This is a genomic window from Thermomonospora catenispora (assembly GCF_006363815.1).
GTDB lineage: Bacteria > Actinomycetota > Actinomycetes > Streptosporangiales > Streptosporangiaceae > Thermomonospora > Thermomonospora catenispora.
Genome location: NZ_RRYT01000005.1, coordinates 1 through 56,046, shown reverse-complemented (window position 1 = coordinate 56,046; position 56,046 = coordinate 1). Strand labels below are relative to the sequence as shown.

Below are 56,046 nucleotides of genomic sequence, written 5' to 3'. Positions count from 1 at the left end.
ACGGCCCGTGGGCCTGCCCGGTGCGCATGGCGTTCCACGTGAAACATCGGGGCGCCGACCGGAGTGAGACGTGAGGAAGGTGACACCCGAAAGGGGGTAAGTGTCCGCTTTTGCGGCGGGAGAATCTGAGGACGGTCGGTCAGGTGGCGAGTGTCGGGAGGTCGGTCGATGGCTCGGAGGATCCGGAGCGCCCGGGCGGCGGCGGGGGCCGGGGTCGTCGTGCTCGCCCTGACCGGGTGCGGGGCGGTGAACGACGACTGGGCCGCCCGGCCCGGTGGGACGCTGCGGATCGTCGGGGCGAAGGACGTGGAGCATCTGGACCCCGCCGCCGCGGGCGGCCCGCACGCCTACGCCCTGAACCGGGTGTTCGCGCGGACGCTGTTCACGACGAGCGCGTCCAACGACCTCAGCGAGGCGATGCAGATCCAGGCGGACGCGGCCGAGCGGGTGCCGACCGCGGAGAACGGCGGGATCAGCAAGGACGGGAAGACCTACACCGTTCGGCTGCGCCGGGACGTGCAGTGGGACACGCGGCCGCCGCGCCCGGTCGTCGCCGAGGACTTCGTGCGCGGCTTCAAGCGGCTGTGCAACCCGGCCGCCCCGTCGCCGTACCGGAAGTACTACATCGCGACCGTCAAGGGGATGGCCGAGTTCTGCGCCGGCTACGCGAAGGTGCCGGACGACGATGCCGAGGCGATGGCCGCGTACCAGAAGAAGCACTCGATCTCCGGGATACGGGCCGACGGTGAGCACACGCTGGTGTTCACGTTGATCCGTCCGGCCACCGACTTCCTCAACCTGCTGACGCTGCCGTCCGCCGCCGCGGCTCCCCGGGAGTACGACCGGTACGTGCCCGACGGTTCCGAGCTCCGGCAGAACATCATCTCCAACGGCCCGTACCGGATCGCCTCCTACCGGCCCGGCCGCTCCTACCTCCTGGAGCGCAACCCGGCCTGGCGGGCCGCCGCGGATCCCGTGCGGGAACGCCACGTCGACCGGATCCAGATCACGTTCGGGGTGAGCGATCCGGAGGAGGTGCAGCGGCAGATCGAGCGGGGGACCGCGGACCTGTCGTGGGACCAGCCGGTGCCGACGGAACAGATCGGGCGGCTGCGCGATGCGGAGGGCTTCACGTTCCAGCCGGTGCCGGGGATCGCGCCGTACCTGGTGATGAACGGCCGGAGCGGACCGACCAAGGACCGGCGGGTCCGGGAGGCCGTGCAGTACGCCGTGGACCGGACCGCGGTGATCCGGGCGTTCGGCGGCCCGGAGGCGGCCCGCCCGCTGCACACGCTGATCGCGCCCGGAAACCTCGGCTATTTCGAGCACATCGCCTATCCGACGCCCGGTGACGCCGGCGACCCGGGACGCTGCCAAGGGCTGCTCATCAAGGCCGGTCGCGCGAACGGGCTGACGCTGACCCTCGCCGCCAACGGCCATGAGGAGGTCGCCGAGGCGGTGAAGAAGAGCCTGGCGAACTGCCGTATCACGATCACGTCAGGCGATGAGGACGCCGATCTCTCCTTGGTGGCCCCGCGGCCCGACTGGTTCGGCCACAACGGTCGTTCCGGGCTGGCCCCGCTGGTGGAGGACCACCCCGACCTGTTCGTGCAGAACATGTTCAAGGAGGCCCTCCGCGCCTCCGCGGTCGACCGCGCCACCGGTCTGTGGAACCAGCTCGACCGCCTGGCCATGCGGCACGCCTCCATCGTGCCGCTGGTCGACCGCGCCATCCCGATCCGGCACTCCACCCGCGTCCGCGGCGCGCGTTTCCTGCCCGCCGCCCGGACGTACGACTACACCCGTCTTTGGCTGGAACGCCGCTGAGCCGGGGCCCGGCCGCCACCGCCGGCCACGCCCTGCGGCGGCCGGCACCGCGACCGGCGGCCTGCGGCGACGGGACCGGGCCGGGCGGTTGAGCCCCGCCTGAGGAGTGCGGCCGGCCATGGTGGAGCGAGCCGCCGCGGAAGGACGACCGGACCTCGGCCGGGGGGAGGGCGAGGTCCGGCCCCGCCGAGGGAAATACGCTGAGCCGGTGAGGGTCGGACAGTTGCGGGCGGTGGTGCGCGGGCGGGACTATCGGCGGCTTTATGCGACACGGCTGGTGTCACAGTGCACCGATGGTCTGTTCCAGGCGGCGCTGGCCGGCTACATCCTGTTCTCGCCGGAGCGGCAGGCGTCGGCGGGGAAGATCGCGGCGGCGTTCGCGGTGGTGCTGCTGCCGTACTCGGTGCTGGGACCGTTCGCAGGGGTGTTCCTCGACCGGTGGTCCCGGCGGCAGGTCCTGGTCTGGGCGCCGGTGCTGCGCGCCGGCGTGATCGTGGGCGCGGCAGGGCTGCTGCTGGCCGGGCACGACGGGGCAGGGTTCTTCCTCGCCGTGCTGGTGGTGATGGGGGTCAACCGGTTCTTCCTGGCGGCGCTGTCGGCGGCGCTGCCCCATGTGGTGGAGCACCGGCTGCTGGTGACGGCGAACACGTTCGCGGTGACGTCGGGGACGGTCATCGCGTTCGCCGGCGGCGGGCTGGGCTATCTGCTGCGGCTGGTGTTCGGCGGCGGGCGGGTCGGCACGGCGGCGATCCTGCTGTCGGCGGCCGGGGCGTATCTGCTGGCCGGGCTGGTCGCGACGAGGCTGGAGCGGTGGCGGCTGGGTCCCGACCTGGATGCGGCGCCCCCGACGACGCGGGAGGCGGTGCGCACCGTGCTGCGCGGCCTCGCGGACGGGGCCCGGTACATCGGGCGGACCCGGACGGTGGCGCTGGCGCTGGGGGCGATCGCGTTCCACCGGTTCTGGTACGGGATCACGCTGGTCATGACGCTGCTGCTGTACCGCTACCTGTTCAGTGACGACGTGGACGAGGGGCTGAACCGGGCCGCCGGCGTGCTGGCGGTGTCGGGGGCCGGCTATTTCCTGGCCGCCGTGCTCACCCCGCCGGTGGTCGCGCGGATCGGCAAGAACGCCTGGATCACCGGTCTGCTCGGGGCGGCCGCGGTGGCGTCGACGGTCTTCGGGCTGCCGTTCGCGAACGCGCCCTGGCTGGTGCTGGCGTTCCTGCTCGGAGTGGTCTCCCAGGGGGTGAAGCTCAGCGTCGACGCGATCCTGCAGGAGACGGTGCCGGACGCCTATCTGGGGCGGGTCTTCGCCGTGTACGACATGCTGTTCAACGCGATGTTCGTGGGCGCCGCCGCGGTGGCCGCCGTCTCCATGCCGCCCGACGGCCGCTCTCCGGTGATGCTGTGCGTCGTCATCGTCGCCTACCTCGCCGGCGCCATGACCTACTGGACCTCCACCGCGCGACGTCCCGCCCCCACGGTTTAGGGCGCGTTTCGAAGTAGGTGGAGCCATTCGTTGATGGCGGTGATCTCCAGGATCGCCCGGTAGCGGACGGAGAGCTTGTCATAGCGGGTGGCCACGACCCGATGACGCCCCAGACGGGTGATGTCGCACTCCACCGCACGACGGCCCCGGTAATCGTCCGGGGCAAAGACGGGCGGACGGCCACCGCGGCTGCTCCGCCGCCGGTGCCGGGCCTGGTCGGCCGGGACCGGGATCGTGGCGGCGATACCACGACGGCGCAGGTGGGCACGGATCGCGCGGGAGGAGTACGCCTCATCGGCCCGCACCCGATCGGGCCGGGTCCGCGGACGGCCCGGCCTGATGCGGGCAACGCCGGTGCCGGCCGTCACCGCCTCGAACCGCGGAGCATCCGCCCGCTGGTCGGCGGTCACCGCCGGCGGCAACGGCATCTGCCCCTGTTCGCAGGGGGTGGAGATGCACCGTGGTCGACGACCCACCGTGGGAGCGGCCTATAGCGCGTGATCGCCCGGCTCGGCGGCCACCCTGCCGGGCGGCTCGCGCTGCAGTGCACTGTGCCGCCGGGCCCCGGCAGCATGCTGGTGGCACAGGCCCGGTGGTCGTGAAAGGGGGTGAAGGCCCCTGACGCGGTGTGGAGCCGCCGTGCGTGCTTCCACACCGGGAAGGTCCCCGACGGCCTGCACTGACACCGAGCCGGGATACCACTCCGAAATGCCGAGCAGGAAGCACCAAGCCGGGACAGCGCGTCGGGACGTCGGGCCGGGGCGCCAGGGCCTGCTCCGGACGGGCATGCCCGGGGTCGACGCATTGTCGTGGAGGCCGGAGGGCCTCCGGGTCACAGCGAGCGGGCGGCGGCGACCATGGCCTCGGTGATCTGCCTGACCTCGGCGGGGGTGCAGACGTAGGGGGGCATGGTGTAGATCAGGTTGCGGAACGGGCGGAGCCACACCCCGTGCTCCATGGTGATCTTCTGGATCGCGGGGACGTCGACGGGCTCGACGGTCTCGATGACGCCGATCGCTCCCAGGACTCGGGTGTCGCGCACCCCCGGCAGGTCGCGGGTCTCGGCCAGCCCGTCGCGCAGGATCTCCTCGATGGCACGGACCTCGGCGCGCCAGTCGCGTCCCCGGCCGTCCCGGCCGGTCAGCAGTTCGATGGAGGCGCAGGCCACGGCGGCGGCCAGGGGGTTGGCCATGAACGTGGGGCCGTGCATGAGCCCGCCCCCCTCGCCCTGGGAGATCACCCGGGCGATCTCACTGGTGCACAGGGTCGCGGCCATGGTGAGGTAACCGCCGGTGAGGGCCTTGCCGACGCACATGATGTCGGGGACGACGCCCGCGTGGTCGGCTCCCCAGAACGTTCCGGAACGGCCGAACCCGGTGGCGATCTCGTCCAGGATCAGCGGCACCCGGTGCTCGTCGGCCAGGTCCCGCAGCGCCCGCAGATAGGCGGGGGAGTAGAACCGCATCCCGCCCGCGCCCTGCACGACCGGCTCGGCGATGACGGCCGCGATCTCCCCGGCGTGCCGGGCGGCGAGCCGGGTCAGCTCCTCCAGGTAACCGGGGTCGGGATCGGCGTGGTAGCCGCCCGGCGGCGGGGGAGCGAAGATCTGCTCGGGCAGCACCCCGGTGAACAGGTGGTGCATCCCGTTGACCGGGTCGCACACGGACATGTCGCCGAAGGTGTCGCCGTGGTAGCCGCCGCGCACGGTGAACAGCCGATGCCGCTCGTGACGGCCCAGCGCGCGCTGGTACTGCAGCGCCATCTTGATCGCGACCTCGACCGACACCGAGCCGGAGTCGGCGAAGAAGACCGCGGTCAGCGGCTCGGGGGTGAGCTCCACCAGCAGCGAGGCCAGCCGCAGCGCCGGCGGGTGCGTCAGCCCGCCGAACATCACGTGCGACATCCGCCCGATCTGGTCGGCGACCGCCGCGTCCAGCGCCGGGTGGCGGTATCCGTGCACGGCCGCCCACCACGACGACATCCCGTCGATCAGCGTCCGCCCGTCCGCCAGCTTCAGGCGCACGCCTTCGGCCGCCACCACCAGCTGGCTGTCCGCGGCTCCGGGCATCGGCCCGTAGGGATGCCACACATGCTCCCGGTCGAACGCCAGCAGCCGTTCGATCTCGTCGGGACTCATCGCCGCGTGCTCCGCCATGCCCGCAAGCCTAGGCCGCCGGCGCCCGTTCTCCGCCCGGGCCCGGCCCGTGACCGGACGCCCGGTACACGGCGCCGACGCCGAGCCCCCTGCTCTCGGCCGCCCTCGGACGCGATCGCGACCCCGCTCCCCGGAACGGCCGCACCCCCGGCACCGCCGCGCACTCCGGCACGGCCGCACTCTCGGCACGACCGCGCCGGATCGGTCCGGACCGTGCCGGGCCGGGGGTCAGGAGGCCGGCGGCTCCAGGCCCTGTTCGCGGGCCCAGCGCAGCAGCTCCTTCGTGGCGGCCTCCTTGCCGATGAGGCCGCGGTCCAGGCGGATGTCGAGCAGGAACTTGTAGGCCTTGCCGACCAGCGGGCCGGGCTTGATGCCGAGCACGGCCTGGATCTCGTTGCCGTCCAGCTCGGGACGGATCTTGGCGAGCTCCTCCTCCTTGGCCAGCCGGGCGATCCGGGCCTCGAGGTCGTCGTAGGCGCGGCGGAGCCGTTCGGCCTTGCGCTTGTTGCGGGTGGTGCAGTCGGCGCGGGTGAGCTTGTGCAGACGCGGCAGCAGATGCCCGGCGTCCCGCACGTAGCGGCGCACCGCCGAGTCGGTCCACTCGCCGGTGCCATAGCCGTGGAAGCGCAGGTGCAGCTCCACCAGCCGGGCGACGTCGGCGACCACGTCCTTGGGGTAGCGCAGGGCGGACAGCCGCTGCCGGGCCATCTTCGCCCCGACCACCTCGTGGTGGTGGAACGTCACCCGTCCGCCCGGTTCGAACGCGCGGGTCTTGGGCTTGCCGATGTCGTGCAGCAGCGCCGCCAGCCGCAGCACCAGGTCGGGCTCGCCCTCCTCCTGCGCGATGGCCTGCTCCAGCACGATCAGCGTGTGGTCGTACACGTCCTTGTGCCGGTGGTGCTCGTCGATCTCCAGCCGCAGCTTGGGCAGCTCGGGCAGCACGTGGTCGGCCAGGCCGGTGTCCACCAGCAACGTCAGGCCCGCCCGCGGGTGGTCGGCGCAGATCAGCTTGGACAGCTCGTCCCGGATCCGTTCGGCCGAGACGATCTCGATGCGGGCGGCCATGTCGCGCATCGCCGTCACCACCTCGGGCGCCACGGTGAACCCGAGCTGGGCGGCGAACCGGGCGGCGCGCAGCATCCGCAGCGGGTCGTCGTTGAAGGAGTCCTCCGGGCGGCCGGGGGTGTGCAGCACCTTGCGGCGCAGATCGCCCAGCCCGCCGAACGGGTCGACGAACTCGTGTCCGGGAAGCCGCGCCGCCATCGCGTTCACCGCGAAGTCGCGCCGCCGCAGGTCCTCCACCAGGGAGGTGCCATAGGACACCGACGGCTTGCGGGACTTGGGGTCGTAAGACTCGCTGCGGTAGGTGGTGATCTCCAGTTGCAGGTCGCCCTTGCGCAGCCCGACCGTGCCGAACTCGATGCCGATCGTCCAGACCGCGTCCGCCCAGCCCTCGACCAGCGCCAGCACCTGCTGGGGAGTGGCGTCGGTGGTCAGGTCCACATCCTTGCCGGGCCGGCCGAGCAGCGCGTCCCGGACCGGTCCGCCGACCAGCGCCAGCTCGTGCCCCGCGGCGGCGAATCGACGACCCAGTTCGTCGGCCGCCGGCGGGATCACGCGGGCCAGCAGTTCGGCGATGGCCTGCCGCTGCTGCGGGGTCGGTTCGTCGGTGGGGGCGTTGGGCACGGGCATCGAGCGTATGACCTCACAAGACGGCTTACAAACAAAAAATCTTGGCGGCCTGTCCCCGCTATACCGTAGGACTTTTGCTGTCAGGGTTCACATGGAGTTTTCCTCGGGTTACGTTCTGAGCACCCCGTGGTGAATCAAGTGAATCATGACGGGCGCGCGTACGGTCCACCTCGCGCCACCGGAGGTCGCCGATGAAAGACGCACTCGCCGTTCACCGCTTCCTGCTGGAACAGCAGGTCCCGCATGAGATCGTGCGCCTGCGCCACCCCGTCTCCAAGGCCGACGACCTTCCGCACGTCCTCGATCTGCCGCCGGAACGCTGCCTGGCCGTGCGCATGTTCGGCTGTGTGGGCGCCGCGACCGGAGAACGCTTCCTCGCCGCCGTGATCACGCCCGCCGGCGACATGCCCGCCCCGGAGCGGGTGCTGTCGGCGGTGGAAGCCCGGTTGCTCCGGCCCGCCCGCCCCGACCTGGTCAATTCGATCACCGATTATGCGGCCGATCTGGTGTGCCCGCTGCTGCTGCCGGACGGCGTCCCGGTGCTGGCCGACCGGGAGGCGCTCGGCGAGCCGCCGGAGGAGGAGGTCGTCTACACCGCGACCGGTGAGGTGTGGACCGCCTTGGCGATCCGCCTGGCGGACGTGTACCGGCTGAGCCGGGCCGAGCCGCTGGAGCCCCGGCGGGCGCCGGAGGCGCCGCTGGAGACGGGCGCCCCCGCCCGGGCGGGCTGAGCGCTCCTCGCGCAGGACGGCCGGACGCGGTGCTCGAGGCACTACCATCGAGCCCGTAGTCCGGAGTTCCGGCACCCTGCGCACATGGACGGGTATGTCTTGAGGGTGTGGTGTCGCGCGGCGATTGCGGCCGTGCTCTCCAGTTTCATGATCGCGGCCCCCGCGCCCGCCCCTCAGGGGCACGCCTCGGCGACCGCGCGCACTCCGGTGCCCGCGGCGCCGCCGGCGGCCGCGCCGCGGCAGGCGCAGAGCCCGCTGGAGCTGGTGCTGACCGGCATGTCGGAACGCGTGGTCACGCCCCGGACGACCCTGACCATCAAGGGCCATGTGATCAACCGCTCCGGCCGCCCGCTCACCGGCGTCTACTACCGGTTCCGCTACTTCCCCCAGCGGATGACCAGCCGCGGCCAGCTCGCGCAGGCCGCCCGGTGGAGCGTGGCGAACCTGCCGAACGCCGCCGAGCCCCGGCCGCTGGGGAACCTGGCGGCCGGCAACGCCCCGGTGCCGTGGCAGCTCACCGTGCGGGCCAAGGATCTGGGGCTGCGGGACTTCGGGGCGTACCCGATCGGGGTGGAGTTCTTCACCGCCGCCGGGCAGCAGCTGGCCGGGCAGGTGACGTTCCTGGTGTGGCGGCCCCCCACCGGCAACTACCGGCCGACGGCGATCGGCTGGGTGTGGCCGGTGGCCGACCGGATGCGGCGCACCGCCGACGAGGCGTTCCTCGACGACGGGCTCGACCGGCAGCTGCGCCCCGACGGGCGGCTGGGCGGCCTCGTCACCGCCGCGGAGAAGACCAGTACCCCGATCACCTGGGCGATCGACCCGGCGGTGCTGGACGACGCGCAGGCGATGACCCGGCCGTACACGGTGCGCACCACCGGCCGCAAGCAGACCGACCGGCCCGCCAGCTCCCACGCCCGGAGCTGGCTGGACCGGCTCAAGAAGGCCTCCTCCGGCGACCCGTACTTCGTGCTCCCGTACGCCGACGTGGACGCCGAGGCGCTGCTGCGCAACGGGATGGGCCGGTATCTGGAGATCTCCTACAAGCACATGGAGGCGGCCCAGCGGGTGCTCGGCCGGCCCGCCCCCCTCGAGATCGGCTGGCCCGCGGAGGGCGCGGCCAGCACCCGGACGCTGGGGCGGATGGCGCAGCTGGGGACCGACTCGTTCCTGCTGTCCGGCGCGCTCTTCCAGCCCGCCCAGGCGACGTTCACCCCCGGGGCGCCCACCACCGTGCGGACGGCGGCCGGCCAGCGGAACGTGGTGGCCTACGACCCGGTGCTCAGCGAGATCGTCAGCGCCGGCACCCGCGATCCCGGCGCCCGGCTGCTGGCCGAGCAGCGGTTCCTGGCCGAGACCGCGATGATCACCGCAGAGCTGCCGCTGCAGAGCCGCGTCATCGTGATCGCCCCCCATCGGCGCTGGAACCCCGACCCGGCGTTCGCCGAGAACCTGCTGCGCTGGACCGCCGACCTGCCGTGGCTGAGGCCGGCCCGGGTCGACCGGATCGCGCAGACCAAGCGCCGCGAGCCGATGGCGTTCACCGGCTACCCGAGCGACCACCAGGCCCAGGAGCTGGGCCGCGCCTATCTCGGCGAGGTCAAGAAGATCGCCGCCCGGGCGAGCACCTTCTCCACCATCTTCCAGCCGATGAGCTGGCCGTACGAGCGGGCGGTGCTGCGGACGCTGTCCGGCTCCTGGCGCGGCGGCGGCAGCCGGGCCCGGCACGCCCGCGCCGCCCGGGATCTGTTCGGCGAGCTGCTCGACGATGAGATCGACAAGGTCCGCGTGTCCCGCCGGGGCGACACCGTGCAGCTCGCCGGGCGCACCGGGCGGGTGCCGTTCACCATCACCAACGGGCTCGACCGCACCGTCCGGCTCCAGGTGAAGATCACTTCGCGGATCCCGGCCCGGCTGCAGATCGGCGAGTACACCCGGACCATCGAAGTGGGCCCGCATGAGAGCCCCAGCATCGACTTCGAGGTCGAGTCCTACGCCCAGGGCCAGGCTCTGATCGACATCGAGCTGCTCACCCCGGAGGGCAAGGCATTCCGTCCCGCCCATACGCTCCGGATCAACACGACCGGGTACGGCCCGGTGGCCCTCCTTATCACCGGAGGCTCCCTTGCCGTACTCTTCGTCGGCGTCGGTTTTCGAGCGATGCGGGCGCGGCGCCGCAACAAGATGGAGGCAGCTGGTGACGGGGCATCCGGAGGCGAACCACCACCCTGGCCCGACGAACCGGCCCGTTCCGCCGAGCGTGCCGAGCCCGCAGACCCCGCCGGATCGGGCGAACCCGCAAAACCCACAGAGCCCACAGAGCCCGCCGAGCCCTAGCCCCGCGGCGGCCTCCGCCGCCGCGCCGCCCGCCCCCCGGCGGGAGGAGCGGCCCGCGGCGGGATCCGGTGGCGGGGGCGGCGGCCTGCTGCGCGCGGGCGCGCTGATGGCGCTGGGCACGGTGTTCTCCCGGATCACCGGCTTCCTGCGCACCGCGGTGCTGGGCGCGGCGATCGGCACGGCCGCGCTGGGCGACGTCTACAACACCGCCAACACCATCCCGGTCATCGTCTACGACCTGCTGCTCGGCGGCATCCTCACCGCCGTGGTGGTGCCGCTGATCGTGCGGGCCAAGGAACGCGACGCCGGCTACGGCGCCCGGTTCGAGCAGCGGCTGTTCACCCTGGCGGTGCTGGGGCTGGCGGCGATGACCGGGGCGGCGATGCTGCTGGCCCCGATCTTCATCGACTACGTGTACGCCCGGGACTTCTCCGGGGACAAGCGCGACCTGGCGGTGCTGTTCACCCGGCTGTTCGCGGTGCAGATCTTCTTCCTGGGGATCAGCGCGTTCGTCGGGGCGATCCTCAACACCCGCAACCGGTTCGCCGCGCCGATGTGGGCGCCGGTGCTCAACAACATCGTCATCTGCTGCACCGGCGTGCTGTTCATCCTGGTCACCACCGGGACGGTCACCCCCGAATCGATCACCGGCGGACAGGTGGCGATCCTGGCCGGGGGCACCATCGGCGGCATCGCGATGCAGACCCTGGCGCTGTGGCCGTCGCTGCGCGGCTCGGGGTTCCGCTGGCGGCCCCGGCTGGACTTCCAGAGCGGCGAGCTGCGGCAGATCGCGTCGATGGCCGGCTGGAGCCTGATGTACCTGGTGGCCACGCAGACCGCGTTCGCGGTGACCACCTCGCTGCTCAACGCCGCCGGCGACGCCGCCCCCGGGCACGGCTACAGCCCCTACTCGTACGCCTACCAGCTGTTCCAGCTCCCGTACGCGATCATCGGCGTCACCGTGATCACCGCGTTGCTGCCGCGGATGAGCGCGCACGCCGCCGAGGGGAAGACCGCGCTGGTGCGCGACGACTTCTCCTCCGGCCTGCGGCTGGCCTCGGTGATCATCCTGCCGGCGGCGGCGCTGATGGCGGTGCTCGGGCCGGAGATCATCGCGGTGGCGCTGGAGCACGGCGAGATCGACCGGGAGTCCGGCCTGGTGATCGCGCACATCATGCAGGTGTTCGCGGTGGCGCTGGTGCCGTTCGCCGCCTACCAGCTGACGCTGCGGGTCTTCTACGCCCACAACGACACCCGCAGCCCGGCGCTCATCGTGCTGGCGGTGATCGGCACCAATATCACCGTCGCGGTCACCGCCAGCGCCCTGCTGGACCCCGAGCAGGTCGCGATCGCCATCGCGGGCGGGTTCGCGCTCGCCCAGACGGTGGGTCTGGTGGTGTCGTGGCTGGTGCTGCGCCGCAGGCTCGGCGGCCTCGACCTGCGCCGGATCGTCGGCACGCACGCCAAGCTGCTGGCGGCGGTCTGCCCGCTGGCCGGGTTCGCCTACGGGGTGCAGGCGGTCGTGGACGCCACCCTGCGGCCCGGGTTCGTGTCGGCTCTGCTGTCATTGATCGTCGGGAGCCTCGGAGGTGGCATCCTGTATCTGGTCTTCGCTCGCCTGCTGGGCGTCGCGGAGGTGCAGACCATGCTGTCCACCGTCGCCCGGCGGCTGCCCGGACGCGGCTGATCGCCGATCGATGACACCCGGCTCACCTGGGTGTTCGCCGCAAAGGGCGGAAACGCGCCGAGACGCACGCAGGTAAGGCGGGACCGGACCTCGGTCAAGGACTACCATGGTGGGGCCTACAGCTTGCCGGGCGACACCCTGCGGAACGCAAAGAGGAGGGTCGGAGGCGTAAGCTGCCGCGCCACGATAATGGGACTCGACCACTTGCGCAGGACGTCGTGAGCACGTCCATCATCGAACCTGGAACCCGCCTCTCCGGCCGGTACCGCCTTGAGGAGCGAGTCGGCCGATCCGGGGGGTCCACGCTGTGGAAGGCGATCGACGAGATCCTGGCGCGTGCCGTCGCCGTACGGACCTTCGACCCGGACTTCCCCCGCGTCGGTGAGGTGGTCACCGCCGCACGCGCCGCCAGCCGGCTCACCGACCCGCGGCTGACCCAGGTCTTCGACGCCGACGACAGCGGCGAGCAGGCCTATGTGGTCAGCGAGTGGGCGGCCGGGCAGAGCCTGGAGGCGATGCTCAAGCGCGCCCCGCTGGAGCCCGGGCGGGCCACCACGCTGCTGTATGAGGCGGCCGAGGCGATCGCCGCCGCGCACGCCGCCGGGCTGTCCCATCTGCGGCTGCGCCCGCGGCACCTGCTGTGGACCACCGGCGGCACGGTCAAGCTGCTGGGCGTGGCGGTGGACGCGGTGCTGGCCGATGTGCGCTCCGACGACCCGGCGCTGGAGGACACCCGCGCGCTCGGGCGGATGCTGTACGCCGCGGTCACCGCGCGCTGGCCGGGCGACCCCGCCGACTGCGACCTGCCGCCCGCCCCTCAGGTGGACGGGGTGTACAAGGCGGCCCGCCAGGTGCAGGCCGGGGTGTCGGCGGCGCTGGATTCGATCATCTGCCGGGCCATGGGGCTGCCGCTGCCGAACGGGCAGCAGCCGATCAACACGCCCGCCGAGCTGGCCGCGGCGCTCAAGAGCGTGCCGCGCACTCCGCTGCCGCTGTTCGCCGGCCCCGCCGTGAGCTCCTCCTCGCGGCCCAGGCCCGCCGCGACGACCCGTCCGGAGCAGGTCGTCCCTCAGCGGTCTCCGCAACGGCCCGCCTCGCGGCCCGCCCGGCCGGCCTCGTCCGCCGCGCGCCCGCGGCCTCGGCCGGCCGCCGGATACCCCCCGTCCGCCCCCTCCGCTCCGGCGGCTTCGCCGCCGCCCTCCCGGAGGTCCGCGGCCGGGGACGGCGGCGGGCTCAACCGTACGCTGCTGGCGATCGCCGCCGCGGCCGTCACCGTGATCGTCGGGGTCGGCGTGTGGGCGCTGACCAACGGCGGCGGCGACCAGGGCGGGCCGAACAGCGGCGGCGGAACCCCGTCCGCCGACGCCCAGCGGACCCCGGCCGCGCGCAAGCTGGAGATCCACAGCGCCCGCGGCCTGTACGAGGAGCGTCAGCCCGGCCACCCCGACGCCACGGTGGGCAAGACCGCCCGGCTGGTGCACGACGGCAAGAAGAGCACCATCTGGGAGTCGCAGACCTATGCCACCCCGGCGTTCGGCAACTTCCTGAACGGCGTCGGGGTCATGCTCGACCTGGGCTCGCCGGTCGGGGTGGAGCGGATCGAGCTGACCGTGCCGGACGCCGGCGCCGGCGCGACGCTGGAGATCCGGGTCGGCGACCAGGACGTGCGGCAGCAGATGCGGCGGATCGACGAGCGCACCACCAACAGCGGGACGATCGAGGTCAGGCCGGGTCAGGTGGTCCGCGGCCGGTACGTGCTGCTGTGGATCAGCAAGCTGCCGGTGAGCAACAAGGCACAGATCAGCGAGGTGGTCGTCTACGGGCACCCCGGGTGATCATCGCGTGGGCGATAGGTGCGGTCCGATTACGAAACGTTTCCTAAAGTGTCGATCTGTGCCCGGCGATGGCGTAAGTCGGTATGGTGCCCTGAGTAGTCCTGTACCCGTACCCCCCTGGAATTTCGTCGTGTCTACCCCAGCAGCTGCTTGCGAGCACGAGGACGCCCTCTCGTGACGGCCGTGAGCACGTCACCGATGGACGAGGTCTCCGACAAGGAATTGTTGGCCCGGCACGCCCAAGGCGACCCGCATGCCTTCGGCCAGCTGGTCACCCGGCATCGGGAGCGGATGTGGGCGGTCGCGCTGCGCACTCTGGGCGACCCGGAGGAGGCGGCGGACGCGCTGCAGGACGCGTTCCTGTCGGCGTTCCGCGCGGCCGGCCGGTTCCGCGGCGACGCCGCGGTGACCACCTGGCTGCACCGGATCGTGGTGAACGCCTGCCTGGATCGGCTGCGTCGCAAGTCGATCCGGCCCGCCACGCCGATGGGCGACGAGGCCAAGATCGACGCGCTGGCGCCCAAGCTGCCGGACCCCACCGACGGTCACGGCACGCTGCTGGACGTCACCGCCGCGCTGTCGGAGCTGCCGTTCGAGCAACGGGCCGCGCTGGTCCTGGTGGACATGCTGGGGTACGCGGTGGACGACGCCGCCGAATTCCTGGACGTTCCCCCGGGGACCATCAAGAGCCGCTGTGCGCGCGGTCGCGCCCGGCTCGCCCCCCGCCTGGCGCACTTGAGGAACCGTCAGGCCCGCGGAAACGTCCAAGACACAGATAGATGAAGGAAGGAGGTGGCCGGCCTTGAACCCCGCACACCTAGATCACGACGCCCTGGCCGACTTGGCCGAAGGGCTGCTCGACGACGCCCACGCCGCCTCCGCCAACGCGCATCTGGACAGCTGTGCCGAATGCCGGGAGCGCTCGGCCGAGATCGCCGAGGTGTCCCGAATCCTGGCGGATGTCCCCGTCCCGCCCATGCCCGCGGAAGTGGCCGAGCGCATCGAGGCGGCCATCGCGGCCGAGGCGATGGCCACAGCCAAAGTCGCGAGCATCTCACATCACCGACGGGTGCGCGAACGCGGAAGAAAGTGGCATCTGCGGGTCATCGGCGCCGCTGCGGCCACCCTGGTCGTGGTCGGCGCCGGAGCTTTCCTGGGCGTCGAGCTGATGCGCGGCTCTCTGCTCGGTAGCGACGACCACACGGCGACCACGCAGCCTCCCCCCGCCGACCGTTCCCGGACGGCCCCGTTCACCGTCGTCCGGAGCGGCACCGCCTACCGGAGCGCCACCTTGGGCGACCAGGTCACCGCCGTGGTCCCCAAGTCCCGCTCGCTCCCCGCGGCGGACTCGGTGTCGGAACGGCTGCAGGGTTGCGTGCAGGGCATCACTCGGGGGGCCAAGCCCGTCCTGGTCGACGCCGCCACCTATGAGAGCCGCGAGGCCACCATCGTGGTGGTCCCCACAGACTCCGCCACCTGGCGCGTCGTGGTGGCCGGCCCGTCCTGTTCGGCGGACGACCCCGCCGTCGTCGAGGAGACCACGATCCCCGCTCGCACCCCGTGACCTGGGACGTCACAGAGCCTCGCGAGAATGACTCGCGAGGCTCTGTCGTGTCCGGCTCCTTTGCGCACGCCGCCCTTCCTCACAGCTCGGCGAGGAAGTCCAAAGCCGTCCGCCAGGTGCGTTCGGCGGCCTCGGCGTCGTGGTCGGGCAGGTCGGGGTCGGTGTAGAGGTGACCGGCGCCCGGGTAGCGGTAGACCTCGACGTCGGCTCCGGCGCGCCGCATCTTGAGGTACCAGACGGTGAGCCAGTCGTGGGTCTCGTACGGGTCGGGATCGGCGACGTGCAGCTGGACCGGGATGTCGGTGGAGGCGTCGTCGGGGAGCTGCGAGGTGCCGTGCAGCAGCAGCAGACCCTTGGCGTGCTCGTCGGCCAGGGCGAGGTTCTGGGCGATGGCGCCGCCGAGGGAGAACCCGGCGTACACCAGGCCCTGGTCGGAGTGCGGTGCGGCGGCCGCCACCGCGCGGCGCAGCAGCTCGTCCCGGCCGATCTCCTCCTGGATCTTCCTGGCCTGCTCGGCGTCGGTGGCCGACCGGCCGACGTACAGGTCGGGCACGTGCACCTCGTGCCCGGCCGCCCGCATCCGATCGGCCGCCGCGTGCACCGCCGGGCGCAGCCCGTACATCGAGTGCAGCAGCAGGATCCGCGCCACCGTGTCCCCCTCTGCTCGGCTGGTCGGAACCGATGGCATCCTGCCATCAGGAACGGGCGCACGGCACACCGGGAATCCCCGGGGCCTAGGATCGGTTGACGCCACTGGCGGACCGGGTCCCGCCAGGACTGAGCGGTGACGACGGTGGTCCGAATCCGACCGACCCGGCACGGAAGGAAGGCGCACACGTGAGCGACGTCCGCAACGTCATCATCATCGGCTCGGGCCCCGCGGGCTACACGGCCGCCGTCTATGCGGCACGGGCCGACCTCAAGCCGCTGGTCTTCGAGGGTTCGGTGACCGCAGGCGGCGCCTTGATGAACACCACCGAGGTGGAGAACTTCCCGGGCTTCCCCGACGGCATCATGGGCCCGGACCTGATGGACAACATGCGCAAGCAGGCCGAGCGGTTCGGTGCGGAGCTGGTCGCCGACGACGTCACCGAGGTCGACCTGACCGCCGAGCCCAAGATCGTCAAGGTCGGCGAGGAGGAGTACCGGGCGCACGCGGTGATCGTCGCCACCGGGTCGGGCTACCGCGAGCTGGGCCTGGAGAACGAGAAGCGGCTGTCGGGCCGCGGGGTCTCCTGGTGCGCCACCTGTGACGGCTTCTTCTTCCGCGACCAGGACATCGCGGTGGTCGGCGGCGGCGACACCGCGATGGAAGAGGCGATCTTCCTGACCAAGTTCGCCAAGAGCGTCACCGTGGTGCACCGCCGCGACGAGCTGCGGGCCAGCAAGATCATGCAGGATCGGGCGTTCGCCAACGACAAGATCCGCTTCGTCTGGGACAGCGAGGTCGTCGACGTGCTCGGCGACGACCGGGTCAGCGGCGTCCGCATCCGCAACCGCAAGACCGGTGAGGAGTCCACCCTCGACGTCACCGGCCTGTTCATCGCGATCGGCCACGATCCGCGCAGCGAGCTGTTCAAGGGACAGCTCGAGACGGACGAGAACGGCTACCTGATCGTCGACTCCCCCACCACCCGCACCAACATCCCCGGCGTCTTCGCCTGCGGCGACGTGGTCGACCACATCTACCGGCAGGCCGTCACCGCCGCCGGCAGCGGCTGCGCCGCCGCCATCGACGCCGAGCGTTACCTGGCCGACAGGGGCGAGGCCGAGCTCGTCCACCAGCCCGACGCCTGAGCGGTGAGGGGCGCGACGGCCGGCCCGCAGGGACCGGCCGTCGGCCTCTTCGCGTCCGGAGGCCGCCCCTGCCCACAGGACCGACGCCCCGGGAACGTCCTCTCGTTCCCGGGGCGTCGCCGCGTTCGACGCGGGGGCGAGGCGACCGGCCGGAGAGCAGAGCCCGGATGCGGTGCCGTCCACGGCCTCTCCCGACGGGAGGGAGGCGGGTGACCCGGGGCCGCCGGCGAGGAACACCGGTCCCCGCCCGCATGCCCGCCCGGCCCGGAGACCGGGCGGTGGCCTCGCCGGGGAAGGGCCTGCGGCGCCGCGCTAAGCGCGGGCGCGGGTCAGCCGGACGTGGACGACCGCGGAGGAGACGACGAACTCGGTGCACTCATAGCCCTCCGGCCCGCCGTCCAGACGGTCGAAGAGCCGTTCACCGGCTCCCAGCAGCACCGGGACGATCGCCATGTGCAGCTCGTCCAGCAGACCGGCCCGCAGGTACTGCTGGATCGTCGAGGCCCCGCCGCCCAGCCGGACGTCCGCCCCGTCGGCCGCCTCGAAGGCCCGCTGCAGCGCGACCTCGATCCCCTCGGTCACGAAGTGGAACGTGGTCCCGCCCTCCATCGTGATCGACGGGTGCGGGTGGTGGGTCAACACGAACACCGGGTGGTGGAACGGGGGGTTGTCCCCCCACCAGCCCCTCCACTCGTTCTCGGGGTCCCACGGACCGCGGATCGGCCCGTACATGTTGCGCCCGATGATGGTCGCGCCGACCCCCGTCTCGCCCTCCTTGACGAAGTCGTCGTCCAGCCCTTCGGCGCCGCCGGACTCTCCCACCATCGCCTTGCCGGTGCGGGTCCGGAACACCCAGTCGTGCAGCCTCTCCCCGTCGACTCCGAGGGGGTGCTCCAGTCCCTGCCGCGGACCGGCCATGTATCCGTCGAGGGAGACGGAGATGTTGTGCGCGCGAAGCTTCGGCATGAGCTCCTCCGTGTCGATCGGCCGGGGTCGCGCCTGCGGACCCCTGCACAGGGACAGACCGCCGGGACCGCCGGAACTCATCGCTTTGCCCGGAAGAGATTTCGGATCGTTTGAGAGGCTCCGACGGGGCCGCACGGGCCGGGTCCCGCCGCCCGGGCGGCCGGGGCACGGCGGAGGCCCGGCACGGGGAGCGGAAGGGGCCGGACGGCGCGGAAGGAGACGGAGGCCCGGGACCGGGTGCCGCGTCGGGGAGGAGACCGGGCCGAAAGACGGACGACGCCCGGGGCGGCCCGCCCCGGGCGTCGTTCACGGGTTATGGGTCAGCGCTCGACCTCGCCGCGGATGAAGGCCTCGACGGCCTCGCGGGCCTCGTCGTCGCTGTACTGCTTCGGCGGGGACTTCATGAAGTAGGAGCTGGCCGACAGGATCGGACCGCCGATGCCGCGGTCCTTGGCGATCTTGGCGGCGCGGATGGCGTCGATGATGACGCCGGCGGAGTTGGGGGAGTCCCAGACCTCCAGCTTGTACTCCAGGTTCAGCGGGACGTCGCCGAAGGCCTTGCCCTCCAGCCGGACGTAGGCCCACTTGCGGTCGTCCAGCCACGGCACGTGGTCGGACGGGCCGATGTGCACGTCGCTCTTGGCCATCTCGCGCGGGATCTGCGAGGTGACCGACTGGGTCTTGGAGATCTTCTTGGACTGGAGCCGGTTGCGCTCCAGCATGTTCATGAAGTCCATGTTGCCGCCGAAGTTGAGCTGGTAGGTGCGCTGCAGCTCGACTCCGCGGTCCTCGAACAGCTTGGCCAGCACGCGGTGGGTGATGGTCGCGCCGATCTGCGACTTGATGTCGTCGCCGACGATGGGCACGCCCGCCTTGGTGAACTTCTCCGCCCACTCGGGGTCGGAGGCGATGAAGACCGGCAGGGCGTTGACGAACGCCACGCCCGCGTCCAGGGCGCACTGGGCGTAGAAGCGGTCGGCCTCCTCCGAGCCCACCGGCAGGTAGGACACCAGCACGTCGGCCTGGGTGTCCTTCAGCACCTGCACCACGTCCACCGGCTCGACGTCGGACTCCTCGATCATCTGGCGGTAGTACTGGCCCAGGCCGTCGAGGGTGTGGCCGCGCTGGACGGTGACGCCGGTCGGCGGAACGTCGCAGATCTTGATGGTGTTGTTCTCGCTCGCCGTGATGGCGTCGGACAGGTCCATGCCGACCTTCTTGGCGTCGACGTCGAACGCGGCGACGAACTCGATGTCGCCGACGTGATAGTCGCCGAACTGGACGTGCATCAGGCCGGGCACCCGCGTGGCCGGGTCCGCGTCCTTGTAGTACTCGACGCCCTGGACGAGCGACGCGGCGCAGTTGCCGACGCCGACGATGGCTACGCGCACCGAACCCATCCCAATGCTCCTTCTCGTGATCAGTGTGAACCTGCGACCGCTCAGCGGTCACCGTCCGAGGTGTCGTCTGCGGAGGCTTCTTCCGCCCGCTCGTCTGGTCGCTTGCTCCGCCCGCCGGCCTGTTCGGCGCGTTCTCGGCCGATCAGCTCGTTCAGCCAGCGGACCTCGCGCTCGACCGACTCGAGCCCGTGGTTGTGCAGCTCGAGGGTGTAGCTGTCGACCCGTTCCCGGGTGCGCGCCAGAGCGGCGCGGAAGCTCTCCAGCCTCTCCTCCAGCCGGCTGCGCCGGCCTTCGAGGATCCGCAGCCGCACGTCGGCACGGGTGTGGGAGAAGAAGGCGAAGCGCACCCCGAAGCCTTCGTCCTCCCACGCCGCCGGGCCGGCTTCGGTGAGCAACTCCTGGAGCCGCTCCTTGCCGTCGGCGGTGAGCTTGTAGACGATCTTCGATCGCCGGCTCTGCAGCAGCAGCGCGCCGCCGGGGTCGTCGTCCTCCGGCCGGTCTTCGACGATCAACCCCTGCTCCACGAGCCGCTTCAGGCACGGATACAGCGACCCGTAGGAGAACGCGCGGAACATGCCGAGCAGCGCGTTGAGGCGCTTGCGCAGCTCGTAACCGTGCATCGGGGTCTCATGGAGCAGGCCGAGCACAGCGAGCTCCAGCACGCCCGAGCTCTTCCTGCCGGCCATGGCCCCTCCTGCACGGTCGCGTCGGCGACCGAGATGTCTCGTGGCGATGCATCGCCTTGATGTATCGGACCGATACATCGGCAAGATACGTGCTCGGTCAAGAGCTTCGCAAGCGGGCCCGAATCGCGCGATCTTCTCGCGGGCGGGGGGAGGAACGTACTCTGCAGGCAGACCCGTCAGGGGGGCGCGATGAGGCAGACCGGTCCGCGGCCGCGTCAGGTGGTCGATTACGGGCTCGCCCGGAGGGCGGCCCTCGCCGAGCTCCGCTCAGGGCGACTGACCAGAGCGGAGGCCTGTGACGCTCATCCCTATCTGCTGCGGGCCGCCAAGTACCATGGCGAGCCGACCGATGAGCGGTGCCCCGTCTGCCGCAGGGAGAGGCTCACCCATGTCAGCTATGTGTACGGCGACGAACTCGGAGCGTACGCGGGGCGGGCCAAGGCGACGGATGAGCTTGCCGAGATGGCGTGTGAGTACGGAGAATTCAGGGTTTATGTGGTCGAAGTGTGCCAGGGTTGTGCCTGGAACCACCTGACGGTGTCGTACGTCCTCGGCCATGGCGAGGATCCCCGCAGCCGGCGGGGACCCGGCTCGGGGCGCTGACGGAACCTTCTGGGCCTGGCGGCATCGCGAGGTGAGGGGGCGTTCCGTCATCGATCCCCGGCGCCGTGGGCGGGATCGGGCGCTGTACGGCGGCCGCTCCTCATTCGCCTGCGCAGTACTGTCGGACGACGACGCACCAACGCCGTATCCCAGTAGCCGAACGAGGTCGCGTGAGTTACCCAAGCCAGAACGGACCGCACCGCGGGCCGGCCAGACCGGGTGCCCCCGGTCGCCGGTCCGGCATTCCCGGTGGCTCGGCCGGGTCTGGACGAGCCGCGGGTTCCCCTGGCGCCCCAGGCCGTCCCGGTGTGCCGGGCCGTCCGGGCGCACCCGGCGGCAGGCCTCGTGTCCCCGCTGGCAACCCGATGGGACCGGGCGCTCCCGGCCGCCCTCGCCGTCCCGCCGGACCTCCCGGCGCTCCTGGACCCTCGGGACCGTCGGGGCCCGGAGCGCGCCGCGCCCGCCCCCCGGGCGGCCCCGGTGTGCCCGGCGGCGTCGGCGGAGGCGGAGGGCGCGGCGGCGGTCGAGGCCGCCGCGGCGGCGATGAGGAACCTCCGGAAAAGACCGGCTGGCGGCGTTTCATCCCCTCCTGGAAGGTCCTGCTCGGCCTGGCGGGGCTGGGCTTTTTGAGCCTGTGCACCCTGGTCGGCGTGGCGTACGCGATGACGCCGGTGCCCGAGGCCGGGAACGAGGACGCCACCAAGACCGCCGCGATCTTCTACTACAGCGACGGCAAGACCGAGATCGGCCGGGTGGGCAAGAACCGCGAGCTGGTCACGATCAAGCAGGTGCCGCTGCACGTCCAGGAGGCGGTGATCGCCGCCGAGAACCGCAGCTTCCGCACCGACCCCGGGGTCTCGTTCAAGGGCATCGCCCGCGCGGTCCTCGTCAACCTCACCGGCGGGGAGATGCAGGGCGGCTCGACCATCACCCAGCAGCTGGCCAAGAACTACTACCTCACCGACGAGCGGACGATGAGCCGCAAGTTCAAGGAGCTGTTCATCTCCATCAAGCTCGGCCAGCAAAAGAGCAAGGACGAGATCCTCCAGGACTACCTCAACACCATCTACTTCGGCCGCCAGGCCTACGGCATCCAGGCCGCCTCCAAGACCTACTTCGGCGTCCCGGTGGAGAAGCTGCGCCCCGACCAGGGCGCGCTGCTGGCGGCGATCATCCAGCGCCCCGGCCAGCTCGACCCGCGCAGCGAGGACTTCCGGGACGAGACGCTGGCCCGCTACCAGTACGTGCTGGACGGCATGGTCAAGACCAAGGCGCTCTCGGAGGCCGACCGGCAGAAGTACAAGGACAAGCTGCCGGAGACCAAGCCGCTGAACGCCAACCAGACCTACGCCGGCGACCGCGGCTACATGATCAAGCGGGCGATCAAGGAGCTGGAGCGCGACCAGGGCATCACCGAGGAACAGATCATCGACCAGGGTCTGCACATCATCACCACCTTCGACAAGAAGAAGATGGCGGCGGCCAAGCAGGCGGCCGAGCAGACCTTCCCCGCCCTGCACCCCAAGCGCAAGGGCAAGCACGTGCAGGTCGGCATCGCCTCGGTGGAGACCGAGACCGGCCGGGTCGTGGCGTTCTACGGCGGGCCCGACTTCCTCAAGCACGAGTACGACAACGTCTGGCGGGGATCGGCCCAGGCCGGGTCGGCGATGAAGCCGTACGTGCTGGCCACCGCCCTCGAACAGGGCTACAGCCTGAAGAGCCTCGTCGAGGGCCGATCGGGCATGCGGTTCGACGGTCAGGGCAACCCGGCGCCCAACGACCCCAACGCCACCGCGCCGATCCCCAACAGCCACAACGACGGGCCGGCCATCGACCTGATCAAGGCCACCGCCAACTCCACCAACACCGCGTTCGTGCAGCTCGGCCTCAAGGTCGGCCTGCCCAACGTGATCGAGACCGCCACCAAGGCGGGCATCGCCGAGGACCTGCTGACCCCCTACAGGAGCAGCTACGGTCTGTCGCTGGGCATCAACGACATCCGGCCGATCGAGCAGGCCGCCGGTTACGCCACGTTCGCCAACGGCGGCGACTACATCCAGCCGCACGTGGTGGACAAGGTGCTGCACCGCGACCACAAGACGATCTACAAGATCCTCAAGTGGAAGAAGCGGCAGAACATCTACAAGGAGGGCGTCGCCGCCGACGTCACCTACGCCCTCCAGGCAGTGGTCAAGAACGGCACCGGTGTGGCCGCCCGCCTTCCCGACCGTCCGGTGGCCGGTAAGACCGGCACCACCGACAAGAACGTCGCCACCTGGTTCGTCGGCTACGTCCCGCAGCTGTCCACCGCGGTGACGATCTACAACGACGAGAAGAAGCCGGTGGTCGCCAACGGCGTCATCCTCGAAGGTGGGACGGGTCCGGCCAAGATCTGGAACGCCTACATGTCCCAGGCGACCAGGGGCATGGAGGTCGAGCAGTTCCCGCCGCCGGCCTGGGTGGGCAACCAGCAGAAGTTCGCCACCCCGCCGGCGTCGCCCTCGCCGTCCCAGACGCCGCAGTGCGAGCCGGGCCAGATGAGCACCCCCGAGGAGCCCTGCCGGGAGCGCCGGGAGGAGCGGCCCTGCATCCGAGGCAACTTCCCGCCCGGCTGCCGTCCGCAGCAGACCCCCGGCCCGGACGACCAGGGCGACCAGCCGCCCAGCCACTGCCAGCGGTTCCCGCAGTGGCCCGGCTGCTCCGGCCCGACGGCGACGGCCGAGCCTCCGGACCCCGGCGACGGCGGCGGCGGCCGGAACAGGCCGGCGGACGGATGACCCCCTCCCGCCGGCCGTGAGGACCGGCGCGGGGGCCGGACGTCGGAAGAGGCGCCGCGCCTTGAGCGACGAGCGGCGGGTCCGCCTGACGGCGGACCCGCCGCTCGTCGCTTCGGGCCGGTTCCGAGGATGTTCCGGACCGGTTTCGTGACCGATTTCGGTCTGGTTCTGCGCCCGCCCGCATCCGCGGGCACAATCGCCCTCGTGTCTCCAGACGACCTCGACGCCCGCCCCGACGGCCGCACCGCACGTGAGGACACCGCGATCGTGACCGACGAAGCCCACAGCCGCACGCACCTCCTGCGGACGGTCGACCGGACGGCGCTGGCCGTCTGGACGGGCGCCTGGCTGGGGGTGATGTTCTTCGTCGCGGTCATCCCCCGGGTGCTGCCCACCGTCTACGACGGGCGGCCCTACCTGGACCGGTGGGCGCAGTGGGACGCCGCCCGGTTCATCAACCTGGCCACCTACGGCTATGACGGGGTGCCCGGCCAGCCGGAGGACCCCGGGTGGCCGGCGTTCTTCCCCGGCTATCCGCTGCTGCTGCGCGCGGTCGGGACGGTGATCCCCGACTACCGCCTGGCCGGGCTGGCGATCTCGCTGATCGCCGGGGCGGTCGCCGTGGCGGCGCTGGCCCGGCTCGCCGAGCAGGAGGGCGGCGAGGGCACCGGGCGGCGGGCCGTGATCGCCGTGCTGGCGGGGCCGCCGGCGGTGTTCCTGTTCGCCGGGTACTCCGAGTCGGTGTTCCTGGCGCTGGCGCTGCCCGCGTGGCTGCTGGCGCGGCGCGGCCACTGGGCGGGCGCGGCGCTGCTGGCCGTCCCGGCCACGGCGGTGCGGATCACCGGGCTGTTCTTCGGGCTGGCGCTGATCGTCGAGTACCTGGTGGGGGAGCACGGCCGGCGCGCGGTCGGCTGGCGGCCGATGGGCTGGCTGGCGCTGCCGTTCACGCCGCTGCTGGCCTACTCGGCGTACCAGTGGACGCGCACCGGCGACTGGCTGGCCTGGCAGCACGCCCAGGAGGCGGGCTGGGACCGCCATCTGGTCTGGCCGTGGGAGTCGTTCATGACCACCTGGCGGGCGGCGTGGGAGACCGATTATGAGTTCACCCTGGCGTTCCGGATCGAGATGTTCGCCGCCCTGGTCGGGGTCCTGCTGTGCGGATACCTGCTGAGCAGGCGGCGATGGCCGGAACTGACGTATGTGGGCACGCAGCTGGCCGCGCTGCTGCTGTCGTCCTACTACCTGTCGGTGGGGCGCGCCATGCTGCTGTGGTGGCCGCTGTGGATCGCCGTCGCGACCGTGGGCGACCGCCGCCCGAACCTGTACGCGGCGGTGATCGCCGCGAGCACGCCGTTCGCCGTGCTGATGCTGCTGACCTTCACCTCGGGCGGCTGGGCGGGCTGAGCGGGCCGGGGCGAGGCCGCGCCCTGCCCGCCCGGCGGTCCGCCGCGGGGCGACGCCGGGCCCTCCGGGCGCCCGGAGGGCCGGTGGGCGCTAGCCTCCCTGCAGCGCCAGGGCGGCGACGACCAGGGCGACGCCGAGCACGCTGGAGGCGGCGAGGATCACCCAGGACCAGGTGATGAGCGTACGGGCCCTGTCCGGGGCCGTCTGCACCCGCTCCAGGCCCATGTTGTTGAGGATGATGCCCAGCACGCCCAAGGGCAGCAGGGTCAGGACGGCCACGGTGCCGGTGACGAAGCCGAGGGCCGTGGCGGCGGGGGTGAGCGTCCCGTCGGCCTGGACGCCGAGAGGGAGCGCGGGGGAGACCGGAGCGGAGCGGTTCATGAGGACCACCTCTGGGTGGGGCGGGAGACGGTGATGCCTCAGATGTGTCCTGTCTCACAGGAAGGTAAACACATGTTGAATCCCGGTCGTCTCACGCGGCCGGATGATGCTCGGGCGACCGCGGCCCGGACAGCGGGCGTGACGGCGGAGCCCTCGTCCGGCCGAGGCCGGGAGCATGCGTGAGAGAAGCCCTTTCATCCCCCCTCAACCCCTGACAGGCGGATCGGTGATGTGGGAAGCACTTGACGAAGTCGACTGGGCGGAGCTGGAGCACGCCGACGGCGGCGCGGCCGATCTGCCCGAGCTGCTGCGCGCCATGGCCTCGGAGGACCCGGAGACGGCCGAGGACGCGCTCGGCTCGGTGGACGGCGCGCTCTATGACGACGGGATCGTCTACTCGGCGACCGTGCACGCCGTCCCGGTGCTGCTCGAGCTGGCGGCCCGGCCGCAGACGCACCATCGCGTCGGGATACTGCAACTGATCTCCGAGATCGGCACCGCCGTCTGGGATCTCCAGGACGTCGCCGACAACGAGGAAGAGCACGACGAGGAGGGCCTGGCGGCGTGGCGGAGGTACGCGCAGTGGGGCCGTCAGGCGCGGGAGGCCGTCCTCGCCGGTCTGCCGACGCTGCTCGGGCTGCTGGAGGACCCCGACCCTCGGGTGCGCGGCGCCGTCGCGGACGTGCTCGCCGAGCTGCACGACCAGGACTCGGACCCCTTGCCGACGGACCCTCTCCCCGCGCTGCAACGCGCCGCTCTCGCCGACGACGACCCGGGGGCGGCCGGGGTGATGCTCCTGGTGATGGGGGATCTCGGCCGGCAGGGAGATCGGCGACTGGCCGACTGGCTGGCGCAGATCGTCGGGGGCCCCCATCCCGTCGAGATGCGCGCGGCGGCCGCGGTCGCCCGACGGCGGATCTCCGGAGAGCTCGGAGACGAGGCCGTCGCGGCGCTGACCGAGGCGCTGTGCCGGCCGGAATCGGCCTTCACGGCCCACCGGCGAGCGGGACGGAGCCGAGGCACGCGCCTGTGGTTCGACGCGCTCGACGGCCATCCCGACGCCCAGATCCATGCGGCCGCCGAAGTGCTGCGCTCGGCGGTCGCCCGCCGCGACCGCGACCTGGTGGATGCCGCCGGGAACGTGATGAAAAGGTGGCGCGCGGCACCGGCCCGGCTGGCTCCGCCGATGGCCGAGCTGTGCGCCGACGGTGACGCCGCGGACGTGAGCGTCCGGGAGAGCGCGGCGTATCACCTGTCGCTGAGCGGCCCGATCGCCATCGCGGCGGTGTCGGACACGCTGGCCGCCCTGCTGGAGGACGAGTCGCCGCACGTCGTGAGCTGTGCGGCGGAGGCTCTGGCCAGCATCGGGGACGTCCGCTGCCTGCCCGTCGTCAACGCCTGCATCGACGCCCGGCGATACCCGATGAACCTGGAGCGGGCGTTGAAGGGCATGCGGCCGCACGCCGCCGAGCTGCTCCCGCGCATCCGGGCCCATCTGCGGACGGACCTCGAAGACGACCCGGACGTCCTTGACCACGTGTCCGTCTTGGTGGAGGGACTGGGGGCCGGCGATGCGGCCGGCGTTGCCGGAGCTGCTGGCGCTGCTGGAGCGGCGGCGGCTGGTGGCCGCCGTCAGCTCGGCGCTGGGGAGGCTGGGCCCGGCCGCGGCGGACGCCGTCCCCCTCCTGCGCTCGGTGAACCCCGAGGAGATGGGGCTTCCCCCGATGGAAGCCGAGATCGTGCGGTACAACGTGGCCTGGGCGCTGTGGGAGATCACCGGCGACGCCGCCCCGGCCCTGGAGCGGGCCGCCACCGAATGGGAGCGGGGAGTGCCCCCGGGCACCGCCCGGCGGTTGCTGGCGATGGGCGAGTTCGCTCGCCCGGCGATCGGGTTGATCGACTCCCTGCTGGAGGGCATGCAGGATCCCGGCCCCGCCGCCTGCGTGCTCTACCGTTTCACCGGAGATGTGGAGCGGACGCTGCCGCATCTCGTCGCGGCCGTCGACCGCTCCGTGACCGGCATGCTGGCCATGGAGTGCCTGGCCGACATCGGACCGGCCGCGGCGGACGCCGTTCCCGCCCTGGAGGAGATCGCCACCGATCCGCGCATCGTCCTCAGCGACAGGGTCGCCATCGACGCCAACGACGGCGTCGGCACCGACCTCATCTACCGTGACAAGGCCGTCGGGGCCTTGGAGCGCATCCGCGGGTGATCGTCCCCGCGGCCGCCGCGCGCGGACCGGAACCGACGGAGCACCGAGAAGACGACTGAGAGCGATGACCGTGCAGGACAGTCCGCAGACCTCGATCGGAGCGGGCCGGGAACCCGCCGTGACGGCGATCGTCCGGTGGCTGGAGGATCGGCTGCGCCCCCGGCTGTGCATGGTGACCGGCGCTCCCGGCTGCGGCAAGACCAGGACCACCGTCTGGGCGGTCGTCTCCCGCCGGTCCGCGGTGCACGCGACGATCAGCGGCCGCGGGCTGACCCCGCAGACGCTGGCCTGGGCGCTGGCCGACCAGCTCTCGGTGACCGGCGGTGCTCCGCACGAGGTGGTGGAGCAGATCGCCGCCGACCGCAGACCCGCCACCGTGGTGGTGACCGAGCTGGACGAATCGGGGTTCGGCCTGGATGGGTCGGCCGCGTTCGCGCTGGTCGAGGAGGTGCTCGCGCCGCTGCTCCAGGCGCGCCACGTCCGGCTCCTGGTCGAGGGCCGCCGGGAGTTCCTCACCGGGTTCGCCGCGGGCGGGGAGGTCATCGATCTGGACCGGCCCGAACTGACGGACCGGGAGGAGTTCGGCCGCTGGCTGCGTGCGACGGCCGCCGCCCGGGGGACGGCCGATCCGGGCCGCATCGCCGCGGCCGAGGAGATGTTCCCCAACGTCGGGGCGGCGGAGCTGGCCTTGAGCGCCGGCCGCGGCGAGTGGCCGGACTCGATCCCGTGGCAGGCCCGGCCCGCCGTCGAGGCGCTCGGCTTCGCCCACGACTCCCTCGAGCCCGCCGCTTGGCGTGAGCTGACGGCGGTGCTGCTGGGCGACCGGTGGCAGGCGCAGCAGTCCGTCGAGGCGGCGCGCGCCCTGGTGGCCCGGACCGGGGACGACCGCTACACGGTGAGCAGGGTCGTGCGGCAGGCCGTCAGGGGACGGCGGACCCCCGAGGCGGCCGTGCAGATCGATCAGGCGTTCACCCGGGCGCTGCACGCCGCCGTGCCGCGGAGCGCCGACGGCCGGATCGACTGGGCGAGGGCCGAGATCGGTACACCGCCAGGCATCTGCTCCGCCACGCCGCCGCCGGAGGCACGCTCGAGCGGCTGCTGGACGATGTCGACCTGCTGCTGCACGCCCGTGCGGAGACGGTGGTCGCCGCGTTCGACGCCGTCGACGGCGACTGGGCCCGGCGGCAGCGGAGGGTGTGGCGTTCGGCCGGGGCGGGCTGCGCCACCGCCCCCGTCCCCGACCGGGCGGCGCTGCTGAGGCTCGCCGCCGTGCACCACCACGACGAAGAGCTCGCCGAACGGTACGCTCTCCGCGCCGCGGAGGCCGACTGGGACGTCCGCTGGGCGCTCACCCGCCCGCCCGCCGGCGAGGCCGACCGCTGGCCCGGCGCGGTAAGCGCGCTCGAACGCGGCCGGGGCAGGCTGGCGGGGCACGTGCTGGCCGTCGCGGCGGACGGGCCGCTGCATGTACTCTCCCCCGCCGACGGATCGGCCGCCGGCCGGATCCGCGGGGAGCGCACCGATCTCCGGGGACTGGTGTCGTTCCCGGACGGCACCCTGTTGTGCCTGGACTCCCCGGGCTTCCTGAGCGCGGTCGGCGCGCCCCGGGCCGAGAGCCGCTCAGAGATGATCAGCTCGCTGCTGAACGCGGCGCCAGCGTCGGCGTCCGGGATCGACGCGACGGCGTTCGTCAAGGCCGTGGGCGCCCCCCGGCCGTTCACCGCGCTGGGCGCCGACGAGGCGGTCACCCGGATCGTCTGCGGCGATCACGCCGGGACGCTGCACGTGTGGAACCTGGACTCCGACACGCCGACGGCGCTCGAGCACACCCTGCATCGCGGGCCGATCACGGCGGCGACCTGCGTTCGCGGCGCCTCCCCGATCAGCATGACGGTCAGCGGGGGAGCCGACGGCAGGCTCGTGCTGTGGCGTCCGGGGGATCCCCGGGAGCCCCGCGAGGCGATGCACCGTCCGACGAGGGTCGTCGCGGTGGACGCCCTCCTCGGTGCCGGCGGCCCGCTGATCGCCGCGGCCTGGGCGGACGGCATGGTCGTGGTCTGGGACATGGTCGCCGGGATCACGATCCGCTTCATCGTCGGCTTCCCGATCGCCTCGCTGCTGCTGGCCGCCGACGAGGTGCTTTTGGTCGCCGGGGAGCACGGGGTCACCGCGTTCGACCTGCGCAGGCCGGAGGAGGACCCGAAGGAGCCGTGACGGCGCCGCGCCGGGGCGCGGGCGGCGGCCGCGGTCAGGACAGGCGGGCGCGCAGCAGGGCGATGTCGTCGGCCTGGCCCTGCTGAGGCGTCTCGACCACCACGGGCGCCCCGGCGGCGCGGACCACCGACACGATCAGATCGGTGTCGATGGTGCCGCTCTCGAGGTTGGCGTGCCGGTCGGCGCCGGAGCCGAACGCGTCGCGGCTGTTGTTGCAGTGGACCAGGTCGATCCGGCCGGTGATGGCCTTGATCCGGTCGACGGCGTCGATCAGCTCCTCGCCGGCGGCGTGGGCGTGGCAGGTGTCCAGGCAGAAGCCGAGCTTGTCGTCGATGTCGGGGACCTGCGAGAGCACCTCCCACAGCCGGGCGATGCGCTCGAAGGAGCGGGCCATCGCGTTGTTGCCGCCCGCGGTGTTCTCGATGTAGATCGGGATGGGGCACTCCAGGCGCTCGAAGACCTTGCGCCAGTTCTCGAAGCCGGTCTGCGGATCGTCCTTGGCCAGCACGTGCCCGCCGTGCACGATCAGCGCCTTGGCCCCGATCGCCGCCGCCGCCTCGAGCTGCTGGGCGAGGAGCTTGCGGCTGGGGATGCGGATCCGGTTGTTGGAGGTCGCCACGTTCACCACGTACGGGGCGTGGATGTAGACGTCCACGCCGGAGCCCGCCACCAGACCGGCCTCCTCCGGCACCTCCGGCTGTTTCCACCCCTGCGGGTCGCCGAGGAAGAACTGCACGACGTCCGCCCCGAGGGCGCGGGCGGCGGTCAGGGGATCGTGCCGGTCGACGTGGGCTCCGATGCGCATGGCACCGAGACTAGCCGCCGGAGGCGACGCCGACCGGCCGACCGGGCTCTGCCGCGACGCCGTCTCACGGGACGGGCTCACGGGGAGGGCCTCACAGGGAGAACCCGCCGTGGCGCAGCGCCATCGCGCCGCCGACGAACGCGGCGATCATCGCGATGACGTTGGCGAAGCGTTCCCCCGTGGTGGCGGAGATGAGCTGGGCGTACAGCGCGGTCGGCAGGCCGAGGAGGGCCGCCAGGGCGCCGAGGAAGTGCGTGGCCGGGATGAACCCGAACACCAGCGCGCACATCCCGAGCACGAACCCGGTCACCGTGAACGCGTTCTCCAGGGGGTGACGGCGGGCGTCCCCGGCGGGCGGGCCGGCGCGGCGCCGACGCCGTCGCGGGATCGTCTCCTGCGGCATGGCACACCTCCCGAACGTGCGAGCGTGTGGTCCCAATGCCCTGCCTGCGGTCGTTCAACCTGCTTTGACCTGGGTGTTCGCGGCTTGAGGCGGCATTTGTCGGTGAGCGGGGGTACGCTCGAACGCGACTTCGAACATCGCTTCGAACGGACTCGGGAGGCAGCAGGTGGTGGACACGAGCGATCTCGAGCTCATCGGTGACGCCGAGCTGGTCGAGGAGCTGTCGATGCTGACCACCCAGACGGCCCGGATGCGGGCCCGGATGGCCGACATCATGGCCGAGCTCGACCGGCGGCGGCGCGCCGCGGCCGAGGCCGCCGGGGCCGCGCCGTCCGCACCCGGGGTCCGGCGATGACGGCGACCCGCCCGGCTTGGCCGCACGGCCGCCGCGGCCTTGGTAGCCTGGACCGGTTCCCGCAGGCCGCGCGCACCATGGCGCGGCAGTGTGACCGGACGCCAACGTCCTCCTGTCACGGAGACGCCGTGACCGCCTGAGTCCAAAGGAGGTAGGGACACAACATGCGTCGCTACGAAGTCATGGTCATCCTCGACCCCTCGATCGAGGAGCGCGCCATCGCCCCCACGCTCGACCAGTTCCTGAACGTCGTCAAGAACGGCGGCGGCTCGGTGGAGAAGGTCGACATCTGGGGCCGTCGGCGCCTGGCATACGAGATCAAGAAGAAGAGCGAGGGCGTCTACGCGGTCATCGACCTCACCGCGGAGCCCGCCGTCGTCAAGGAGCTCGACCGGCAGCTCAACCTGAGCGAGACGGTCATGCGCACGAAGGTCATTCGCCCCGAGGTCCACTGACCACCGGTTCCGGTGGGCCGCCCCGACAGATGGAGCCAGCCCGATGGCAGCAGGCGACACCCAGATAACGATCGTCGGGAACCTCGTCGAGGACCCGAACCTGCGTTTCACCGCCAGCGGTCAGGCGGTGGCGTCGTTCCGCGTCGCTTCCACGCCGCGGTTCTTCGACCGGCAGTCCGGCGAGTGGAAGGACGGCGAGCCCCTCTTCCTGACCTGCAATGTCTGGCGGCAGGCGGCGGAGAACGTGGCCGAGAGCCTGACCAGGGGCATGCGGGTGATCGTGCAGGGTCGCCTGAAGCAGCGCTCGTACGAGACGCGTGAGGGCGAGAAGCGCACCGTCTACGAGGTCGAGGTCGATGAGGTCGGCCCGTCGCTGCGCTACGCCACCGCCAAGGTCAACCGGACCCAGCGGCAGGGCGGCGGATTCGGCGGCGGGTTCGACTCGGGCGGCTTTGACGGCCCGGCCGCCGCTCCCGCCGGCGGAGGCGCCCCGCCGGCCGACCCCTGGGCCACCGGGGGCGGAGGATTCACCGACGAGCCGCCGTTCTAAAGCGCCGGGCTCTTTCACCAGTCCACACGACCATTCCCGCGTCAGCGGGGCTCTGATCAAAGGAGCACCACGATGGCCAAGCAACCGCCGCGCAAGCCGAAGAAGAAGGTTTGCGTGTTCTGCCAGGAGAAGATCTCCTACGTCGACTACAAGGACACCGCTCTGCTGCGGAAGTTCATCTCCGACCGCGGCAAGATCCGGGCTCGGCGAGTGACCGGCAACTGCACCCAGCACCAGCGGGACGTCGCCACCGCGATCAAGAACGCCCGTGAGATGGCGCTGCTGCCCTACACCAGCACCGCGCGCTGAGAGGAGGCCCTGAGGTGAAGCTCATTCTCAAGCAGGAGGTCTCCGGTCTCGGCGAGCCGGGCGACGTGGTCGAGGTCAAGGACGGCTACGGCCGCAACTACCTGGTCCCGCGGGGTCTGGCGATCCGCTGGACCCCGGGCGCCCAGCGCGAGGTCGATGCGATCAAGAAGGCCCGCGCCGCCCGTGAGATCGCCACTCTGGAGCAGGCCCAGGAGATCGCCGAGCAGCTGGCCGGTCTCAAGGTGACGCTGCGGACCCGCGCCGGCAAGGGCGGTCGGCTGTTCGGTTCGGTGACCGCCGCCGACGTCGCCGCCGCCGTCAAGGACGCCGGCGGTCCGGAGCTCGACAAGCGGCGCATCGAGATCCGCAACCCCATCAAGATGGTCGGCGCCCACGAGGTCACCGTCCGGCTGCACCCGGAGGTCAACGCCACCATCAAGCTCAACGTGGCCGCTCTCTGAGAGACGGTCCGCCATCCGGCGGAACGGGCCTGCGGCCCGCCCGCCGTTGCCATATCGAAGATCGCCGAGCGGCCGGGACCCTCCCAGGCGACACCGGGCGTCGTGCACGCGCGCACCCCCGACGTCTCCTGGACGGTCCCGGCCGTTTCTTCGTTCTTTTCCCGGTCCGGCTCGGAGTCCTCCGGCCCTCGGCCTCGGGCGTCTTCCGGGTCCGGTTCCGGGTGTTTTCCAGTCCAGGTCCCTCACGCCTCTTCCGCCCCGGTTTCGGGCGTTCGGCGACCGTTTCGGGCGTCGGTCGGGCACGGCCGCGAGAAGCGGCCGGAGCGGTTTTCCGACGGTTCAATGAAGCGTCATGACCGGCTCAATGCGGCGGGGCGGTTCGTTGCGGTGCGGGCAATGTGGAGTGCGATCTGCGTAAGGGCGGCCCATGCGCTTGGGCGTTCGTGTCCTGCTGGTTAGCGTCCGTGGTCGAGCAAGCGGCTGAAGGGAGGCCGATGACCGGTCGCAGGGGACACGAGATCAGCCGCCGGGTGCTGCTCGGCGGGACGGCGGGCGCGGGGCTCATGGCGACCTTCCCGCCGCGGGCCGAGGGCGTCACGGTGGCGCAGGACCGGGGAGGTGACCGGCTGCAGATCCACACTCGGAAGGCCTGGAAGGCCAGACCTCCCCGGCGGCCGGCTCAGGTCCTCGACCGGGCTCCCGATCGGATCATCATCCACCACACCGCGACGCCGAACACCAAGGACTTCTCCAAGGAGCAGGCCTATCGCCTCTCCCGGATCATCCAGCGTTTCCATATGGAGGAGCTGGGCTGGGACGACATCGGCGAGCAGCTCACCATCAGCCGCGGCGGTTATGTGATGGAGGGGCGCAACCGTTCGCTGGCCGCCATCCGGGCGCGCCGGCATGTGATGGGCGCCCAGCTGCTCGGTCACAATCACCACACCATCGGCATCGAGAACGAGGGCACCTATTCCAAGGACCCCGTTCCCGCCCAGTTGTGGTCCTCGCTGGTGGACACCTGTGTGTGGCTGTGCGACGTGTACGACCTCAACCCCTCCCAGGCCATCCGGGCCCATCGCGATTTCGGCGAGACCGATTGTCCCGGCGACGCCCTCTACGGCCGGCTGCCGGAGCTGCGCGAGGAGGTCGCCCACCGTCTGCACCGCAAGGGCGGACGCGTCTCCCCGCTCGCCCTGCATCCCGCTGACGCCTCATCCGTTCGGCCGTTGATCCCGCCGCCGCGCGGCGGCGGGTCCTGACCGGCCCGAGCCCGGCCGCCGGCGGGGCCGGCACGCCCGCGTGCCGGAGAGGCGCCCGCGGGATGAGAGCGGGCCGCTCGATGCGCCCTCCCATCCCTCCTCCCGCCCCTTGACCGGAGGCCGTTCAAGGAGGCGCGGCGTCGGCTGGTGGGCCTCGCCGAAGAGGCCGGGGCGCGCCGTGCGCGGGCCGGTGTGGCTTGCGGGAAGGACCAGGGCGCGCCGTGCGGGAGGGCGGCGCGGCTCGTGAAGAGTCCACGACGCGCTGTAGGCGAGGTCGGCTGGAAAGGCCGACGTGGCGCACCGAAGGCCGGCCCGCCTCAGCAGAGGCCTCGGCAGGGGAGGCCGGCGAAGGTCCCGCCGGTCGGGACGCCGGCCGTGGCGCGTCGAGGCGACCGGCGGCCGTGTGCGATCGACGGTCGTATGCGTGATCGGTTGACCATGTGCGACCGGCGGCCGTGCGTGCGCGCGGTGATCGGGCGCGTGGCCGGGAGCCGTGCGGCGGTCTGTGGTCCGGCGCGTCTTGAGGGCGAGGGCCCCGCGGAAAGACGGGCGCGGCCCGGGATGCGGTCGAGGCGTCGCGTGAGCGGAGAAGGAGCGCGGGAAGGGACGCGCCGGGCCCGGACGGGCCCGGCGGGGCGTGTCAGCAGTGGGGAGTGGTGTAGCGGGTGCGGCGGCGGGCGATCTCGGGGTCGATGCCCTCGACCAGGGACCAGATCCCCGCCACTCGTTCCACCAGCGTCTCCGGAGGCAGGCCGACCAGACCCTCGGCGGCCAGGTCGTCGATCGCCTGGGACAGACGGGCCAGTCGCTCACCCTTGGTTGAACACATGTTCGAAAGGGTAGCGGAATCGGCGGCTCGTTCGAGCATACTTTCGAAAAATCGTCGTCGGGGTGTCCCCATGACCGTGCACGCACCAGCCGGTCCGCCGACCGGCCACGGCCGGACCTGCGTGGGGTCCGTGGGGTCAGTCGCGCACGCGGTCAGCGCCGTCGGATCAGGGCGTCCACCCCGCCTGCGTGGGATCCGTGGGGTCAGTCGCGCACCGCACCGGTCACCAGCCAGGCGTCCCCTCGGGCGCGCAGGCTCAAGGTGATCAGCCGGGTGAGCATCCACAGCCCGATCGCCAGCCAGAGTCCCACCAGCCCGGCGTCCAGCCGGTGCACCAGCAGCGCGGCGGGCAGGAACACCGCCGTGGCGATCAGCGTGGTGGCCGCCAGGTAGCGCATGTCGCCCGCCCCGATCAGCACCCCGTCCAGCACGAACACCACCCCGGCGATCGGCTGCTGCAGGGCCACCAGCACCAGCGCGGTCAGCAGGAGCTCGTGCACACCGGGATCGGAGGTGAACAGGGCGGGCACCCAGGGGCGCGCCGCCAGCAGCCCGACCGCGAAGACCATGCCGCCCAGCAGGCCCCACTCCACCATCCGGCGGGTGGCGGCCCGGGCGCCGGGGGCGTCGCCGGCGCCCAGATAGCGCCCGGTGATGGCCTGTCCGGCGATCGCGATGGCGTCGTGGGCGAACGCCAGCAGCGTCCACACCTGGAAGCTGACGGGGTAGGCGGCGGTCTCCGCGGTGCCCATCCGCGCGGCGACGGCGGTCCCCACGATCAGGACCAGGCGCAGCGCGAGCGTGCGGATCAGCAGATGCACGCCCGCGGTCGCCGCCGCCCGCAGCCCGGACCGCGACGGGCGCACCGGGGCGCCGTGGCGGCGGGCGGCGCGCAGCACGATGGCCACGTACACGGCCGCGCCGGCGTTCTGCGCGATCACCGTCCCCCAGGCCGACCCGGCGATGCCCCAGCCGAGCGCCAGCACGAACACGGCGTTGAGGATCAGGTTGAGGCCGAAGGAGCCCACCGAGGTCACCAGCGGCGTCCGGGCGTCCTGCAACCCGCGCAGCACCCCGGTGCCGGCCAGGACGACGAGCATGCCGGGGATGCCGAACAGGCTGATCCGCAGGTAGGTCTCCGCATGGGGGGCGACCGCGGCGTTCGCGCCGAAGAGCTCGACGATGCGCGGCACCAGCGGCAGGGCGACCGTGATCAGCGCGGCGCCCAGGGCCAGCGCCAGCCACATGCCGTCGATGCCCTGCCGGACCGCCGCCCGCAGGTTGCCCGCGCCCACCTGCCGGGCGACGGCCGCGGTGGTCCCGTACGCCAGGAACACGAACAGGTAGACCCCGGTGGCCAGCGCCTGCCCGGCGACGCCGAGCCCGCCCAGCGGCTCGGTGCCCAGCCGCCCGACGATCGCGCTGTCCGCCAGCAGGAACAGCGGCTCGGCCACCAGCGCCCCGAACGCCGGCACCGCCAGCCGCAGGATCTCCCGGTCGTGCGGGTGCCGGAGCGGCATGCGCCGCGCCCGCCCCCGGTCGCCGGCGGGCGGAGGGTCCTCGCCGGGGGGCGCGTCGCCGGCCGGGGGGCGGGCGGGCGTGCGGGGGTGCGGCCGCGCCTCGGCCGCTCGGGCCCGGCCGGATCCGTCTCGCCGCAGGAGGGCGCACAGCCGCTGGAGAACGTGTGCTGAAGGGGGCATGTCGGGAGCCCAACCCTACCAGTGCTGTAATGAGCGTCTTTTTTTGACATACCTTACAGAGCCCCGGGTGCGGACGCCGGCGAGTTTTTTCTTCGACCACAGCACGTGGATGACGTATTCGCAGGTCAGAAAGGGTGAGCTGACAAAACGGACGGAGTTGTCCCCAAGGTTGTCCACAGGTCGTGCACACACCGCTCGGCGTGTATGCACAAGTCATCCACAGCAGTGTCCACAGGTGCTTTTGCGTCCCGTGAGACGGGCTCGGAGAATGTCGTACCCACCGGTTAGACAGGTGCCTCCTGGGCCGGTGCGGCGCCCGCTCCAGGGGGGGGCGGCGGGTGCGCACGGGAGCGATGAGACGGGGTGGTTCCGTGAGCGTGACCGAACTCGGGTCGCCCGAGCGGGAGTTCGAACGGACGCCGCCGCACGACCTCACCGCGGAACAGTCGGTGCTCGGCGGCATGCTGCTGTCGCCCAACGCCATCGCCGAAGTGGTGGAGGTGCTCAAGTCCTCGGACTTCTACCGGCCCGCCCACCAGATCCTCTACGACACGATCCTGGACCTGTACGGGCGGGGCGAGCCGGCCGACGCCGTCACCGTGGTGGCCGAGCTCACCAAGCGCGGCGAGATCAACCGGGTGGGCGGCGCCTCCTACCTGCACACCCTGATGGCCACCGTTCCCACCGCCGCCAACGCCGCCTACTACGCCAAGATCGTGCGGGAGCGCGCGGTGCTGCGGCGGCTGGTGGAGGTCGGCACCCGCATCGTCCAGCTCGGCTACTCCTCCGACGGCGCCGACGCCGACGAGGTGCTCGACCGCGCCCAGGCCGAGGTCTTCGCCATCGCCGAGAAGCGCACCGGCGAGGACTACGCTCCGCTGAGCGAGATCATGCCGGACACCCTCGACGAGATCGAGGCGATCGGCAGCCGCGGCGGCCAGATGGTCGGCGTCCCCACCGGCTTCGCCGACCTGGACGCGCTGACCAACGGCCTGCACCCCGGCCAGATGATCATCATCGCCGCCCGTCCCGCCATCGGGAAGTCCACCCTGGCGCTGGACTTCGCCCGGGCCGCGGCGATCAAGCACGGGCTGACCACGGTGTTCTTCAGCCTGGAGATGGGCCGCAACGAGATCACCATGCGGCTGCTGTCGGCGGAGGCCCGGGTCGCGCTGCACGCCATGCGCTCGGGCACCATGCAGGACGAGGACTGGACCCGGCTGGCCCGCCGGATGAGCGAGGTGGCCGAGGCGCCGCTGTTCATCGACGACTCCCCGAACATGTCGATGATGGAGATCCGCGCCAAGTGCCGCCGGCTCAAGCAGCAGCACGACCTGCGCCTGGTCATCGTCGACTACCTGCAGCTGATGACCTCCAACAAGCGGGTGGAGAGCCGGCAGGTGGAGGTCTCGGAGTTCTCCCGCTCGCTGAAGCTGCTGGCCAAGGAGCTGGGCGTGCCGGTCATCGCGCTGTCCCAGCTCAACCGGAGTCCCGAGCAGCGGACCGACAAGAGGCCCATGGTGTCGGACCTGCGCGAGTCCGGATCGATCGAGCAGGACGCCGACGTGGTCATCCTGCTGCACCGCGAGGACGCCTACGAGAAGGAGTCCCCCCGCGCCGGAGAGGCGGACCTGATCGTCGCCAAGCACCGCAACGGCCCCACCGCCACGGTCACCGTCGCCTTCCAGGGCCACTACAGCCGCTTCGTCGACATGGCCCAGTGACGACGGCCCGGTGACCTCCGGCGCCGGACGCCGCCTCGCCTGCCATGGACGGGGAGACGGCGCCGAGTGTGGCCGGTTTTGTGTCGGTGGCGGCGGTTATCGTCCTCGGTGTCGGTATTCGCCTACGACACGGCGGGGCAGCGTGAGGTTCCAGGCAGAGCATCAGGCCCTCGAGGACGCCGTGGGCTGGGCGGCACGCGTCCTGCCGACCCGGCCCGTGCTGCCGGCGCTGGCGGGACTGCTCATCGACGCGGCCGAGGGGAACGTGACGCTGACCGGCTTCGACTACGAGGTCTCGGCCCGGGCGAGGGTGGAGGCGACGGTGAGCGAGCCCGGCCGGACCCTGGTCCCCGGCCGGCTGCTGGCCGAGATCGTGCGGAGCCTGCCCGACCGGCCGGTCGAGGTCGCCGTCGAAGGGGCCGAGACGGTGGTGCGGTGCGGCGGCGCCGAGTTCGGCCTGCAGACGATGCCCGCCGAGGACCACCCCAGGATTCCCGAGCCGCCCGCCGCCGCGGGGACCGTCCCCGGCGAGGCGTTCGGCGCCGCCGTCGGCCGGGCGGTGGTGGCGGCCGGCCGCGACGACACCCTGCCCATGCTGACCGGCGTCCGGCTCGACATCGCGGGCGAGACCATCACCCTGGCCTGCACCGACCGCTACCGGCTCACCTGCTGTGAACTGGCCTGGTCACCGGCCCGCCCGGACTTCTCCGCCGCCGCGCTCGTCCCCGCCCGGACCCTGGCGGAGGCGGCCGGGGTCCTGCGCACCGCCGCCGAGGTCGAGCTGTCGCTGAGCGACACCCTGCTGGGCCTGTCCGGCGCCGGCCGCACCCTCACCACCCGCCTGCTGGACGACCGGTTCGTCGACTACCGTTCCCGGCTGACCGGCCGGTGGACCACTCGCGCCGAGATCCCCACCGCCCCCCTCCTCGAGGCCGTCGAACGCGTCGCCCTGGTCGCCGACCGCAACGTCCCCGTCCGCCTGACCCTCTCCGGCGATCACGTCCGCGTCCACGCCGCCACCGGGGACGCCGCCCGTGCCAGCGAGACCCTCCCCGCCGAACTCCACGGCGAGGAGATCGACCTCGGCTTCAACCCCCGCTTCCTGCTGGACGGCCTCTCCGGCATCGCCGCCGCCGCCACCCGGCTGCACTGCACCGGCCCCGCCAAGGCCGTCCTCTTCACCCCCGCCGACGAGGACGCCTCGAACGCCCGGCAGGCCTACCGCTATCTGCTGATGCCCATCCGCCTGGCGGCCTGAGCACCCGACCGGCCCCGCCCGGACGGTACCGAGGACACCCGCCCTGGACGGCGCCCGGACGACGCCGGGGACCAGCGGACGAGGGACGCCGAGAACGGTGGACGGGACTCGCCCGGCAGCACAAGGCCCCTGACCCGTTTCCGGATCAGGGGCCCGACGAGCGGTGGTGGTGGGATTTGAACCCACGGATGAGTTGCCCCATCACACGCTTTCGAGGCGTGCGCCCTCGGCCACTAGGCGACACCACCGCCCGGAAGCCTACCCGAATCTGGGGCGAGCGTTGAACTCGAATTCATCCCCCGGCCCGCGGCCCCGGAGACCGGGCCCCGCCGGCGTTCCGGCGACCGGGCGGCCCGCCGGAGGGCGAAGGCCCGCGCCGCGGCGGGCGGGCGGCGGCGCGGCGAGAGCGCGGACCGGCCCCGGACGGGACGCCGCGCCGGAGGGTTCACGAGACGCGGCGCCGGGCGAAGAAGTCGGTCAGCACGGCGCCGCACTCCTCGGCGAGGACCTCGGCGAGGACCTCGGGCCGGTGGTTGAGCCTGCGGTCGCGGACCACGTCCCACAGCGAACCGACGGCGCCCGCCTTGGGATCGACCGCGCCGTACACGATGCGGTCCACGCGGGCCAGCACGCTCGCGCCCGCGCACATCGTGCAGGGTTCCAAGGTCACCACCAGGGTGCAGCCGGTCAGCCGCCATTCGCCCAGCCGGGCCGCGGCCCGGCGCAGGGCGATGATCTCGGCGTGGGCGGTGGGGTCGCCGGTGCGTTCGCGTTCGTTGCGGCCGGCGCCGATGACCTCCCCGGCCCGGTCGAGCACGACGGCGCCGACCGGGACGTCGCCGCTCTCCAGGGCCAGTTCGGCCTCTGCGAGGGCGCGGCGCATCGCGGGCGCGTACTCGACCTCGGGAGGGACCTCGCCGGTCGGGGGCGCGGGGTCAGCCATGGAGGTCGTCGTACTCCTCACTGAAACCGGCCTGCTCGGCGATCTCCAGCAGGGCGTCCCCGGGCAGCACCCGTTCGCCCAGCTCGGCCAGCTGGTCGGCGCTCACCCCGAAGTCGTCCAGCAGATGCGGGTCGCCGCCGGGAGCCCCGTCGGGGACGTCCCCCAGGAGCTGGTGGAGCAGCCCGCCCAGCCCTTCGTCGCGGACCGTCGAGACATAGGCCCGAGGTTCGCTCTCACCGTCGAGCCGGACGATGCCGAACCACTCGTCGTCCTCCTCCACCAGCAGCAGCACGGTGTCCGCGATGGACTCGACGGCGACCTCCCGCATCAGATCGGTCAGGTCGTCGACGACCTCGGCCTCGTCCAGCGTGGCCTCGGCGCCGACCCATCCCTGCGGGGTCCGCGCGAAGGCCGCGGCGAAGTACGACACCAACTCATTGTGAACCAGGACTACCCGATGGTGTCGAGCGCCCGCTCGAAAGGCTGACCGAAGCCGAGCCGTTCGGCGATGCTCAGCAGCATCTCGTCCGGATACAGGTCAAGATCACCGGAGATCGCGCCCAGCTCCATCTCGTCCAGCCCCAGGTCCGCGAAGATCGACATGTCGCCGACCGGCAGCACCTGGTCCAGCTCCTCGTCCTCGGGCACCGGGATGTCCAGATGTTCCAGGACCTGGCGGGCCAACGGCCAGTCCACCGAGGCGGTCACATCGGACAGGAACACCATCACCTCATCGCCGAGCACCCGGATGGCCACGAAGAAGTCGTCGCCGACCGCGACCAGACCGATGGTGCCGCCGATGCTGGGCTGCTGGCGGAGGGCGTGGATCAGCCCGCCCAGGTCCCGAGTGAGCGCGACCGGGAGCACCTCGGCCTCCCAGCAGTCGTCCTCGCGGTACACCACGACGGCGAAGTCCGTCGCGTCAAGATCCGTCATCTTCACCCCACCGGCGCGATACCTGCCTGGGCATGGTCGCAGATGCCGAACGCGCGCGCGTGCGCACCCGGGAAACTCGGCGGCCCGTGCTGCCGGAGGCGGGCCGCCCCCGCTTTCCGCCCGTCGCCGACCGCAGCCCGATCGACCTGCGCGTTCGCTGTGGACGACATCTCCCTCTCAGCGCCGGAACGACCGAAGTCCTCATCTGATCACATTGTGCGTCCGTCCTCTCGCGAGGGCACTGAAGGGCGGGACCCGCGTCGCCGCGATCGCGCCCCGGCCTCGGAGAGGGCCCCGGCGCGGCCGCATGCCGCGGTGCGGACGAACCCGTGCGCGGGGGCGGAGGGGGCGAGAGGACGCCGAGGCGGAAGGCGGGGAGGGGAGCGAAGAAGGCCGACGAGGGGGGAGGATGACGGAGCGGGAGAGCGCGGGGCCGGGCCCCGAGAACCGGCCGGGCGGACCGCATGGCCCGTGCGGCGCGCATGAACCGTGCAGGCCGTGGGGTCGTGCGGCGGGCGGTCCGAACGTGCAGAGCGGATCGGGCGGTGCGGATCGGGCCGGGCGGGCGACCGGGCGGGCCGCAGTGATCGAGCAGGCCGCGGGGGCCGGGCGGGGCGGCCTCCGGGCGAGGGGCGGCGGGCGCCCATGAGCGCTCGGAACGCTCCTTTGAAGGCGCCGGGCGGCGGGACAAGGAGCACAAGGCGACCCCGCCATGGGGCGGAGCGGCCCATGGCTCATCGGGAGGGTCCGCGCGCCGGGGCGCGGTCAGTGCAGGCGGAAGGTGCGACTGCGCAACACGGCGTGGATGCGGGCGCGGCGGGAACGATGCGGGGTGACACGGCGCCGCAGCTCCCGGGCCTCGGCCAGCTCGCGCAAGAAGATGGCGCGCTTGCGCAGCCGCTCCCGGACCTCCTCGGGGGTCGGTTCTCCGTTGCGCTCGGTGCTCATTGCATGGTCATTCCCCGAACGGCGCCGTCCATGCCCGAGGCCGTTCGCACGGTGGGCTACCGTGATCTGCATGGAGACCCTGGCCGTCGACCACCCGCTGGTCGCACACAAGTTGACGGTGCTGCGGGACGCGCGCACCGACTCGCCGACCTTTCGCCGGCTGGCCGACGAACTCGTCACACTGCTCGCTTACGAGGCTACCCGCGACGTCCGGGTCGCGGAAACGACCGTGCAGACCCCCCTGGCCGAGGCGCAGGGCGTTCAGCTGGCCAGCCCCAAGCCGCTGGTGGTCCCCATTCTGCGCGCCGGGCTGGGCATGCTGGACGGGATGACCCGGCTGCTGCCCACGGCCGAGGTCGGGTTCCTCGGCATGGTGCGCGACGAGGGCACCCTGCTGGCCGAGACGTACGCCACCCGGCTGCCGGAGGATCTGTCCGGACGGCAGTGCTATGTGCTGGACCCGATGCTGGCGACCGGCGGGACGCTGGCCGCGGCCATCGAGCTGCTGCTGGAGCGGGGCGCGACCGATGTGACGGCGATCTGCCTGCTGGCGGCCCCGGAGGGGCTCAAGCACATGGAGGAGAAGTTCGCCGGTGCGAGCGCGCCGATCAGGGTGGTCACCGCCGCCGTTGACGCGCAGTTGGACGAGAACGGCTTCATCGTGCCCGGACTGGGGGACGCCGGAGACCGGCTCTACGGGGTGGTCTGACCCGGAGGCGCGGCCTATGGGCGGTCCTTGACCGTTCGCCGACCCTTCGCGTCCGGTACGCCGCTTGGCGCCCTTGCGTCGTTACACGCCTGAGATGTTCGTTGGGCGACCACGGTGGGTAATAGGTCGCTACGGAACGTTGATTGTCGTTCCTCTCCGCCGCCCGGCCGACGGGGGGACCGGGTGGGCGTGAGCGAGGCGCGAGGATGCGGCATGCCTTACCACGAGGACAGCAACCTGTCCGGGTACCGCGAGGTCGGCGAACGGCTGGCCAAGGAGTTCGCCGGGGTCCACGACACCGCGACGGTCACCCGGTGCGTGGCCGCCGCTCGGCACGGTGCTCAGGACGTCACCGGATCGGCCCCGCCTGACCTGGTCGAACGCATCGCCCGCAAACATCTTCAAGTGCTGGCGACGGTGGCCGCCGAACAGCGCGCACGGCTGCGCGCCGCCCGGGCGGCCGCACCGGACCGCACCGCCTGACCGGCCGGGCCCGCCGAGCGGGCGGGCGCCGTCCCGCGACTCCTTTGCCGACGGTCGCCGCGGGTGTAAGACTGGCCTGGGGTTCGTGGGTCACCCTGCTCCGGGAGGCAGTCGTGTCCGTTGACAAGTGCGCCACGAGGGCCGCTGCGCCCCGTGGGGATCTGGGGAGGCCGCGGCGGCCGTCGCGGCGGGACGCGCGCCGGCGTACGGGTGCGGCATGAGGCTCGTCGCCCCCGGCGATTCCGCGCCCGCCTCGGTCAACAAGTACCTGCTGCCGCACGAGAGCCAGGTCATCACCGTCCGCCGGCACCCGGCGGTGCTGATGATGCCGGTGGGCCTGGTGCTGGGCGGGCTGATCGTGGCCGCGGTGCTGACCAACTGGGTCGGCGCGGCGGACCGGCCGATGAACTGGATCTGGTGGGGCTGGCTGCTGCTGCTGGGCTGGTTCGTGTGGCGGGTGGCCGAGTGGTCGGTGGACTACTTCGTGATCACCAACCAGCGGATGATCCTGACCACCGGGCTGATCACCCGCAAGGTCGGCATGATGCCGCTGGCCAAGGTCACCGACATGAGCTTCGAGCGGTCGATCATGGGCCGGCTGCTGGGCTACGGCTCGTTCGTGCTGGAGTCGGCCGGTCAGGAACAGGCCCTGCGCACGGTGGACTACCTGCCCTATCCCGAACAGCTGTACCTCGAGGTCTGCGAGATGATCTTCCCCAACAAGGAGGACTCCGACGACTGACCCGCCGGCTCAGGCGATCCGGACCGGCGCGGGCGGGCCCTCGTCGGCGAGGCTTCGTCGCGGTCGCCCGGCCCATGCCCCCCTGGCGAGGACGCCCGGAGGTGACAGGGAGGTCGCGAAATGACACTGATCGGCAATCTCGGCCGCATTGCTTGGGTTACTCTCGAGGTACACGAACCTGCGACATGCAATCATGTCGGCGCCCCTCCCGCCTGATTACTTCCGATAAGTGAGTCCACATGCCGGGTCCAGGCAACGTCGGTGAACGTGTTCGCAACCTGCGGCTGGCCAGACGCATGTCGCAGGCACAGCTCGCCGGCCATGATCTCTCCGACAGCTACATCTCGCTGATCGAATCGGGGAAACGCACCCCCACGCCGGCGGTGCTGCGGCTGCTGGCCGAACGTCTCGGCTGCACCGCCGAATACCTCGCCGAGGGCATCGAGCCCGAGCAGCGCGCCCATCTGGAGGTCCGGGAACGCTACGCCCGCCTGGCGCTGCGCACCGGTGACGCCGCCGCCGCGCTGGCCGGCTTCGATGAGGTGATCTCCGGCAGCGACGATCCGGGGCTGACCCTGCGCGCCCGCTGGGGCCGCGCCCGCGCCCTGGAGGCGCTGGGTCGCTTCGAGACGGCGATCGGCGTGTTCGAGGAGATGCGCGAGCACGCCGAACGCGACTCCGGCCGTTCCAGCGCCCTGCCCGCCCTGGTCGCCCTGGCCCGCTGCTACCGGGCGGTCGGCGATCTGGGCCAGGGCATCGCGCTGGCCGAGCGCGTCCTGGCCCGGCTGCGCGACCTGGAGCTGAACGCCGGCGAGGAGCACACCGAGGCCGCCCGGGTGCTGCTGCTGGCCTATGTCGACCGCGCCGAATTGGACCGTGCCCACGAGCTGGGCCGGAGGGTGCTGAGCGTCCGCGCGCCCAGCGCCGCCGAGCTCGCCGCCGCCTACCACCGGGCCAGCGGCCGGGCGCTGGAGCAGGGCGCCGTCGGCGACGCGCTCTACCTGGCCGACCAGGCGCTGGCCGCCCGCGACGAGACCGCCTGCCTGCGCGCCCAGGCCCGGCTGCACCTGGCCGCCGCCCGTGCGCTGCTGCGCGGCGTCCGGCCGTTCGGGGACGCCCCCCATCCGGCGGCCGAGGCGATGGGCCTGCTCAGCGGCGCCGCCGTGAACCTGGACGGCGCCGAGGCGGTGGAGTGCGCCATCGAGACCGCCCGGGCGCTGGTGCTGCTGGGCGAGCCGGCGCGCGCCATCGAGACGGTGGAGCGGGAGCCGGCCCTGGCCGAGGCCGTCGGCCAGCACGGCAACGGCCGTGCGGAGGACCCCGGCCCCGACGCCGCGCCTCAGTTCGACGTCCGGTCTCTGCAGGTGGTGCAGGCGCGGCTGATCATCGCCCGTGCCCATCTGGCGATGGGCGCACGCGACACCGCCGTCACCGTCCTGCAGGGCACCTTCGCCGCCCTGGACCGTCTCGGCGGGCGGGCTCCCGCCCGCCCCGTCGCCCATCTGCTGCGCGAGCTGGGCGAGCTGTTCGAGTCCGCCGGGGACCCGGCCGGCGCCACCACCGCCTACCGCCGGGCGCTGCAGGTCGTCGGCCTGCAGCCGTCCTTTCGCTCCGCCTCCTTCGACTCCCCGGTGACCTCCGACGCCACCCTCCCCACGGCCCCCTGACCCGCGCCGGGCCGCGGCGCCGGCCGGCGTGCGCGTTCCGGGCGTTCCCCGGGGGGCGCCCGTCGGTCACCGACGGGAGCGCGGCTCGCCTTCCTGACGGGGCGCCCTTCCTGGGGCGGGGCGGACCCGCCGGCCCGGGCCGGCGGGAGGCGGCCGGCGGTGCGGGTCGGCCGCGGGGCGCCATGCGGCCCGGTACGGGCCCGGATGGCCGATCGGCGTCGCACCGGCGGTGCCCCAGGCCGCCTGCGCGTTCCGATCGCGTTCCCGACGCGCTCGAAGGCCGGTCGTGCCACCGGGAGTCGTCCCGGCCGCCGGGAGGCTGCGGATGCGAAGCCCTCACGGCCGGTGGCGCCGTGCGCGGCCGATCGGTCTGCGCGGCGCCCGGTCTGCGCGGCCGCGGCGGTCCCCGTCGGCCGGGCGCGGCGCGAGCGTTCGCCGGGCCGCCGGTCCGGGCGGTGGATCGGGCGGGGGATCGGGCCGATGGATCGGATCGGACCGGGGGGCGCTGCGCACCGGACCGGGAGAGGGCACGCTCCGGTCCGGCGCCTGCGCCGGGCCGTTGGGGGCGCCCGAACGGGGGGCGTTCGCGGCGCTCTCCCGGGGCTGATCTCGACCTGGCGGGGATCGCCGCTCCCGCGGTCTTCCGCGGCTGAGGCGATCCTCACGTTCGTGACGAATCGGAGAACTCCGGCATTTAGCCTAACATTGAAACATCGGATGTTTGGATGACCGGGTCCGACCCGTCGAGCATGGAGGGTTTTGAGTGACGCTGCGCACGGCCCGCCGTTCATCGCTGGTCGATCAGGTGATCGATCAGCTCAAGGGTGAGATCGCCACGGGGGCGTGGGCCGTGGGGACGAAGATCCCGCCCGAGCCGGTGCTCTCGGAGATGCTCGGGGTCGGACGCAACACCGTCCGCGAGGCGGTGCGGGCGCTGACGCACGCCGGGCTGCTGGAGTGCCGGCAGGGGGACGGCACCTATGTGCGGGCCACCAGCGAGCTGTCGGGGGTGATGCGGCGGCGGCTGCGGGCCGCGGAGCTGCTGGAGATCCTCGAGGTCCGACGCGGACTGGAGGTCGAGGCGGCCCGGCTGGCGGCGATGCGGCGCACCGAGGCGGACGTAACGGCGATCCGGCGGGCGCTGCAACGGTGCGAAGAGCGACGGGCGGCGGGGGACCGGGCCGGATTCGTCGAAGCCGACCTGGACTTCCACACCGCGGTCGTGGAGGCCACCCACAACCGGGTGCTGATGGACCTGTACGGGGACTTCAGGGACGCCCTGCGCGCCGCGATCACCACGGCGGCGGACCTGCTCGACCACGCCCAGGTCCCGCACCGGCCCATCGCCGACGCCGTGGCCTCGGGCGACGCCGAGGCGGCGGGACGGGCCACCCAGTCCTGTCTGGAGGCGGTGATCCGCTCCATCACCGGGCCGCTCCCCGACTGACCCCGGTCGCCCCGGCCGATCGGCCTCCCTTCCCCTGTCCCGACCCTGCCCGTGTCGCATCCCGTGACGGAAGACGTTCATGAACTCTGCAACCCCTGGCATCACTCGTCGCACCGCCGTATGGACCGCCGTGGGACTGGTGCTGCTGGCGTTCAACCTCCGTGCGGCGATCAGCGGGGTCGCGCCCCTGCTGGATGAGCTGCAGCACCGGCTGAACCTGCCGAGCACGGCGATGGGCGCGTTGACGACGCTGCCGGTGCTGTGCCTGGGCGTGTTCGCGGCGGTGGCGCCGGTGCTGGCCCGGCGGCTGGGCACCGAGACCACGCTCGTCGGGGCGCTGGCGCTGATCGCCGGCGGCATCGCGATGCGGACGCTGCCGGGGCCCGACGGGCTCGCCGCCCTGCTGCTGTTCGCGGGCACGGTCCTGGCGGGGGCGGGCATCGCGCTGAGCAACGTGCTCATGCCGTACGTGATCAAAAACGTCTTCCCCGCCCGGGTGGGGCTGTTCACGGGCCTGACGATGATGCTGATGTCGACCGGCGCGGCCCTGGCGTCCGGTCTGGCCGTGCCGCTGGAGGAGCGGGGCGGCTGGCGCTTCTCCCTGGCGGTCTGGGCGTTCCCCGCGCTGCTGGGCGTGCTGGTGTGGATCCCCCTGGCCCTGCGCGCCCGCTCGGCGCCGCGCAGCGGCGCCTCGTCGGAGCACGGCGCGGGCCGGGCCGAGCGGACGGGCGGCTCGCCGCTGCGCAGCCGGCTGGCCTGGTCGGTGACGCTGTTCCTGGGGATGCAGTCGCTGGTGTTCTACGTGCTGATGTCGTGGCTGCCGGCGATCATGCGGGACCACGGGTACTCGGCGGCGACGGCGGGGCTGATGCTCTCGACGGTGATGCTGCTGGGGATCCCGGCCGGACTGGTGATGCCGGTGCTGGCGGCCCGGCGGGCCGACCAGCGTCCGCTGGTGGCCGTGGTGATGGCGCTGTTGATCGGGGGCGTGCTCGGCCTGCTGACGACGCCCCAGGCCGGCTGGGTGTGGACGATCGTGCTGGGCGTGGCCACCGGATGCGCCTTCCCGCTGGCCTTCACGCTGATCACGTTGCGGTCGGCGACCCCGCTGTGGGCGGCGCGGCTGTCGGGGATGGCGCAGACCGCCGGGTATCTGCTGGCGGCGGCGGGCCCGTTCCTGATCGGGGCGCTGCACGAGGCGTCCGGGTCGTGGAGCGCACCGCTGCTGGTGCTGCTGATCTGGCTGGTGCCGGAGACCTTCTTCGCCTGGCACGCCGCCCGCCCCGGGGCCGTGGGGAGCGCCGAGCGGATGTCCGCCGAAGAGGTGGGCGCCCCCGCGGCGCGACGCGCCGCCGACCCGCGGCGGGCCGCCGCCGCGCCCCCGGCCCGCTGACCCGGCGCCTTTGCCGCGTCCACCGACCGGAGGAGGCGGTCAGCCGACGGTGACGAGGGTCACCCCGGTGGCGGCCAGGGCCAGGCCGACGCGCTGCACGGTGCGCAGGCGCTCGCTGTAGACGAGCCTGGCCAGCAGCACGGTGACGGCCGGGTACAGCGAGGTGAGCACGGCGGCCAGGCTGAGCAGCCCCTGTCGGGCGGCCAGGTAGTACAGCGCGTTCGCCAGGCCGTCGAGCACCCCCGAGCATGCGGCCAGCAGGAGGGGGACGCCGGTCAGCCCGAGCAGCGTCGGCCCGGGCCCGGCGGCGCGCCGCTCGGTCGATCGCTCGGCCGGCCCTGCGGGCGACAGGGCGGGCCGGCGGGCGAGGCGGAGGGCGAGCAGCGCGGCGCCGACCACCAGGAGGTTGCCCAGCCGCGCCGTCGCGACCGGCCACAGGCTGCCGGTGTCGCCGGCCTCGTGCAGCAGGATGAAGAACGCCCCGAACGCCGCTCCGGAGAACGCGGCCATGGCGGGACCGCTGGAGACCGCCCTCCGCAGCCGGGAGCCGGAGCGGCGGACGGGATCGGCGGGCCCGGGCTCCTCCATGCTGACCAGGCCGATGGCGAGGACGCAGAGCACGACGCCGAGGAGGACCATGCCGTCCAGGCGCTCGCCGCGCAGGGTGCCCAGGGCGACCGGCAGGACGGCGGCGGTGAGGGCGGAGACGGGCGCCACCACGCTCATCGGGCCCTGGGCCAGCGCCCGGTAGAAGGCGATCAGTCCCGCCCCGCCGGCCAGGCCGGAGGCCGCGCCCCAGGCCAGACCGGCCCCGGTGGGGGCGCCGCCGACCAGCAGGGCCGCCGCCGTCAGGCACACCAGCCCCGCCGGAACGCTGATCAGGAGGACCCGCAGCACGGCGGCGCGGCGGGAGGCGGCGCCGCCCATGAAGTCGGCGACGCCGTAGGCCAGGGCGGCGCCCAGCGCGAGCGCCGTCACCATGGGAGGACTCCGCTCATGACCGGGCCGGTCCGATCAAGCGGGTGCGGATCCGCACCTGCGGGGAGATCTCCCGCAGCAGGCCGGCGAGCGCGTCGGCGGCCTCCTGCAGGCGCTCCAGCGGGTAGGGCTCCAGGCGTTCCAGCAGGAAGAGCGCGTCGCCGGTGGACTCGGTGATGCGGGTGCGCACGCACTGCCGCCAGTTCCAGCGGCGGCAGGTGACGCCCGCGTCGTCGCGCCACACCACCTCGCCGGCGTCGGGGTGCTCGGTGACCTGCTCGCCGCCGGCGACGGTGTCGAACGGCTCATCGCCCCGGGCGCGCACCAGACGGGCCGTCCCTCGGTAGGCGGCGAGATCCTCCCCGCCGATGGGCAGCACGTATTCCACGCTGACGGCGTTGTAGGCGTCCACGACGCGGTTGATCGCGGGCAGCCGGTCGGCCCTGCGCAGCAGCGCGTCGACGGACGGGCGGGTACGCTGCGGCTTGGCGCCGAACGCGCGGTAGGCCTCGCGCCAGGCGAGGACGTGCGGGTCGTCGGCGGCGACGGCGTTGCCGCCCGCCTTCTCCAGCCAGCCTCGGGACAGGTCGTCGCTGGGGCCGTTGCGCAGCCCCTCGGCCGTCACGGCCAGGACGGCGAAGTCGGGACGCAGCTCGTGGACGGCGTCCTCGACCCGGATCTCGGCGAGCATCGCAGGCTCCTCGGCAGAAGATGATTCGGTCATCATAATGACATCCGTGGTCTATTAAACCGACCGACGGGAGCGCCCGGCCCCCGACGCCCTACCGTGTCGTGCGTGGACCGGCGCGCAAGGAGCATGCGATGAGCGACCAGACGGCGGCGATCGGCGAGGCCGTGGCGCGGACCGTGCGGTCACTGCGAGCCGCGCACGGATGGAGCCTGGACCAGCTGGCGGGCCGGGCCGGGGTCAGCAAGGGCGTCCTGGTCGCCCTGGAACAGGGCCGCGGCAACCCCAACCTCGGCACCCTCATCCGGATCTCCGAGGCCCTCGGCGTGCCGTTGACCCGCCTGGTTCAGGTCGACGAGGAGCCGGCGGTACGGGTCTTCCCCCCGGAGCGCCAGGTCGTCCTCTGGCGAGGCCCCGAGGGCGGCACCGGCACCCTCCTGGCCGGCAGCGAGGCCCGCCCCTCGGTCGAACTGTGGCACTGGCGGCTCCACCCCGGCGAACCCCGCCACAGCGACCCGCACAGCCCCGGCACCCGCGAGATCGCCTACGTCCACGAGGGGACCCTCACCGTGGTCGTGGACGGCCGCTCCTCCCAGGTCCCCGCCGGCAGCGCCGCGGTGTTCGCCGGCGACCGTCCCCACTCCTACCTCAACGAGGGCGCACGGATCTGCCGCTTCACCCTCACCGTGCTGGACCTGTGAGCCCGCCCCGCCCGGGCCGCGCCCGGGGCCGCCGCCCACGCGACGGGCGCGGCCTGAGGGAACTCCCTGCGGTCGGGCCCCGTGCGATTCAGGCCCCGTGCGGTCGAGGACGAAGGGGGACGAAGGCGGGATGAGGGCGAGGGCGGCGGCGAGGCGAAGGCAGGGGCGAAGGGCCGCATCGCCGGCGGCGGTCGCCGCCCGAGCGGAACTCCCCGTGCGACCAGGGGCGAAGGGCTAAGCTGACGCGGGGCGCGCGGGAGCCGCTTGAGCCGCCTCCGGCCGGGAACGAGCCCCAGGCGCACGTTCATCAGACCATCTGAAGCCGCTTATCGGGAGCCCTGTCGCGATCGATGACCTTCCTCGACGATTCCCCCTCCTTCCCCGGCCGGCGGCCGGAGGCGAACGGAGCCGGTCCCGCCGGCGGAGTCGAGGGCGTCGCGATGCTCCTGACCGATGACGCGACCGCGCATCCGTCGCCGTGGCGTCCGCTGGACCCGTTCCCCATGCCGCCCCCGCACCTGCTGACCGGGGTGGCCGCCACGGCCCCCGACGACGTGTGGGCGGTCGGCCAGGCCCACGGCCGTCCGCTGGCGGCGCACTGGGACGGCGAGACGTGGTCGGTGCCGCCCGGACCCGCCCCGTCCGCCGCCGCCATCGGCGCGGGACTGGAGGGGGTCGCCGCCGGCCCGACGGACGGCCCCGGCGGCCCCGCCGCGACGGTGATCGCGGTGGGCGGCGCCTATGACCGGCTGCTGGGCACCGAGGTCCCCCTGATCCGCCAGTGGAACGGCGCCGCCTGGGAGGAGGCGGCGGCTCCCGCCCTGCCCGGCGGGCCGGACACCGCCCGGGATTATGTGCTGACCGATGTGGCGATGGTGGGGCCGGCCGAGGCGTGGGCGGTGGGACACGGCTTCGGACCCCGGGCCCCGCTGATCGCCCTGCGCTGGCGCGACGGCCGCTGGCGCATGGTCGACGGGCCGTCCGGCGTGCACCGGGGCAAGCTCCTGGCGGTGTGCGGAACGTCGCCCCGGGACGTGTGGGCGGTGGGCGCCGCCGGCCGGGAAGGGCTGATCGCCCACTTCGACGGCACCGCATGGCGGAGGGTCCCCGCCCCGGCGACCCGCTTCCCGCTCACCGACGTGACGGCGACCGCCCCCGACGACGCCTGGTGCGCCGGCGGCGACAGCCTCCTGCACTGGGACGGGCGCACCTGGGCCCCGGTCGAGGTCCCCGTCGAGTCGGTCAACACGGTGACCGCCTTCTCCTCCGCCGACGTGTGGGTGGGCGGCGCCCGAGGCGACCTGGCCCACTACGACGGCCGCCGCTGGAGGAGGGTCCCCGCCCCCGAACGGCTGCGCGACGCCACCGTCTGGCGCGCCTCCACAGCGACGGACGCCCGCCGGGGCGGGCCTGCGGTGTGGATGGTCGGCTCCCGGCGTTTCGGCGCGGCCACGGCCTCCGCCGGCAAGGGCGTCACCGCCCGGCACGGCGAACCCTGATCGCCTCTGATCGCGGCGCGGGGTCGCGGCAGGCGGGCGGCGGCGCCGTCGAGTGCGCGGCGGCGGGCGGTCGGCGAGCGTGCGGCGAGCGATCGGCGACCCTGCGGCGGCGGACGGCGAATGGTCGTCGATCCTGCGGCGGCGGGCGGCGGGTGAGCGTGCGGCGGCGGGCGGCCGTGCGATGGGGATGGAACGGGGCGGAGAAAAGAGGAGCCGGCGGGACGCGGCGGAGGGGAAGGCCCGGTCAGCGGGCGTCGAGGTCGAGGACGCGGGCGTGGAGGACGGACCGCTGGTGCAGGGCGGCGCGCAGGGCGCGGTGCAGGCCGTCCTCCAGGTACAGCTCGCCCTTCCAGTGCACGACGTGCGGGAACAGATCGCCGTAGAAGGTCGAGTCGTGGCTGAGCAGCGACTGCAGATCCAGCTCCCGCTTGGTGGTGATCAACTGGTCGAGGCGGACCTGGCGGGGCGGAATCTCCGCCCAGTCCCGCGACCCGAGTCCATGATCCGGGTAGGGACGCCCTTCGCCGACTGCCTTGAAGATCACCCCATCGAGTCTACGGCGTCCCGGCAGACCGGAGAAAACGCCGGAACGAGCCCTGACCTGGGTGATCTTGCTTCGTCACCGTGGTCACAAGGGTCACCGGAGTCGCAAACGCCCCATCCTCCGGCCTTCCGCGGAGAGGCGGCCCGTCGCCGGCGGGCGTCCTCCACGCCCCACTGAACAGTACATTGTGGTGCAAATCACCTTCTCTGTTCCCGGTGAGGTCCGCTCAGTCCGCGGTGGGGCGAGGGGGAGAGCCCGCCGTGGCCGCCGCGCGCACGGGCGTGCACGAGCGTGCACGGACCGGCCCCGCACATGAGTGAGGCCGGTGCGCTCGAGCGCACCGGCCTCACCATGCCTGTTCAGGCGCTGCGGAGGATGCGAGATTCGAACTCGCGAGGCGTTGCCACCAACACGCTTTCCAAGCGTGCGCCCTAGGCCACTAGGCGAATCCTCCGCTGCAAATCCTACCGGGTTTTCGGCACGGACCTGACATCAATAACCGACTCCACCGGCACCGCCCCGTACACGTGCGGGAACAGCTCCCCCTCGGCCGGCTCGTACCGCACGTCCAGACCGGCCGGATCGATCACCAACAGCACCAGATCCTCGGGAGGGACGTCCCGGTAGAACCTCTCCAACACCCCGGCGACCTGCTCCCCGCTCGCCGCGCAGTGGACGAACCCCACCTCCGCCAGCGTCCGCCCGCGCGTCGACATCGCATAGGGCCGCCCGGCCGCCCGGGCCGCCTCCCAGTCCGAGCGGCGGGCCACATGGAAGATCGCGCCCATGAGGCCCGCAGCGTACTCCTTGCGCCCCTCGTGCCCCGTGCGCCCCCGCATTCTTGACCTCGCCGGGGGCGTACCGGCGGCGAGGACGGGGCATGCCGGGAGGACACCACCGGGCGGACGACGGGCGGACGACGAAGGTGTGGACGGCGAACGTGCCCAGGCAGGCGGCGGATGCCATAGACTCGGAGACGGCCCCTCGCACGGCGTCACCCTGTGAACCTCCCCAGGGCCGGAAGGCAGCAAGGATAAGCAGGCTCTGGCGGGTGTGCGGGGGGTCCTTTCGCACTCACCGGACGGACCCCCAATGAGTCTGGCTCTGTACCGCAAGTACCGGCCAGCGACATTCGCCGAGCTCAAGGGGCAAGAGCACGTCGCCGAACCCCTGCAGCAGGCACTGCGCAACGGCCGGATCAACCACGCGTACCTGTTCAGCGGGCCGCGGGGCTGTGGCAAGACCTCCAGCGCCCGGATCCTGGCCAGGTCGCTGAACTGCGAACAGGGGCCCACTCCCGACCCGTGCGGCAAGTGCGAATCCTGTGTGGCCCTCGGCCCCGGCGGCAGCGGGCACATCGACGTGATCGAGATCGACGCCGCCTCGCACGGCGGCATCGACGACGCCCGCGACCTGCGAGAACGGGCCTTCTTCGCGCCGGTCTCGGCGCGCTACAAGGTCTACATCATCGACGAGGCGCACATGGTCACCACCGGTGGCTTCAACGCGCTGCTCAAACTCGTCGAAGAACCCCCGCCGCACCTGAAGTTCGTCTTCGCGACCACCGAGCCCGACAAGGTCATCGGCACCATCCGGTCGCGCACCCACCACTACCCGTTCCGCCTGGTGCCGCCCGGCACCCTGCGGGAACTGGTGGAGGAGATCCTCCAGAAGGAGAACGTCCCCTACGAGCCCGCCGCCCTCCCGCTGGTGGTGCGGGCCGGGGCGGGATCGGCCCGGGACACGTTGTCGATCCTGGACCAGCTGCTGGCCGGTGCCGACGAGTCCGGCATCACCTACGCGCGGGCGGTGTCGCTGCTGGGCTACACCGACTCGGCCCTGCTGAACGAGGTGGTGGACGCGTTCGCCGCCCGCGACGGAGCCGCGGTGTTCGCCGCCGTCGACCGGGTGATCGAAAGCGGCCAGGACCCCCGGCGGTTCGCCACCGACCTGCTGGAACGGCTCCGCGACCTGGTGATCTTGGCGAACGTCCCGGACGCGGGCTCCTCCGGCCTGCTGGACGTTCCCCCCGATGAGCTGGAACGCATGCGCCGCCAGGCGTCCGAGATGGGCGCCGCGGAGCTGTCCCGAGCCGCCGACCTGCTGCACCGCGGGCTGACGGAGATGCGCGGCGCCACCTCGCCCCGGCTGATGCTGGAGCTGATCTGCGCCCGCATCCTGCTCCCGGCCGCCTACCAGGACGAGGCGTCGTTGATGGCCCGGCTGGAGCGGCTGGAACGCCGGATCACGACGGGCGGCACGGAACCGCTCGCGGCCCCGCTGGCCCTGTCGGCGCCGCCGGCGCCGGCGACCCCGGCGACCCCGGTGACGCCGCAGAGCGACCCCGCGCCCGCGCCCGCCGCCGCGCCCGCGACCGGCGCGGCACAGCAGGGGAATCCCGCCCCTTCGGTCCCCGCCGCACCGCCCGCACCCGCCCCATGGCCCGAGACGGCCCGGAGCGGCGCCGCCGCGCAGGAACGGCAGCGCCCCGCCGCCCGG

Annotated in this window: 52 protein-coding genes, 2 tRNA genes, 1 other RNA gene and 1 pseudogene; 34 read left to right on the top strand and 22 right to left on the bottom strand. The window is 72.6% G+C overall.

Features of this window, described 5'->3' with window-relative positions:
* The first annotated feature begins 168 nt into the window (after positions 1-168).
* Both EIO00_RS06025 and EIO00_RS06020 read left to right on the top strand, forming a co-directional pair.
* Complete coding sequence (locus tag EIO00_RS06025; RefSeq protein ID WP_140176001.1) at positions 169-1,827, top strand: ABC transporter substrate-binding protein; 1,659 nt, start codon at positions 169-171, stop codon at positions 1,825-1,827.
* Positions 1,828-2,035: 208 nt separating this feature from the next.
* The gene (locus EIO00_RS06020; RefSeq protein ID WP_241661152.1) at positions 2,036-3,316 is read left to right on the top strand and encodes an MFS transporter; all 1,281 of its coding nucleotides are present in this window, start codon (positions 2,036-2,038) and stop codon (positions 3,314-3,316) included.
* Here the strand turns inward: EIO00_RS06020 and EIO00_RS06015 are convergent.
* The 3 genes from EIO00_RS06015 to EIO00_RS06005 all read right to left on the bottom strand — a co-directional run bounded on the left by EIO00_RS06015 (position 3,313) and on the right by EIO00_RS06005 (position 7,163).
* Positions 3,313-3,744, bottom strand: coding sequence for a transposase (locus EIO00_RS06015; protein WP_140175998.1), 432 nt, complete (start codon positions 3,742-3,744; stop codon positions 3,313-3,315). The two genes, EIO00_RS06020 and EIO00_RS06015, sit on opposite strands and share 4 nt — an antisense overlap.
* A 404-nt stretch (positions 3,745-4,148) precedes the next feature.
* Positions 4,149-5,471 carry an adenosylmethionine--8-amino-7-oxononanoate transaminase gene (locus EIO00_RS06010; protein ID WP_140175996.1) on the bottom strand — a complete coding sequence of 441 codons (1,323 nt, stop codon included), beginning with the start codon at positions 5,469-5,471 and terminating at the stop codon, positions 4,149-4,151.
* Positions 5,472-5,699: 228 nt separating this feature from the next.
* Positions 5,700-7,163 carry a CCA tRNA nucleotidyltransferase gene (locus EIO00_RS06005; protein ID WP_140175994.1) on the bottom strand — a complete coding sequence of 488 codons (1,464 nt, stop codon included), beginning with the start codon at positions 7,161-7,163 and terminating at the stop codon, positions 5,700-5,702.
* A 191-nt stretch (positions 7,164-7,354) separates the two neighbouring features.
* Between EIO00_RS06005 and EIO00_RS06000 the strand changes: the two genes are divergently transcribed.
* From EIO00_RS06000 to EIO00_RS05975, 6 genes are all read left to right on the top strand, one after another.
* Positions 7,355-7,894: an aminoacyl-tRNA deacylase gene (locus EIO00_RS06000; protein ID WP_140175992.1), complete on the top strand. Its 540-nt coding sequence runs from the start codon at positions 7,355-7,357 to the stop codon at positions 7,892-7,894.
* An 84-nt stretch (positions 7,895-7,978) separates the two neighbouring features.
* Complete coding sequence (locus tag EIO00_RS05995) at positions 7,979-10,231, top strand: DUF6049 family protein (RefSeq protein WP_277752850.1); 2,253 nt, start codon at positions 7,979-7,981, stop codon at positions 10,229-10,231.
* Positions 10,155-11,918, top strand: a complete 1,764-nt coding sequence (gene murJ / locus EIO00_RS05990; protein ID WP_422100029.1) for a murein biosynthesis integral membrane protein MurJ — start codon at positions 10,155-10,157, stop codon at positions 11,916-11,918. Before EIO00_RS05995 ends, murJ begins: the two co-directional genes overlap by 77 nt.
* Positions 11,919-12,136: 218 nt before the next feature.
* Positions 12,137-13,753 (top strand): protein kinase family protein, encoded by a 1,617-nt coding sequence (locus EIO00_RS05985; protein WP_140175986.1) that lies wholly within the window; start codon positions 12,137-12,139, stop codon positions 13,751-13,753.
* 198 nt (positions 13,754-13,951) lie between these two features.
* Entirely contained in the window at positions 13,952-14,536 is a 585-nt protein-coding gene (gene sigM, locus EIO00_RS05980) for an RNA polymerase sigma factor SigM (RefSeq protein WP_140176260.1), read from the top strand.
* A 19-nt stretch (positions 14,537-14,555) separates the two neighbouring features.
* On the top strand, positions 14,556-15,317 hold the full coding sequence (locus EIO00_RS05975) for an anti-sigma factor family protein (protein WP_140175984.1): 762 nt from the start codon (positions 14,556-14,558) through the stop codon (positions 15,315-15,317).
* A 79-nt stretch (positions 15,318-15,396) separates the two neighbouring features.
* Here EIO00_RS05975 and EIO00_RS05970 read toward each other — a convergent pair whose 3' ends face one another.
* Entirely contained in the window at positions 15,397-16,005 is a 609-nt protein-coding gene (locus EIO00_RS05970; RefSeq protein WP_140175982.1) for a dienelactone hydrolase family protein, read from the bottom strand.
* 149 nt (positions 16,006-16,154) lie between these two features.
* On the opposite strand from EIO00_RS05970, the gene trxB reads away from it, so the two are divergent.
* A complete protein-coding gene (trxB, locus tag EIO00_RS05965) occupies positions 16,155-17,114 on the top strand; it encodes a thioredoxin-disulfide reductase (protein WP_140175980.1) in 960 nt (319 codons plus the stop codon).
* 312 nt (positions 17,115-17,426) lie between these two features.
* On the opposite strand, the gene EIO00_RS05960 is transcribed toward trxB, so the two are convergent.
* From EIO00_RS05960 to EIO00_RS05950, 3 genes are all read right to left on the bottom strand, one after another.
* Entirely contained in the window at positions 17,427-18,080 is a 654-nt protein-coding gene (locus tag EIO00_RS05960) for a dihydrofolate reductase family protein (RefSeq protein WP_140175978.1), read from the bottom strand.
* A gap of 320 nt (positions 18,081-18,400) precedes the next feature.
* Positions 18,401-19,480 (bottom strand): inositol-3-phosphate synthase, encoded by a 1,080-nt coding sequence (locus tag EIO00_RS05955; RefSeq protein ID WP_140175976.1) that lies wholly within the window; start codon positions 19,478-19,480, stop codon positions 18,401-18,403.
* A gap of 41 nt (positions 19,481-19,521) precedes the next feature.
* Positions 19,522-20,166 (bottom strand): PadR family transcriptional regulator, encoded by a 645-nt coding sequence (locus EIO00_RS05950; protein WP_140175974.1) that lies wholly within the window; start codon positions 20,164-20,166, stop codon positions 19,522-19,524.
* A 189-nt stretch (positions 20,167-20,355) separates the two neighbouring features.
* Here EIO00_RS05950 and EIO00_RS05945 point away from each other — a divergent pair, with 189 nt between their 5' ends.
* The 3 genes from EIO00_RS05945 (at position 20,356) to EIO00_RS05930 (ending at position 24,950) form a co-directional block, all read left to right on the top strand.
* Positions 20,356-20,769 (top strand): DUF5318 family protein, encoded by a 414-nt coding sequence (locus tag EIO00_RS05945; protein WP_140175972.1) that lies wholly within the window; start codon positions 20,356-20,358, stop codon positions 20,767-20,769.
* A 482-nt stretch (positions 20,770-21,251) separates the two neighbouring features.
* Positions 21,252-23,546, top strand: coding sequence for a transglycosylase domain-containing protein (locus EIO00_RS05935; RefSeq protein WP_161602659.1), 2,295 nt, complete (start codon positions 21,252-21,254; stop codon positions 23,544-23,546).
* Positions 23,547-23,750: 204 nt separating this feature from the next.
* Positions 23,751-24,950 (top strand): hypothetical protein, encoded by a 1,200-nt coding sequence (locus EIO00_RS05930; RefSeq protein ID WP_140175969.1) that lies wholly within the window; start codon positions 23,751-23,753, stop codon positions 24,948-24,950.
* 90 nt (positions 24,951-25,040) lie between these two features.
* Here the strand turns inward: EIO00_RS05930 and EIO00_RS05925 are convergent, their stop codons facing one another.
* Positions 25,041-25,331 (bottom strand): hypothetical protein, encoded by a 291-nt coding sequence (locus EIO00_RS05925; protein ID WP_140175967.1) that lies wholly within the window; start codon positions 25,329-25,331, stop codon positions 25,041-25,043.
* Positions 25,332-25,506: 175 nt separating this feature from the next.
* On the opposite strand from EIO00_RS05925, the pseudogene EIO00_RS25880 reads away from it, so the two are divergent.
* The 4 genes and pseudogenes from EIO00_RS25880 to EIO00_RS05905 all read left to right on the top strand — a co-directional run.
* Positions 25,507-25,992, top strand: a pseudogene (locus tag EIO00_RS25880) (hypothetical protein); the annotation flags it as partial.
* Positions 25,993-26,902: 910 nt separating this feature from the next.
* Entirely contained in the window at positions 26,903-27,544 is a 642-nt protein-coding gene (locus EIO00_RS25060; RefSeq protein ID WP_241661149.1) for a hypothetical protein, read from the top strand.
* A 64-nt stretch (positions 27,545-27,608) separates the two neighbouring features.
* Positions 27,609-28,802 (top strand): ATP-binding protein, encoded by a 1,194-nt coding sequence (locus tag EIO00_RS05910; RefSeq protein ID WP_140175965.1) that lies wholly within the window; start codon positions 27,609-27,611, stop codon positions 28,800-28,802.
* Positions 28,685-29,758: a WD40 repeat domain-containing protein gene (locus EIO00_RS05905; protein WP_140175963.1), complete on the top strand. Its 1,074-nt coding sequence runs from the start codon at positions 28,685-28,687 to the stop codon at positions 29,756-29,758. The genes EIO00_RS05910 and EIO00_RS05905 overlap by 118 nt, the downstream gene beginning before the upstream one ends.
* A 34-nt stretch (positions 29,759-29,792) precedes the next feature.
* On the opposite strand, the gene EIO00_RS05900 is transcribed toward EIO00_RS05905, so the two are convergent.
* Positions 29,793-30,563 (bottom strand): deoxyribonuclease IV, encoded by a 771-nt coding sequence (locus EIO00_RS05900; RefSeq protein ID WP_140175962.1) that lies wholly within the window; start codon positions 30,561-30,563, stop codon positions 29,793-29,795.
* Positions 30,564-30,654: 91 nt separating this feature from the next.
* Positions 30,655-30,966 carry a hypothetical protein gene (locus tag EIO00_RS05895; protein WP_140175960.1) on the bottom strand — a complete coding sequence of 104 codons (312 nt, stop codon included), beginning with the start codon at positions 30,964-30,966 and terminating at the stop codon, positions 30,655-30,657.
* A 166-nt stretch (positions 30,967-31,132) separates the two neighbouring features.
* On the opposite strand from EIO00_RS05895, the gene EIO00_RS05890 reads away from it, so the two are divergent.
* From EIO00_RS05890 to EIO00_RS05865, 6 genes are all read left to right on the top strand, one after another.
* Positions 31,133-31,321, top strand: coding sequence for a hypothetical protein (locus EIO00_RS05890; protein WP_241661148.1), 189 nt, complete (start codon positions 31,133-31,135; stop codon positions 31,319-31,321).
* Positions 31,322-31,485: 164 nt separating this feature from the next.
* Positions 31,486-31,776, top strand: a complete 291-nt coding sequence (gene rpsF, locus EIO00_RS05885) for a 30S ribosomal protein S6 (RefSeq protein WP_140175959.1) — start codon at positions 31,486-31,488, stop codon at positions 31,774-31,776.
* A gap of 43 nt (positions 31,777-31,819) precedes the next feature.
* On the top strand, positions 31,820-32,326 hold the full coding sequence (locus EIO00_RS05880; protein WP_140175957.1) for a single-stranded DNA-binding protein: 507 nt from the start codon (positions 31,820-31,822) through the stop codon (positions 32,324-32,326).
* 72 nt (positions 32,327-32,398) lie between these two features.
* On the top strand, positions 32,399-32,635 hold the full coding sequence (rpsR, locus tag EIO00_RS05875; protein ID WP_140175955.1) for a 30S ribosomal protein S18: 237 nt from the start codon (positions 32,399-32,401) through the stop codon (positions 32,633-32,635).
* A gap of 14 nt (positions 32,636-32,649) precedes the next feature.
* The gene (gene rplI, locus EIO00_RS05870; protein ID WP_140175953.1) at positions 32,650-33,096 is read left to right on the top strand and encodes a 50S ribosomal protein L9; all 447 of its coding nucleotides are present in this window, start codon (positions 32,650-32,652) and stop codon (positions 33,094-33,096) included.
* 494 nt (positions 33,097-33,590) lie between these two features.
* Positions 33,591-34,358 carry a peptidoglycan recognition protein family protein gene (locus EIO00_RS05865; protein ID WP_140175951.1) on the top strand — a complete coding sequence of 256 codons (768 nt, stop codon included), beginning with the start codon at positions 33,591-33,593 and terminating at the stop codon, positions 34,356-34,358.
* Between the two features lie 640 nt (positions 34,359-34,998).
* Here the strand turns inward: EIO00_RS05865 and EIO00_RS05860 are convergent.
* Both EIO00_RS05860 and EIO00_RS05855 read right to left on the bottom strand, forming a co-directional pair.
* Complete coding sequence (locus EIO00_RS05860; RefSeq protein WP_140175949.1) at positions 34,999-35,187, bottom strand: hypothetical protein; 189 nt, start codon at positions 35,185-35,187, stop codon at positions 34,999-35,001.
* A 203-nt stretch (positions 35,188-35,390) separates the two neighbouring features.
* On the bottom strand, positions 35,391-36,707 hold the full coding sequence (locus EIO00_RS05855; RefSeq protein WP_140175947.1) for an MATE family efflux transporter: 1,317 nt from the start codon (positions 36,705-36,707) through the stop codon (positions 35,391-35,393).
* A 551-nt stretch (positions 36,708-37,258) separates the two neighbouring features.
* Here EIO00_RS05855 and dnaB point away from each other — a divergent pair.
* Positions 37,259-38,611 carry a replicative DNA helicase gene (gene dnaB / locus EIO00_RS05850; protein ID WP_241661147.1) on the top strand — a complete coding sequence of 451 codons (1,353 nt, stop codon included), beginning with the start codon at positions 37,259-37,261 and terminating at the stop codon, positions 38,609-38,611.
* Positions 38,612-38,753: 142 nt separating this feature from the next.
* Positions 38,754-39,869 carry a DNA polymerase III subunit beta gene (dnaN, locus tag EIO00_RS05845; RefSeq protein WP_140175943.1) on the top strand — a complete coding sequence of 372 codons (1,116 nt, stop codon included), beginning with the start codon at positions 38,754-38,756 and terminating at the stop codon, positions 39,867-39,869.
* A gap of 161 nt (positions 39,870-40,030) precedes the next feature.
* Here dnaN and EIO00_RS05840 read toward each other — a convergent pair.
* The 5 genes from EIO00_RS05840 to EIO00_RS05820 all read right to left on the bottom strand — a co-directional run bounded on the left by EIO00_RS05840 (position 40,031) and on the right by EIO00_RS05820 (position 42,696).
* Positions 40,031-40,117 (bottom strand) — tRNA-Ser (locus EIO00_RS05840).
* 197 nt (positions 40,118-40,314) lie between these two features.
* Positions 40,315-40,812 carry a tRNA adenosine(34) deaminase TadA gene (tadA, locus tag EIO00_RS05835; protein ID WP_241661146.1) on the bottom strand — a complete coding sequence of 166 codons (498 nt, stop codon included), beginning with the start codon at positions 40,810-40,812 and terminating at the stop codon, positions 40,315-40,317.
* Positions 40,805-41,242, bottom strand: a complete 438-nt coding sequence (locus EIO00_RS05830) for a tRNA adenosine deaminase-associated protein (protein WP_140175941.1) — start codon at positions 41,240-41,242, stop codon at positions 40,805-40,807. Before EIO00_RS05830 ends, tadA begins: the two co-directional genes overlap by 8 nt.
* Before the next feature lie 20 nt (positions 41,243-41,262).
* Positions 41,263-41,748: a tRNA adenosine deaminase-associated protein gene (locus tag EIO00_RS05825; RefSeq protein ID WP_140175939.1), complete on the bottom strand. Its 486-nt coding sequence runs from the start codon at positions 41,746-41,748 to the stop codon at positions 41,263-41,265.
* A gap of 765 nt (positions 41,749-42,513) precedes the next feature.
* Positions 42,514-42,696, bottom strand: coding sequence for a hypothetical protein (locus tag EIO00_RS05820; RefSeq protein WP_140175937.1), 183 nt, complete (start codon positions 42,694-42,696; stop codon positions 42,514-42,516).
* Between the two features lie 70 nt (positions 42,697-42,766).
* On the opposite strand from EIO00_RS05820, the gene upp reads away from it, so the two are divergent.
* From upp to EIO00_RS05790, 6 genes are all read left to right on the top strand, one after another.
* A complete protein-coding gene (gene upp / locus EIO00_RS05815; RefSeq protein WP_140175935.1) occupies positions 42,767-43,405 on the top strand; it encodes a uracil phosphoribosyltransferase in 639 nt (212 codons plus the stop codon).
* 213 nt (positions 43,406-43,618) lie between these two features.
* Positions 43,619-43,888 (top strand): hypothetical protein, encoded by a 270-nt coding sequence (locus tag EIO00_RS05810; protein ID WP_140175933.1) that lies wholly within the window; start codon positions 43,619-43,621, stop codon positions 43,886-43,888.
* A 217-nt stretch (positions 43,889-44,105) separates the two neighbouring features.
* Positions 44,106-44,630: a PH domain-containing protein gene (locus EIO00_RS05805; RefSeq protein WP_140175931.1), complete on the top strand. Its 525-nt coding sequence runs from the start codon at positions 44,106-44,108 to the stop codon at positions 44,628-44,630.
* A gap of 239 nt (positions 44,631-44,869) precedes the next feature.
* The gene (locus EIO00_RS05800) at positions 44,870-46,297 is read left to right on the top strand and encodes a helix-turn-helix domain-containing protein (protein WP_140175929.1); all 1,428 of its coding nucleotides are present in this window, start codon (positions 44,870-44,872) and stop codon (positions 46,295-46,297) included.
* 763 nt (positions 46,298-47,060) lie between these two features.
* Positions 47,061-47,744: a FadR/GntR family transcriptional regulator gene (locus tag EIO00_RS05795; RefSeq protein ID WP_140175927.1), complete on the top strand. Its 684-nt coding sequence runs from the start codon at positions 47,061-47,063 to the stop codon at positions 47,742-47,744.
* Between the two features lie 79 nt (positions 47,745-47,823).
* Complete coding sequence (locus EIO00_RS05790) at positions 47,824-49,137, top strand: CynX/NimT family MFS transporter (protein WP_140175925.1); 1,314 nt, start codon at positions 47,824-47,826, stop codon at positions 49,135-49,137.
* A 39-nt stretch (positions 49,138-49,176) separates the two neighbouring features.
* On the opposite strand, the gene EIO00_RS05785 is transcribed toward EIO00_RS05790, so the two are convergent.
* Together EIO00_RS05785 and EIO00_RS05780 are read right to left on the bottom strand one after the other, a co-directional pair.
* Entirely contained in the window at positions 49,177-50,118 is a 942-nt protein-coding gene (locus EIO00_RS05785; RefSeq protein WP_140175923.1) for an EamA family transporter, read from the bottom strand.
* 13 nt (positions 50,119-50,131) lie between these two features.
* Complete coding sequence (locus EIO00_RS05780; protein WP_140175921.1) at positions 50,132-50,806, bottom strand: B3/B4 domain-containing protein; 675 nt, start codon at positions 50,804-50,806, stop codon at positions 50,132-50,134.
* Between the two features lie 131 nt (positions 50,807-50,937).
* Between EIO00_RS05780 and EIO00_RS05775 the strand changes: the two genes are divergently transcribed.
* Together EIO00_RS05775 and EIO00_RS05770 are read left to right on the top strand one after the other, a co-directional pair.
* Entirely contained in the window at positions 50,938-51,504 is a 567-nt protein-coding gene (locus EIO00_RS05775; RefSeq protein WP_140175919.1) for a helix-turn-helix domain-containing protein, read from the top strand.
* Positions 51,505-51,944: 440 nt separating this feature from the next.
* Entirely contained in the window at positions 51,945-53,003 is a 1,059-nt protein-coding gene (locus tag EIO00_RS05770) for a beta propeller repeat protein (protein ID WP_140175917.1), read from the top strand.
* A gap of 244 nt (positions 53,004-53,247) precedes the next feature.
* Here EIO00_RS05770 and EIO00_RS05765 read toward each other — a convergent pair whose 3' ends face one another.
* The 3 genes from EIO00_RS05765 to EIO00_RS05755 form a co-directional block, all read right to left on the bottom strand.
* A complete protein-coding gene (locus EIO00_RS05765; protein ID WP_140175915.1) occupies positions 53,248-53,547 on the bottom strand; it encodes a type II toxin-antitoxin system VapB family antitoxin in 300 nt (99 codons plus the stop codon).
* Between the two features lie 369 nt (positions 53,548-53,916).
* Positions 53,917-54,001: transfer RNA gene (locus EIO00_RS05760), tRNA-Ser, on the bottom strand.
* Between the two features lie 10 nt (positions 54,002-54,011).
* Entirely contained in the window at positions 54,012-54,386 is a 375-nt protein-coding gene (locus tag EIO00_RS05755; protein WP_241661145.1) for a DUF952 domain-containing protein, read from the bottom strand.
* Positions 54,387-54,522: 136 nt separating this feature from the next.
* Between EIO00_RS05755 and ffs the strand changes: the two genes are divergently transcribed.
* Together ffs and EIO00_RS05745 are read left to right on the top strand one after the other, a co-directional pair.
* Positions 54,523-54,618: signal recognition particle sRNA small type (gene ffs, locus EIO00_RS05750), an RNA gene on the top strand.
* Positions 54,619-54,639: 21 nt separating this feature from the next.
* The coding region (locus EIO00_RS05745) for a DNA polymerase III subunit gamma and tau (protein WP_140175913.1) at positions 54,640-56,046 on the top strand (1,407 nt) is incomplete at its 3' end.

Excerpts from the sequence above, each read along its gene's own strand:
- EIO00_RS06025 (WP_140176001.1), top strand. The coding sequence starts at position 169 with ATGGCTCGGAGGATCCGGAGCGCCCGGGCGGCGGCGGGGGCCGGGGTC.
- EIO00_RS06015 (WP_140175998.1), bottom strand. The coding sequence starts at position 3,744 with ATGCCGTTGCCGCCGGCGGTGACCGCCGACCAGCGGGCGGATGCTCCG.
- EIO00_RS06010 (WP_140175996.1), bottom strand. The coding sequence starts at position 5,471 with ATGGCGGAGCACGCGGCGATGAGTCCCGACGAGATCGAACGGCTGCTG.
- EIO00_RS06005 (WP_140175994.1), bottom strand. The coding sequence starts at position 7,163 with ATGCCCGTGCCCAACGCCCCCACCGACGAACCGACCCCGCAGCAGCGG.
- EIO00_RS06000 (WP_140175992.1), top strand. The coding sequence starts at position 7,355 with ATGAAAGACGCACTCGCCGTTCACCGCTTCCTGCTGGAACAGCAGGTC.
- EIO00_RS05995 (WP_277752850.1), top strand. The coding sequence starts at position 7,979 with ATGGACGGGTATGTCTTGAGGGTGTGGTGTCGCGCGGCGATTGCGGCC.
- sigM (WP_140176260.1), top strand. The coding sequence starts at position 13,952 with ATGGACGAGGTCTCCGACAAGGAATTGTTGGCCCGGCACGCCCAAGGC.
- EIO00_RS05970 (WP_140175982.1), bottom strand. The coding sequence starts at position 16,005 with ATGCCATCGGTTCCGACCAGCCGAGCAGAGGGGGACACGGTGGCGCGG.
- EIO00_RS05960 (WP_140175978.1), bottom strand. The coding sequence starts at position 18,080 with ATGCCGAAGCTTCGCGCGCACAACATCTCCGTCTCCCTCGACGGATAC.
- EIO00_RS05955 (WP_140175976.1), bottom strand. The coding sequence starts at position 19,480 with ATGGGTTCGGTGCGCGTAGCCATCGTCGGCGTCGGCAACTGCGCCGCG.
- EIO00_RS05950 (WP_140175974.1), bottom strand. The coding sequence starts at position 20,166 with ATGGCCGGCAGGAAGAGCTCGGGCGTGCTGGAGCTCGCTGTGCTCGGC.
- EIO00_RS05945 (WP_140175972.1), top strand. The coding sequence starts at position 20,356 with ATGAGGCAGACCGGTCCGCGGCCGCGTCAGGTGGTCGATTACGGGCTC.
- EIO00_RS05925 (WP_140175967.1), bottom strand. The coding sequence starts at position 25,331 with ATGAACCGCTCCGCTCCGGTCTCCCCCGCGCTCCCTCTCGGCGTCCAG.
- EIO00_RS25060 (WP_241661149.1), top strand. The coding sequence starts at position 26,903 with ATGCGGCCGGCGTTGCCGGAGCTGCTGGCGCTGCTGGAGCGGCGGCGG.
- EIO00_RS05910 (WP_140175965.1), top strand. The coding sequence starts at position 27,609 with ATGACCGTGCAGGACAGTCCGCAGACCTCGATCGGAGCGGGCCGGGAA.
- EIO00_RS05900 (WP_140175962.1), bottom strand. The coding sequence starts at position 30,563 with ATGCGCATCGGAGCCCACGTCGACCGGCACGATCCCCTGACCGCCGCC.
- EIO00_RS05895 (WP_140175960.1), bottom strand. The coding sequence starts at position 30,966 with ATGCCGCAGGAGACGATCCCGCGACGGCGTCGGCGCCGCGCCGGCCCG.
- rpsF (WP_140175959.1), top strand. The coding sequence starts at position 31,486 with ATGCGTCGCTACGAAGTCATGGTCATCCTCGACCCCTCGATCGAGGAG.
- EIO00_RS05880 (WP_140175957.1), top strand. The coding sequence starts at position 31,820 with ATGGCAGCAGGCGACACCCAGATAACGATCGTCGGGAACCTCGTCGAG.
- rpsR (WP_140175955.1), top strand. The coding sequence starts at position 32,399 with ATGGCCAAGCAACCGCCGCGCAAGCCGAAGAAGAAGGTTTGCGTGTTC.
- EIO00_RS05865 (WP_140175951.1), top strand. The coding sequence starts at position 33,591 with ATGACCGGTCGCAGGGGACACGAGATCAGCCGCCGGGTGCTGCTCGGC.
- EIO00_RS05860 (WP_140175949.1), bottom strand. The coding sequence starts at position 35,187 with ATGTGTTCAACCAAGGGTGAGCGACTGGCCCGTCTGTCCCAGGCGATC.
- EIO00_RS05855 (WP_140175947.1), bottom strand. The coding sequence starts at position 36,707 with ATGCCGCTCCGGCACCCGCACGACCGGGAGATCCTGCGGCTGGCGGTG.
- tadA (WP_241661146.1), bottom strand. The coding sequence starts at position 40,812 with ATGGCTGACCCCGCGCCCCCGACCGGCGAGGTCCCTCCCGAGGTCGAG.
- EIO00_RS05825 (WP_140175939.1), bottom strand. The coding sequence starts at position 41,748 with ATGACGGATCTTGACGCGACGGACTTCGCCGTCGTGGTGTACCGCGAG.
- EIO00_RS05820 (WP_140175937.1), bottom strand. The coding sequence starts at position 42,696 with ATGAGCACCGAGCGCAACGGAGAACCGACCCCCGAGGAGGTCCGGGAG.
- upp (WP_140175935.1), top strand. The coding sequence starts at position 42,767 with ATGGAGACCCTGGCCGTCGACCACCCGCTGGTCGCACACAAGTTGACG.
- EIO00_RS05810 (WP_140175933.1), top strand. The coding sequence starts at position 43,619 with ATGCCTTACCACGAGGACAGCAACCTGTCCGGGTACCGCGAGGTCGGC.
- EIO00_RS05805 (WP_140175931.1), top strand. The coding sequence starts at position 44,106 with ATGAGGCTCGTCGCCCCCGGCGATTCCGCGCCCGCCTCGGTCAACAAG.
- EIO00_RS05800 (WP_140175929.1), top strand. The coding sequence starts at position 44,870 with ATGCCGGGTCCAGGCAACGTCGGTGAACGTGTTCGCAACCTGCGGCTG.
- EIO00_RS05790 (WP_140175925.1), top strand. The coding sequence starts at position 47,824 with ATGAACTCTGCAACCCCTGGCATCACTCGTCGCACCGCCGTATGGACC.
- EIO00_RS05785 (WP_140175923.1), bottom strand. The coding sequence starts at position 50,118 with ATGGTGACGGCGCTCGCGCTGGGCGCCGCCCTGGCCTACGGCGTCGCC.
- EIO00_RS05780 (WP_140175921.1), bottom strand. The coding sequence starts at position 50,806 with ATGCTCGCCGAGATCCGGGTCGAGGACGCCGTCCACGAGCTGCGTCCC.
- EIO00_RS05775 (WP_140175919.1), top strand. The coding sequence starts at position 50,938 with ATGAGCGACCAGACGGCGGCGATCGGCGAGGCCGTGGCGCGGACCGTG.
- EIO00_RS05770 (WP_140175917.1), top strand. The coding sequence starts at position 51,945 with ATGCTCCTGACCGATGACGCGACCGCGCATCCGTCGCCGTGGCGTCCG.
- EIO00_RS05755 (WP_241661145.1), bottom strand. The coding sequence starts at position 54,386 with ATGCGGGGGCGCACGGGGCACGAGGGGCGCAAGGAGTACGCTGCGGGC.